This is a genomic window from Methanobacterium lacus, from assembly GCF_000191585.1.
Lineage (GTDB): Archaea > Methanobacteriota > Methanobacteria > Methanobacteriales > Methanobacteriaceae > Methanobacterium_B > Methanobacterium_B lacus.
In genome coordinates this window covers 230,124-287,488 of record NC_015216.1, presented here as the reverse complement: position 1 = coordinate 287,488, position 57,365 = coordinate 230,124, and the positions used below count along the sequence as shown (strand labels likewise).

66 protein-coding genes and 2 tRNA genes (2 of these 68 cut by a window edge) are annotated in these 57,365 nt (G+C 36.3%); 19 read left to right on the top strand and 49 right to left on the bottom strand.

All coding sequences use genetic code 11. The features are described 5' to 3' along the window. The 10 genes from METBO_RS01515 to METBO_RS01470 all read right to left on the bottom strand — a co-directional run. A protein-coding gene (locus METBO_RS01515; protein WP_013643902.1) for an RNA ligase crosses the window boundary here: on the bottom strand, positions 1–363 show its start. The gene continues 852 nt to the left of window position 1, outside the view; the window shows 363 of its 1,215 coding nt (coding positions 1–363); the start codon lies at positions 361–363; its stop codon lies off the left edge, out of view. 39 nt (positions 364–402) lie between these two features. Then, a complete protein-coding gene (locus METBO_RS01510; RefSeq protein ID WP_013643901.1) occupies positions 403–1,224 on the bottom strand; it encodes a CBS domain-containing protein in 822 nt (273 codons plus the stop codon). 24 nt (positions 1,225–1,248) lie between these two features. Then, positions 1,249–2,094, bottom strand: coding sequence for a CBS domain-containing protein (locus METBO_RS01505; RefSeq protein WP_227717232.1), 846 nt, complete (start codon positions 2,092–2,094; stop codon positions 1,249–1,251). A gap of 39 nt (positions 2,095–2,133) precedes the next feature. After that, entirely contained in the window at positions 2,134–3,084 is a 951-nt protein-coding gene (locus METBO_RS01500) for a CBS domain-containing protein (RefSeq protein WP_013643899.1), read from the bottom strand. Between the two features lie 219 nt (positions 3,085–3,303). Continuing rightward, entirely contained in the window at positions 3,304–4,110 is an 807-nt protein-coding gene (locus METBO_RS01495) for a CBS domain-containing protein (protein WP_227717231.1), read from the bottom strand. 4 nt (positions 4,111–4,114) lie between these two features. Further along, the gene (locus METBO_RS01490; RefSeq protein WP_013643897.1) at positions 4,115–4,675 is read right to left on the bottom strand and encodes a CBS domain-containing protein; all 561 of its coding nucleotides are present in this window, start codon (positions 4,673–4,675) and stop codon (positions 4,115–4,117) included. Positions 4,676–4,685: 10 nt separating this feature from the next. Beyond that, positions 4,686–5,375, bottom strand: a complete 690-nt coding sequence (locus METBO_RS01485) for a 7-carboxy-7-deazaguanine synthase QueE (RefSeq protein WP_227717253.1) — start codon at positions 5,373–5,375, stop codon at positions 4,686–4,688. 33 nt (positions 5,376–5,408) lie between these two features. After that, positions 5,409–5,891: a 6-carboxytetrahydropterin synthase QueD gene (locus METBO_RS01480; protein ID WP_013643895.1), complete on the bottom strand. Its 483-nt coding sequence runs from the start codon at positions 5,889–5,891 to the stop codon at positions 5,409–5,411. Between the two features lie 28 nt (positions 5,892–5,919). Next, complete coding sequence (locus METBO_RS01475; protein ID WP_013643894.1) at positions 5,920–6,504, bottom strand: DUF366 family protein; 585 nt, start codon at positions 6,502–6,504, stop codon at positions 5,920–5,922. A gap of 96 nt (positions 6,505–6,600) precedes the next feature. After that, the gene (locus METBO_RS01470) at positions 6,601–6,975 is read right to left on the bottom strand and encodes a PPC domain-containing DNA-binding protein (RefSeq protein ID WP_013643893.1); all 375 of its coding nucleotides are present in this window, start codon (positions 6,973–6,975) and stop codon (positions 6,601–6,603) included. Between the two features lie 33 nt (positions 6,976–7,008). Here METBO_RS01470 and METBO_RS01465 point away from each other — a divergent pair, with 33 nt between their 5' ends. From METBO_RS01465 to METBO_RS01455, 3 genes are all read left to right on the top strand, one after another. Next, the gene (locus METBO_RS01465) at positions 7,009–8,031 is read left to right on the top strand and encodes a DNA polymerase subunit beta (RefSeq protein WP_013643892.1); all 1,023 of its coding nucleotides are present in this window, start codon (positions 7,009–7,011) and stop codon (positions 8,029–8,031) included. An 80-nt stretch (positions 8,032–8,111) separates the two neighbouring features. Then, entirely contained in the window at positions 8,112–9,392 is a 1,281-nt protein-coding gene (locus tag METBO_RS01460; RefSeq protein WP_013643891.1) for a homoserine dehydrogenase, read from the top strand. Between the two features lie 125 nt (positions 9,393–9,517). Continuing rightward, positions 9,518–10,324 (top strand): CRISPR-associated protein Cas4, encoded by an 807-nt coding sequence (locus METBO_RS01455; RefSeq protein WP_013643890.1) that lies wholly within the window; start codon positions 9,518–9,520, stop codon positions 10,322–10,324. A gap of 166 nt (positions 10,325–10,490) precedes the next feature. Here the strand turns inward: METBO_RS01455 and METBO_RS01450 are convergent, their stop codons facing one another. The 3 genes from METBO_RS01450 to METBO_RS01440 form a co-directional block, all read right to left on the bottom strand. Continuing rightward, positions 10,491–11,096 carry a TMEM175 family protein gene (locus METBO_RS01450; RefSeq protein WP_013643889.1) on the bottom strand — a complete coding sequence of 202 codons (606 nt, stop codon included), beginning with the start codon at positions 11,094–11,096 and terminating at the stop codon, positions 10,491–10,493. 318 nt (positions 11,097–11,414) lie between these two features. Further along, complete coding sequence (locus tag METBO_RS01445) at positions 11,415–11,741, bottom strand: cupin domain-containing protein (RefSeq protein ID WP_013643888.1); 327 nt, start codon at positions 11,739–11,741, stop codon at positions 11,415–11,417. A 46-nt stretch (positions 11,742–11,787) separates the two neighbouring features. Further along, entirely contained in the window at positions 11,788–12,291 is a 504-nt protein-coding gene (locus METBO_RS01440) for a DUF6448 family protein (protein ID WP_013643887.1), read from the bottom strand. A 240-nt stretch (positions 12,292–12,531) separates the two neighbouring features. Here METBO_RS01440 and METBO_RS01435 point away from each other — a divergent pair, with 240 nt between their 5' ends. Together METBO_RS01435 and METBO_RS01430 are read left to right on the top strand one after the other, a co-directional pair. After that, positions 12,532–12,813, top strand: a complete 282-nt coding sequence (locus METBO_RS01435) for a hypothetical protein (protein WP_048186307.1) — start codon at positions 12,532–12,534, stop codon at positions 12,811–12,813. A 140-nt stretch (positions 12,814–12,953) separates the two neighbouring features. Next, entirely contained in the window at positions 12,954–13,241 is a 288-nt protein-coding gene (locus METBO_RS01430; RefSeq protein WP_013643885.1) for a hypothetical protein, read from the top strand. Between the two features lie 5 nt (positions 13,242–13,246). Here the strand turns inward: METBO_RS01430 and METBO_RS01425 are convergent, their stop codons facing one another. After that, positions 13,247–13,903, bottom strand: coding sequence for a DUF5612 domain-containing protein (locus METBO_RS01425; RefSeq protein WP_013643884.1), 657 nt, complete (start codon positions 13,901–13,903; stop codon positions 13,247–13,249). Between the two features lie 310 nt (positions 13,904–14,213). Here METBO_RS01425 and METBO_RS01420 point away from each other — a divergent pair, with 310 nt between their 5' ends. The 5 genes from METBO_RS01420 to METBO_RS01400 are packed head-to-tail and all read left to right on the top strand — an operon-like array spanning position 14,214 to position 20,896. Continuing rightward, positions 14,214–14,882, top strand: coding sequence for a TetR/AcrR family transcriptional regulator (locus METBO_RS01420; protein WP_013643883.1), 669 nt, complete (start codon positions 14,214–14,216; stop codon positions 14,880–14,882). A gap of 45 nt (positions 14,883–14,927) precedes the next feature. Then, positions 14,928–16,226, top strand: coding sequence for a polysaccharide pyruvyl transferase family protein (locus METBO_RS01415; RefSeq protein WP_013643882.1), 1,299 nt, complete (start codon positions 14,928–14,930; stop codon positions 16,224–16,226). Then, positions 16,223–19,030, top strand: coding sequence for an AMP-binding protein (locus tag METBO_RS01410; protein WP_013643881.1), 2,808 nt, complete (start codon positions 16,223–16,225; stop codon positions 19,028–19,030). Before METBO_RS01415 ends, METBO_RS01410 begins: the two co-directional genes overlap by 4 nt. Then, positions 19,020–19,613, top strand: a complete 594-nt coding sequence (locus tag METBO_RS01405; protein WP_013643880.1) for a hypothetical protein — start codon at positions 19,020–19,022, stop codon at positions 19,611–19,613. The genes METBO_RS01410 and METBO_RS01405 overlap by 11 nt, the downstream gene beginning before the upstream one ends. Next, on the top strand, positions 19,613–20,896 hold the full coding sequence (locus METBO_RS01400) for a GMC family oxidoreductase N-terminal domain-containing protein (RefSeq protein ID WP_013643879.1): 1,284 nt from the start codon (positions 19,613–19,615) through the stop codon (positions 20,894–20,896). Before METBO_RS01405 ends, METBO_RS01400 begins: the two co-directional genes overlap by 1 nt. A 72-nt stretch (positions 20,897–20,968) precedes the next feature. On the opposite strand, the gene METBO_RS01395 is transcribed toward METBO_RS01400, so the two are convergent. From METBO_RS01395 to METBO_RS01310, 18 genes are all read right to left on the bottom strand, one after another. After that, positions 20,969–21,238, bottom strand: a complete 270-nt coding sequence (locus tag METBO_RS01395) for an energy-converting hydrogenase B subunit P (RefSeq protein WP_013643878.1) — start codon at positions 21,236–21,238, stop codon at positions 20,969–20,971. Between the two features lie 52 nt (positions 21,239–21,290). Beyond that, entirely contained in the window at positions 21,291–22,280 is a 990-nt protein-coding gene (locus tag METBO_RS01390; protein WP_013643877.1) for a respiratory chain complex I subunit 1 family protein, read from the bottom strand. Positions 22,281–22,292: 12 nt separating this feature from the next. Beyond that, positions 22,293–23,426 (bottom strand): hydrogenase large subunit, encoded by a 1,134-nt coding sequence (locus METBO_RS01385; protein WP_013643876.1) that lies wholly within the window; start codon positions 23,424–23,426, stop codon positions 22,293–22,295. Between the two features lie 41 nt (positions 23,427–23,467). Continuing rightward, a complete protein-coding gene (locus METBO_RS01380; RefSeq protein ID WP_013643875.1) occupies positions 23,468–23,914 on the bottom strand; it encodes an NADH-quinone oxidoreductase subunit B family protein in 447 nt (148 codons plus the stop codon). A 57-nt stretch (positions 23,915–23,971) separates the two neighbouring features. Next, positions 23,972–24,460, bottom strand: coding sequence for a 4Fe-4S binding protein (locus tag METBO_RS01375; RefSeq protein ID WP_013643874.1), 489 nt, complete (start codon positions 24,458–24,460; stop codon positions 23,972–23,974). Beyond that, complete coding sequence (locus METBO_RS01370; protein ID WP_013643873.1) at positions 24,457–25,818, bottom strand: 4Fe-4S binding protein; 1,362 nt, start codon at positions 25,816–25,818, stop codon at positions 24,457–24,459. Before METBO_RS01370 ends, METBO_RS01375 begins: the two co-directional genes overlap by 4 nt. Before the next feature lie 49 nt (positions 25,819–25,867). Beyond that, positions 25,868–26,116 (bottom strand): hypothetical protein, encoded by a 249-nt coding sequence (locus METBO_RS01365; RefSeq protein ID WP_013643872.1) that lies wholly within the window; start codon positions 26,114–26,116, stop codon positions 25,868–25,870. Further along, positions 26,117–26,590 (bottom strand): MnhB domain-containing protein, encoded by a 474-nt coding sequence (locus tag METBO_RS01360; protein ID WP_013643871.1) that lies wholly within the window; start codon positions 26,588–26,590, stop codon positions 26,117–26,119. It abuts the gene before it with no gap. Then, positions 26,587–26,871, bottom strand: coding sequence for an energy-converting hydrogenase B subunit H (locus METBO_RS01355; RefSeq protein WP_013643870.1), 285 nt, complete (start codon positions 26,869–26,871; stop codon positions 26,587–26,589). Before METBO_RS01355 ends, METBO_RS01360 begins: the two co-directional genes overlap by 4 nt. Continuing rightward, positions 26,864–27,202, bottom strand: a complete 339-nt coding sequence (locus METBO_RS01350) for a hypothetical protein (protein ID WP_013643869.1) — start codon at positions 27,200–27,202, stop codon at positions 26,864–26,866. The genes METBO_RS01355 and METBO_RS01350 overlap by 8 nt, the downstream gene beginning before the upstream one ends. 15 nt (positions 27,203–27,217) lie before the next feature. Beyond that, positions 27,218–28,720, bottom strand: coding sequence for an energy conserving hydrogenase EhbF (gene ehbF / locus METBO_RS01345; protein ID WP_013643868.1), 1,503 nt, complete (start codon positions 28,718–28,720; stop codon positions 27,218–27,220). Between the two features lie 108 nt (positions 28,721–28,828). Next, positions 28,829–29,194 (bottom strand): cation:proton antiporter subunit C, encoded by a 366-nt coding sequence (locus tag METBO_RS01340; RefSeq protein ID WP_013643866.1) that lies wholly within the window; start codon positions 29,192–29,194, stop codon positions 28,829–28,831. Position 29,195: 1 nt separating this feature from the next. Then, a complete protein-coding gene (locus METBO_RS01335; protein WP_013643865.1) occupies positions 29,196–29,429 on the bottom strand; it encodes a DUF4040 domain-containing protein in 234 nt (77 codons plus the stop codon). Next, positions 29,426–29,698 carry a cation:proton antiporter gene (locus METBO_RS01330; protein WP_013643864.1) on the bottom strand — a complete coding sequence of 91 codons (273 nt, stop codon included), beginning with the start codon at positions 29,696–29,698 and terminating at the stop codon, positions 29,426–29,428. The genes METBO_RS01335 and METBO_RS01330 overlap by 4 nt, the downstream gene beginning before the upstream one ends. 4 nt (positions 29,699–29,702) lie before the next feature. Further along, the gene (locus METBO_RS01325) at positions 29,703–29,960 is read right to left on the bottom strand and encodes a monovalent cation/H+ antiporter complex subunit F (protein WP_013643863.1); all 258 of its coding nucleotides are present in this window, start codon (positions 29,958–29,960) and stop codon (positions 29,703–29,705) included. Next, on the bottom strand, positions 29,957–30,268 hold the full coding sequence (locus tag METBO_RS01320; RefSeq protein WP_013643862.1) for a monovalent cation/H+ antiporter subunit E: 312 nt from the start codon (positions 30,266–30,268) through the stop codon (positions 29,957–29,959). Before METBO_RS01320 ends, METBO_RS01325 begins: the two co-directional genes overlap by 4 nt. 229 nt (positions 30,269–30,497) lie before the next feature. After that, positions 30,498–31,184 carry a metal-dependent hydrolase gene (locus METBO_RS01315; protein ID WP_013643861.1) on the bottom strand — a complete coding sequence of 229 codons (687 nt, stop codon included), beginning with the start codon at positions 31,182–31,184 and terminating at the stop codon, positions 30,498–30,500. 55 nt (positions 31,185–31,239) lie between these two features. Next, positions 31,240–31,959: a succinylglutamate desuccinylase/aspartoacylase family protein gene (locus METBO_RS01310; RefSeq protein ID WP_013643860.1), complete on the bottom strand. Its 720-nt coding sequence runs from the start codon at positions 31,957–31,959 to the stop codon at positions 31,240–31,242. A 100-nt stretch (positions 31,960–32,059) separates the two neighbouring features. Between METBO_RS01310 and METBO_RS01305 the strand changes: the two genes are divergently transcribed. Both METBO_RS01305 and METBO_RS01300 read left to right on the top strand, forming a co-directional pair. Next, positions 32,060–33,241 (top strand): argininosuccinate synthase, encoded by a 1,182-nt coding sequence (locus METBO_RS01305; protein ID WP_013643859.1) that lies wholly within the window; start codon positions 32,060–32,062, stop codon positions 33,239–33,241. 48 nt (positions 33,242–33,289) lie between these two features. After that, positions 33,290–33,547, top strand: a complete 258-nt coding sequence (locus tag METBO_RS01300; RefSeq protein WP_013643858.1) for a pro-sigmaK processing inhibitor BofA family protein — start codon at positions 33,290–33,292, stop codon at positions 33,545–33,547. Here the strand turns inward: METBO_RS01300 and METBO_RS01295 are convergent, their stop codons facing one another. Further along, the gene (locus METBO_RS01295; protein WP_048186306.1) at positions 33,548–35,026 is read right to left on the bottom strand and encodes a bifunctional ADP-dependent NAD(P)H-hydrate dehydratase/NAD(P)H-hydrate epimerase; all 1,479 of its coding nucleotides are present in this window, start codon (positions 35,024–35,026) and stop codon (positions 33,548–33,550) included. Positions 35,027–35,249: 223 nt separating this feature from the next. On the opposite strand from METBO_RS01295, the gene METBO_RS01290 reads away from it, so the two are divergent. Next, positions 35,250–37,190: a 3H domain-containing protein gene (locus METBO_RS01290; RefSeq protein WP_013643856.1), complete on the top strand. Its 1,941-nt coding sequence runs from the start codon at positions 35,250–35,252 to the stop codon at positions 37,188–37,190. A gap of 53 nt (positions 37,191–37,243) precedes the next feature. On the opposite strand, the gene fhcD is transcribed toward METBO_RS01290, so the two are convergent. From fhcD to METBO_RS01255, 7 genes are all read right to left on the bottom strand, one after another. Beyond that, complete coding sequence (gene fhcD, locus METBO_RS01285) at positions 37,244–38,137, bottom strand: formylmethanofuran--tetrahydromethanopterin N-formyltransferase (protein WP_013643855.1); 894 nt, start codon at positions 38,135–38,137, stop codon at positions 37,244–37,246. A gap of 110 nt (positions 38,138–38,247) precedes the next feature. After that, entirely contained in the window at positions 38,248–39,264 is a 1,017-nt protein-coding gene (locus METBO_RS01280; RefSeq protein WP_013643854.1) for a UPF0104 family protein, read from the bottom strand. A 111-nt stretch (positions 39,265–39,375) separates the two neighbouring features. Then, positions 39,376–39,858 (bottom strand): metallophosphoesterase, encoded by a 483-nt coding sequence (locus tag METBO_RS01275; protein WP_013643853.1) that lies wholly within the window; start codon positions 39,856–39,858, stop codon positions 39,376–39,378. Positions 39,859–39,934: 76 nt separating this feature from the next. Next, a complete protein-coding gene (locus tag METBO_RS01270) occupies positions 39,935–41,698 on the bottom strand; it encodes an MJ1255/VC2487 family glycosyltransferase (protein WP_013643852.1) in 1,764 nt (587 codons plus the stop codon). A 72-nt stretch (positions 41,699–41,770) separates the two neighbouring features. Beyond that, positions 41,771–42,775 carry a hypothetical protein gene (locus tag METBO_RS01265; RefSeq protein ID WP_013643851.1) on the bottom strand — a complete coding sequence of 335 codons (1,005 nt, stop codon included), beginning with the start codon at positions 42,773–42,775 and terminating at the stop codon, positions 41,771–41,773. Positions 42,776–43,098: 323 nt separating this feature from the next. Continuing rightward, positions 43,099–43,422 (bottom strand): YbjQ family protein, encoded by a 324-nt coding sequence (locus METBO_RS01260; RefSeq protein WP_013643850.1) that lies wholly within the window; start codon positions 43,420–43,422, stop codon positions 43,099–43,101. Between the two features lie 190 nt (positions 43,423–43,612). Beyond that, positions 43,613–44,467: a C39 family peptidase gene (locus METBO_RS01255; RefSeq protein ID WP_013643849.1), complete on the bottom strand. Its 855-nt coding sequence runs from the start codon at positions 44,465–44,467 to the stop codon at positions 43,613–43,615. Between the two features lie 771 nt (positions 44,468–45,238). Between METBO_RS01255 and METBO_RS01250 the strand changes: the two genes are divergently transcribed. The 3 genes from METBO_RS01250 to METBO_RS01240 all read left to right on the top strand — a co-directional run bounded on the left by METBO_RS01250 (position 45,239) and on the right by METBO_RS01240 (position 48,346). Beyond that, positions 45,239–46,021 (top strand): slipin family protein, encoded by a 783-nt coding sequence (locus METBO_RS01250; protein WP_013643848.1) that lies wholly within the window; start codon positions 45,239–45,241, stop codon positions 46,019–46,021. 129 nt (positions 46,022–46,150) lie between these two features. Continuing rightward, positions 46,151–47,590: a TrkH family potassium uptake protein gene (locus METBO_RS01245; protein ID WP_013643847.1), complete on the top strand. Its 1,440-nt coding sequence runs from the start codon at positions 46,151–46,153 to the stop codon at positions 47,588–47,590. Positions 47,591–47,695: 105 nt separating this feature from the next. Continuing rightward, positions 47,696–48,346 carry a potassium channel family protein gene (locus METBO_RS01240; protein WP_013643846.1) on the top strand — a complete coding sequence of 217 codons (651 nt, stop codon included), beginning with the start codon at positions 47,696–47,698 and terminating at the stop codon, positions 48,344–48,346. Between the two features lie 118 nt (positions 48,347–48,464). On the opposite strand, the gene METBO_RS01235 is transcribed toward METBO_RS01240, so the two are convergent. The 8 genes from METBO_RS01235 to METBO_RS01205 all read right to left on the bottom strand — a co-directional run bounded on the left by METBO_RS01235 (position 48,465) and on the right by METBO_RS01205 (position 53,427). Next, a complete protein-coding gene (locus METBO_RS01235) occupies positions 48,465–49,079 on the bottom strand; it encodes an MBL fold metallo-hydrolase (protein ID WP_013643845.1) in 615 nt (204 codons plus the stop codon). Positions 49,080–49,181: 102 nt separating this feature from the next. After that, a tRNA-Trp gene (locus METBO_RS13545) sits at positions 49,182–49,324 on the bottom strand. A gap of 48 nt (positions 49,325–49,372) precedes the next feature. Then, positions 49,373–49,444: transfer RNA gene (locus METBO_RS01230), tRNA-Cys, on the bottom strand. A 145-nt stretch (positions 49,445–49,589) separates the two neighbouring features. Further along, positions 49,590–49,964 (bottom strand): DUF3221 domain-containing protein, encoded by a 375-nt coding sequence (locus METBO_RS01225; RefSeq protein ID WP_013643844.1) that lies wholly within the window; start codon positions 49,962–49,964, stop codon positions 49,590–49,592. Between the two features lie 211 nt (positions 49,965–50,175). Then, complete coding sequence (locus METBO_RS01220) at positions 50,176–50,994, bottom strand: pyrroline-5-carboxylate reductase dimerization domain-containing protein (protein ID WP_013643843.1); 819 nt, start codon at positions 50,992–50,994, stop codon at positions 50,176–50,178. A 183-nt stretch (positions 50,995–51,177) separates the two neighbouring features. Then, a complete protein-coding gene (locus tag METBO_RS01215; RefSeq protein WP_013643842.1) occupies positions 51,178–51,804 on the bottom strand; it encodes a dihydrofolate reductase family protein in 627 nt (208 codons plus the stop codon). Positions 51,805–51,970: 166 nt separating this feature from the next. Beyond that, entirely contained in the window at positions 51,971–52,750 is a 780-nt protein-coding gene (locus tag METBO_RS01210; RefSeq protein WP_013643841.1) for an alpha/beta fold hydrolase, read from the bottom strand. 59 nt (positions 52,751–52,809) lie between these two features. Continuing rightward, positions 52,810–53,427 (bottom strand): GNAT family N-acetyltransferase, encoded by a 618-nt coding sequence (locus METBO_RS01205; RefSeq protein WP_013643840.1) that lies wholly within the window; start codon positions 53,425–53,427, stop codon positions 52,810–52,812. A gap of 122 nt (positions 53,428–53,549) precedes the next feature. On the opposite strand from METBO_RS01205, the gene METBO_RS01200 reads away from it, so the two are divergent. Next, complete coding sequence (locus METBO_RS01200; protein WP_013643839.1) at positions 53,550–55,346, top strand: DNA-directed DNA polymerase; 1,797 nt, start codon at positions 53,550–53,552, stop codon at positions 55,344–55,346. A gap of 47 nt (positions 55,347–55,393) precedes the next feature. Beyond that, entirely contained in the window at positions 55,394–55,843 is a 450-nt protein-coding gene (locus tag METBO_RS01195; protein ID WP_013643838.1) for a GNAT family N-acetyltransferase, read from the top strand. A 60-nt stretch (positions 55,844–55,903) separates the two neighbouring features. Here the strand turns inward: METBO_RS01195 and METBO_RS01190 are convergent, their stop codons facing one another. Then, positions 55,904–56,530, bottom strand: coding sequence for a type 1 glutamine amidotransferase family protein (locus tag METBO_RS01190; protein WP_013643837.1), 627 nt, complete (start codon positions 56,528–56,530; stop codon positions 55,904–55,906). 199 nt (positions 56,531–56,729) lie between these two features. On the opposite strand from METBO_RS01190, the gene METBO_RS01185 reads away from it, so the two are divergent. After that, on the top strand, positions 56,730–57,365 hold the 5' portion of the coding sequence (locus tag METBO_RS01185; protein WP_013643836.1) for a 4Fe-4S double cluster binding domain-containing protein. Its footprint extends 60 nt past the window's final position; 636 of the gene's 696 nt are visible here — the first part of the coding sequence; it begins with the start codon at positions 56,730–56,732; its stop codon lies off the right edge, out of view.

Below are 57,365 nucleotides of genomic sequence, written 5' to 3'. Positions count from 1 at the left end.
CTTCTCTTCCACTGCAACTTCGGTTTTGAAGTGATTCACCAGCGATGGATTTAAAAGAAGAGTCCTTCTTATCTTGGGAAATCCCCGGACTATCTCAATTTTATTTCCAAAACAGATCATGGTGCCAGATTCGATGTGTCCAACATCCTTTCTGAACTGAAGCCCCTCTACTCCCTGGCCACTGTAGAACTTGATGTTCCCATTTTTAAAGGATCTTTCAAGATTTTCAGATTTTAGATCCAACATTTTGGGAAGTATTCCAATTATGAATTCTGGCATTGATACTTCAATTTCTTGGCCACATTCATCACAGCTTAAAAAAAAAATTTTGTGAGATTTTGATTTTCCCACTTTAACACTCATATCATGGCCACATCTAGAACATTGGATGGTGGAATGAATTCAACCAACCTCCTCAAGTTCTGCAATGTATTTTATAAGATCGGTCTTGGTGATTATTCCTACCAGTGACCCTTCGTCCTCCACAGGAATACCACTGTATCTGTTTTCAAGCATCATGGTTGAGACTTGTTCCAATGTAGACTCTGGATCAATGGTTCTAACGTTTTGTGTCATGACATCTTCCACCAGTAGGTTTCTTATCCTGGAATTTTTGTATTTGTCAGGCACGATTTTCCTGAAGGATATCATTGCATTTGCAACATCTTTAGCAGTTAAAATACCAACAAGAACATCATCTTCCACAACAGGTAGCCTTCCCACTCCGTTGTCTATTAAACATCTCCTTGCATGTACCAACCTATCTGTTGGACTTACAGTGATAATTTCATCTTGCATTCTGTCGGAAATTTTGGTGACGTTGTATGGTTTTCCCTTGCAGATTTCTAGGAAGCTAGTTTTTGTAAGAACCCCTATGACTTCATCTTTGCTTACAACAGGCATTCCATCGAGTTTTTCTTGGATCATTATCTGGGCAACTGTACCAAGGCTTTGATCTGCTTCTACAACCAGAGGATCTTGTTCCATTACAGTTGAAACATGGAAGTGTGATGGCGGTAGTTTTCCATATTTGGAAGATCCCAGTCTCATGGCTATATCCTTCTCTGTAACCATTCCAACAAGTTCTCGTACATGATCAGAATTGGTGTTGACAACTGGCAGTCTGGATATCTTGTGTTTTTTCATTAGTTTTAGGGCGTCTGGGATGTTCTGATCTTTATCCACCAGTACAATTTCTTCCTTCATTATGTCTTTTACGTGCATTTTATTCCCCCTAAACTTGTTTCATTATTGAATACCTTTTATAAGGTCAGTTTTGGTAATAACACCCACTAAAACATCACCATTTACCACAGCCAATCCATTTATATCATTTTCAATCATCATGTCTGCCGCAGTTGCTGCATCTTCATCTAAAGAAATTTTTATCATGTGGTTTTGCATGATGTCTCCAGCAGTCATCATTGAAACCACTCTGAAATTCTTCTTACTCTGACCATCTTCAGAGTTTCTGATGAAGTAGATCTTTTCAACATTCACCCCGGTCTCAGGATCTTCTATGTAGGCGAAGGATATGTGTTCATGAGTTATGATACCCACAGGCTCATTATCACGAATAACAATCATTTTGCCTATCCTATTATCTTCCATTAAACTTATAACATGGGCTATACTGTGATTTTCATTTACAGTAATTACATCCCCAGTCATAAGGTCTGAAACTTTCCATTTACCCCTTAACTTGTCGGTGTAAATTTTCATTAGGTCGGTTTTCGTGATTATCCCTGCTAGACCATCTTCATCTACTATAGGTACAGATCCAATGTGATTTTTTATTAAGAGCTCAATAACCTTCTGCACATTATCATCAGGGCTTGCTGTAATGGGATTTGAGCTCATAACCCTCTTTATTGATATTTTGTCCAGGGGTCTTGTTTTCCATCGTGGGCCTTTTCCTTTGAGTTTTTTGGTAAGATCCTTCTCTGTTACCATTCCAACCGGTGCCCCATTTCCATCAACCACAACCACCCTACTGATTCCATGGGAAATCATCAGGTTTCTTGCTTGACTCACATGCTGGTTCTCCTGAATCACGAATACTTCAGGATTCATTAATTCACTAATCTCCATCATTCAACCACCTCACAATGGTTTTGATATTTGAACCGAGTATCAGGGTTTTAATTTACTTACAGCCTTTAATATATCCCTTTCAGTGATTATGCCCTCCAATTCCCCGTTGTATACTACTGGTAATCCTCCAATGTTTTCATGTTCCATTGATGTGCAAAGATCTCCGAGTCTGGTATTTGCTGTGGTTGCAACTACATTCTTCTCCATTATTTCAGTTATGGTGGTGTTCAACACATCTTCGGCATCGTTGGAAATCATCCTTTCAAATGCACTGTTTTTTCCTAGGAATTCCAGTATATCTGTTGCAGTGACAATTCCCATTATTTTGTCCTTTTCTGGATGAGAAGTTTTACGTTCTTCCCCAACTACAGGAATTCTCCGTAATTTATTTCGAACCATTATTTTTGAGGCCCCTTCAATTCTAGTTCCCGGTGTTGTTGCAATGACATTCTTTGTCATGTAATCCTCCACAACTTCATCTGTAAGAACACCAGATAACAGAATTACAAAATCCCTTTCAGAAACTATTCCCACCATTTTATGATCTGCATCAACCACTGGAAGAGCTCCAATTTCCTTTTTTCTCATGATATCAATGGCATGATCAATGGAATCCTTATGGGTTATCACCTCAACATCTCTAGTCATAATCTCCTTAACTGATTCATTTATTGCACCAAGGAAATTTCCAGGATATTTTTCCTCCAGAATTTTGTACTTGTTTCCTCCTCCAAGAAAGTCAAGTATGTCCATGGATGTTACTATTCCAAGGATTTGACCAGTTCCAGGGTTGGTTATTGGAAGTCTGCGAAACTTGTTTTTTACCATTGTTTCTGCAGCTTCTTTTATTGTGGTTGTTTGAGGGGCTGTTACCACAGTTTTTTTTGCGATTGACATCACATCGCCTTCGTGTTCAGAGGCATGGGATTCAAATTCTAATGGGCCTCTATCTCTAGATTTTACTAAATTTATGGTTTCTTTTCTTCTCATCAATACACCTCTCGTGAAAGATGAATTAACACCTATTTTTTGTATTATTTTCTGGATTAAATTTGCAATAGAATGCAAGGATTAAAAATGAAGATTTAAATCCTTTTATTCCAGTAAATAAACGGTAATCTAATGTTATATACGATGAACTACCAATATGTAATCTACAAAACCTAAAAATAAGATTAAATTTAGAAGCCAAAGAGTTAATATTATAGATCAACTTAGATACGTTCCTAAAATATCTTCTCTAGCTATTATTCCAATAATATTGGATTCTTTTGCTCTTTGGGGTTCCTTTTTTATGTATACTGGATTTTCTACAACAGGCAAACGTCCAATATCATTATTTAACATGAGTTCAGCAGCCTGTTTGACAGAACTTTCATTAGTCACAACAATAGGCGGAGTAACCATCACCTTTTCTACCTTTATTGATTTATCAACGTTGTCCAAACCTTTTATAGCGTGGCCAGATTTAATAATGTCTTTACGAGTAATTATTCCTATTAATTTGTCTTTTTTGACAACAGGCAATCCGGAAAATCCTGATTCATCCATTAAAGCCCATACTTTAGACAAATGATCATCGTAGTTGGCCTTAACAACTTTTTTTGTAACTATTTCAGTTATGGTTGAATCATCTGTTGAAGATTCAGATCCAATCAACTCCTTAAGTATGTCTCCCATACTGAGGATACCAACCACCCTCATGTTCTCGGTTGACTCGACAACAGCAGCTTGAACTGAATCTGATTTAATCAAATTCTTAGCTACATCTCTGATATCCATTTCTGGTGTTGCCAGCAGTTTAGGACGTTTCATAATGACCCTTGCTTCGATATTGGATTTTGTCGAAGAGAGATACATGATGTCCCCCCTGCTGATTATACCTTCAAGACGATTTTTCGATAAAACTGGGATAGAACGGAACCATCCCTCCCTAAAAATTGATCTAACCTTTGTTGCTTGGGTGTCAACATTTACTGTAACAGGGTCAGAACTCATTATTTCTCCCACAGTCATCAAGTTAATCACCATCCAGATCTTCTTTACACTCCTCACAAACAAATTTACCATCAAACACATCTAAATAATCCACATAATTTCCACATACCTCACATGTGCCTGGCACCGAACTGTCAGAATCTGTGAATTCTTTCTGATTTTCCATCCTGGCATTTTCAACCAAGAGTTCTGTAAGTTCAGGCGAAACCATGAGAACATCTGTAGAAGTTAAGATCCCGACTAAAATTCCGTTATCTATAACTGGAAGTCTTCTAATACTATTTTTTGCCATTATTCTGGCAGCTTGATTGAGTTCACTTCCGGGATCAATAAAAATAAGATCTTTCGTCATGATCTGGCCAATGTTAATTTCATTAGCCGTCAAATTTTTAGCAACAACCTTTGCAATGATGTCGCTTTCAGTAATTATCCCAAGAGGTCCTGTTTCACCTTTAATAACTAGACTTCCTATTTTAAACCTTGACATCAATACAGCAGCATCTACAACAGTCGTTTTAGGATCTGCTGTGATCACACTAGGTGTCATGGCGTCGTGCACTGTCACTTTAGTATCCATCTCCATAAAAAACCTCCTATTTTACATTTAGAAGCTTATGAACTTGTGGTATGGTTAATACATCGATATATTTCCCTGCTACTTCTGACAATTCAAACAACTTTTGGGTACCGTCTGCCCAAACTGTAATAGGACTCACCGGTTGAAGTACCATGACCAATTCTGAGGTCTTTTCTACTTCATCTGCAATCCTAGAAGCTATAGAACTTATCAGTTCTACTTCAGTTTGAGGCATCACAACTACTTTGATGTATGTATTTATCTCTTCATCTCTTAATAGTTTTATGGATTTAAGTTCCAAATCCAAGATATCAGCGTAATTATTGGAAGCCCCATGTTCTGGTAATTTAATATCTAACGAGACATAATCAAGCAAATGAGCTATTTTATTCAGTTCAGCTGGTAAAGTTCCATTCGTTTCAAGCATGGATTTGAATTCATATTCTTCAAGAAATTTTTTAATGAAATTAGAATGTAATAATGGTTCTCCTCCAGTGAATGAAATCGAATGAAAATCTGGTGTTATAATAGAGTTAACTTTTGAATACAGTTCATCGGTTGATATTAATTCCCCATATTGAGGATTTCGACTTTCTGGAGTGTCACAGTAACTGCAATCTAGGTTACAACCTGAAAACCTCACGAAGATTTGCCTTCGCCCGATTAAAGTTCCCTCTCCTTGAAAACTTGAAAAAACTTCGTTAATATTAGTTTTTATTTTAAACTCCCCCAGAAATCTTTATTTGGAATTTTTAGTGAAGTAAGCGCCCTGTCCAATACCTTCATTTACACAAATTTGAACGCTTGAAATTCCAGGGTTTATTTTTATTAAACTGCCGTACAGTTCTGTGGCGAAGTACTCGGAAAGTTCTTCTGCGGATGTTGATTTAAGATCCAGAAGCATACAATCTTCATTTGGGAGCATGTAATTTTTATCCCCTATTGAAAATTCAATTGGCCCCTCAATATTCGTGAAGTTAATTTTAGGATTTTTGAGTGGAATTAAAACTCTATGATCCATTTTTTTACACAGATCTCTGACTATTTTCTTGACCTCTTTAAAATCAACCACAAATCCAAACTCACCAGATCTATCCCCTTCAACCACCACATCTACGATGTAAGAATGGCCATGTATGACTCCACATGACTCGTGTTCAGGAATCATGTGGGCCGCGGAAAATCTCAGGTTTGCATGTATCCCATTTATTACAATTTTCATTTTAAACTCCTATTGTATATTATAATGATTAAAACACCTTTGTTTTTGTTATATCAGATTTTATGTCTGAAATTTCCTGGATGTATTTATCACAAGCAATTTCTGCTATTTCTTCAACATGGCTAGCCTCTATACTTAGACCTGCCTCCAATAAAGCTGCAGTTTCAACGTCTGCGGGAGTTCCATTTTCAGTCAAGTTCAATGCAAAGTGGATCTTCATGCTGCTTACAGAACATGTGGCTATTGAGACCGATAGTTTGCCCTTTATATTACCCTTATCAAAGAATAAATCATCTCCTTCCCTTGATGTAACCATTCCCCAATCATTTAGCAAATCTTTAACAATTAGCACAAAAATGCGCTGCCTATGGTAGCATAAGTTTAGATCTGCAGGTTGTGAATCGAAGTGTTCAATTATGAAATGGAGCATATTGTCTCCTTTGATCTCGATTCCAATATCTTCAAAATCAATTAAGTTGTTTGGATGAATTTCCATAGGTCCGGTCCAACTTACAATGCTTGAATCCTTTATACCAAATGTTTTAAATGCCCAATAAGGTTCTATTTGGCTGCCATCATAGCAAGTTTCATTTTCGAGTTTCAAGTGTTTCATATATTTCAAATCCTAATGATTATATTCCATTCAAGATTAGTTTAGTGAATGTTTCTATTTACTAATTTGTATACACTGTATTTTATAGATATTTCATCACGGCTGAAGCTCCCTATAGCCAGTATTTTGGTCAAATACCCTTTTGAATTCTTTTTCAGCTTCAATTATACACACTTCTGCTGTTGTATGAATAATACATCCTTCTAACAAGTGTCCACCAAAGACTGATCCATCTTCAGCAGCTACCGCCATATGAATGTGCACACCATCTGCTGAAATTGTGCCCTCAACAGAAACGATCTCAAAAAAGCCTTCAAACAATTTTTTAGTCCCGTTCGACATTCTTAAATGGGTTCTAGTTAAACTTCCAACCACCGACACTATCACTCCAGAATTAAATTCAATGCTGTCACTAATATTTTCCAAACTAGTTTTTAAATCATCTCCAGGTAGCAGTCTTGAAACTATCATATTTAATAATGGAGTAAACTGTTAAATTAATCCATGAGAGCCAGACCACGAGATTTCATATACACCACCGATGATCTGTTCTTCGCTACAACAACTTATCTGCATCCCCATGACAGAATATTATCATTTTTAAGGTATATTCCTGATCTAAATGGTGACAGGTCATTAAACAGCAAGAAGTATATCAAGGTGGACTCTAAAAAAGCCTACGATTTTTTAGGAACAAATTATCCTGACTACCTATTCGACTGTGACATCACAGGTGTTCAGATGATGGGAGTTCCAAATGAGAAGATCGAAAATGTACTGCAACCCACAGAACGCCTCAACGAGATCATGGATGGTGAAGAAAGGAATCCCCTTCTTGAAAAGGTTGTTAAACTCGCAGATACCTTTCATGACCACACAGGATTATCCTACAACAAGATGGGCGTTTCAGGATCTATTTTACCGGGCCTTTACATAGAAAATGCTTCAGACATAGATTTTGTAATTTACGGCCTAAAAAACCATAGAATGATCATGAAATCTTTTGCAGAAATTAAAGAAGCTAACGGTGTATTGAAAGCTGTGGGGGAAGATTACTGGCAAAAACTCTACAAAAAAAGGATTGTTGATTCCTCATTGTCCTACGATGAATTCCGATGGTATGAATCTCGTAAACATAACCGGGGATTAATAGATGGAACTCTCTTTGACATTCTTCAGACCAGAGATTGGGATGAAATTTCAGGCACATTTGGAAAGACCAGATACAGCCCAATGGGTACGATAGAAATAGAATGTACAGTTTCAGATGCTATTGCAGCCTACGATAATCCTGCAGTGTACAAGGTTGAAGATGTTACCGTTTTAAATGGCCTTGAAGTCCCTATTAGTGAAGTTGCTTCCTACACACATACCTACTCTGGACAGGCGGTGGAGGGAGAACGTGTTGTAGCAAGGGGTAAGCTTGAGAAGGTGATGAACGAAACAACTTCGTACAGGTTGATAGTTGGAACCACACGTGAATCTGTTGGGGAATACATCAAACTTAAGAATCTAAGAATAACTTAATAACTTGATTATCCTAATTAACATGTGTTATATTTTAGTACACTTATTAGTATAAACTCGATCCAACTGGGGGAAATTTGATGAAAGATACAGTTAACATAGGACTTATAGGTTTTGGAACCATTGGAAGTGGTGTTGTCGAAACCCTGAATAAAAATATTGATCTGGTAGAGAACAAAGTAGGAAAAAAGGTTAAATTAAAAAAAGTTGTGGATCTGGACATAACCACCGATAGAGGGGTAGAAATATCTTCAGATGTTCTTTCCACAGATATTAATGATATTCTTGATGATCCAGATATAGAAATTGTTATCGAACTAATGGGAGGTTATCAGCCCGCACTTAAATTCATTACAAAAGCCATGGAAAATGGCAAACATGTTGTAACTGCTAACAAAGCTCTTTTAGCTAAACATTGGGATGAAATCATTTCAACAGCCCAAAAAAATGATGTCAGAATTTGCTTTGAGGCAAGTGTAGGTGGAGGAATACCGTTATTACAACCCCTAAATGAGGGACTTTCAGCCAACAATATTCAATCAATTTATGGTATCATCAACGGAACTGCTAATTACATCCTTACAAAAATGACTGATGAAGGACTGGAATTTGAGGATGTGCTCAAAGAGGCACAAAAAAAGGGTTATGCTGAAGCTGATCCAAGTTTTGATATTGAAGGAGACGATACTGCACAAAAATTGATTATACTTACCATACTAAGCTTTGGAAAGTACATTAAACAGGACAACTTCCATGTTGAAGGCATAACCTGCATCACACCTGAAGATATCAGTTTTGCAAAGGAAGAACTCAACTCATGCATCAAGCTTTTAGCAATTGCCAAACTAGTTGATGGAAAACTGGAAGTTCGGGTCCATCCTACAATTGTACCACTTGACCACCTACTATCCTCTGTAAATGGTGTTTTCAATGGTGTTTATTTGGTTGGAGATGTGGTTGGTCCGGTTATGATGTACGGTCCTGGTGCAGGTATGATGCCTACAGCCAGTGCAGTTGTGGGAGACTGTATTGACATAATAGAAAATATGGAAAAACCAGTTTTATACGGCCCTAAAAGTTGTACTGTAGAAAAAATTAAGGATATTTCAGATCTAGAATCCAAATATTACCTTCGATTGATCACCAAGGACGAACCCGGAGTACTCCATAAAATATCTGGAATTCTAAGTAAATACAACATTAGCATAGGTTCAATGACACAAAAACAGCATGATAAACCAGGAATACCCATCTTCATGGTTACTCATTCAGCCCTTGAAAGAGATATGAGATCTGCTGTTGAAGAAATAGATCAACTGAAATGTGTCAACGACAAAACCGTGTTTATCAGGGTTCTTTAACCCTAAACCATGGTTCTACTTTTTTTGAAATTCTTAAGTCTTTTTTTGAGTGATTTATGATCCTTCATTAATTTTAAATATTTAGTAATACAAATATTAGTAATACATATTACAATAAGAAAACGATGATAACTGTTACAAACATTAAAGAGTATTTGTACTGCCCAGAAAAACTAAATTTAAGGCTTGAAAATTTAGACATTACAACAGAAGAACAAATTTCTGGAAAAATATCCAAAGAAGCCTTTAAAGGTTTTGATAGCATAGTACAACGAAATTTATGGGTTTTGAATGGGAAGATGAACATCAGAGACATTTTAAATGAACTCTTCAAAGATATGCCCTCATTCCTTGATACGATTTACAGACGATATCAAGAGGAAGGAATCGAAGATCCATCCCCAATATTTGAAAGTCTGAAGGAGGATATGAGGTTCAACTCATGGTTGATAGCAATAAAAACTCAGAAATTATTGAATGACGGCATCAACGGATCTGAAGCAGTTAAGATTCTTTATCCTCCCTCTTTTATTGAATTTAAAATTGAAAATCCCGAAGTGGGTCTCGTTGGTATGATCGATAAAATTGAGATCATCGACGGAACTTATTATCCAATTGCAATTAAAACCAATTTACCACCTTTAAACGGAGTTTGGGAATCTGATGCCATTCAATCTTCGGCTTATTCATTTTTGATGGAAGAAGAATTTAATAAGGACGTTGCAGTGGGATTTATTAACTACACTAAGATTGGATCAAAACAACCTGTGGTAAACAGCCCCCTTCTAACCAACAAGTTCATAGAAATTTTCGAAAAACTTTGTGATATGATCTACGAAGGAAAAAAGCCTGAAATCCATATAAATATCAACAAATGTCGTTTATGTGAATACTCTACCATGTGTAGCTACTGTAACCAACATTTACTATGAAAAATTTAAGCAAATCCACTAAAAGATTGCAGAAAGAAATTAAAGATGTTAATTTGTAGATATAATTCCCATAATATCTTGGTAACTCAAACTACCAGATCCTTGTGTCTCTTAAAAAATTGATCCACACCAAAAAAAAATGTTAAGAAAATATTAACTAAGATATTCATGACAGCTTTCTCACAATATTTTCAACAACAAATGTCAACAAGTAAATTATCGATGCGTAATCAGGTATAACAAACGATAACAGTATTGCACCAATAACTATCAATACAAATGCTACGTTAACTCTCCAAGTAATTTTAATTTCCTTTTGATCAACATTTTCGTTGATGAAGTTATGACTTGAAGCATAGTGCCAGTTCAGGAAGAGTAACAGTGCAATACCCATCATGTTCAGGTTGAACACAAAATGGGCCGTCATTGTCCCTCCATAATCCCCTGTTAAAGTTTCTGAAAATGGTACCAAAACTATGAATAAAAGCCAGATCACGTTGATCCAAAGTAATGTTCCGTTAATATATTCTATCTGTTTAAAAAATTTGTGATGTATCTTCCAAAAAATTGATAACAACAGGAAACTAACAACCATCGAAATTAAGTTGGGGATCAAACCCACCAATGCCGCTCTTAGTGCTGAATCCGTAACTGGTGGAGTAAGTTGAGGTACAGCTAAACTCAAAACCAATAGAGTCATTGCAATTGCAAATATCCCATCGACCAATGTTTCAAGTCGTTTTGTGTCCATTAATTGATTATCACTATTCATAATTAAATTCCCCCTAAAAAAATTAATACTACAATCTGGAGATTTATGTTTCGAGTTTAAATATTATTAAATAAAAGTTTTTTTGTTTTATTCTCCCAAATAATCCACAGTTTAAAAAATTGATCCCCCTATCCAAGGAAAACCATTGAATAAATCTGCAAACGATTGTTGAAAGAAAATTAAAAATAATGTTCCCACAAATCTTAGTTTAACAGAAAATTCAATATCTTAAAAACTCAACAAAAAAATTAGAAATAAGTACGGCTTAACAAACTAGATAAACCGTTAAATTATTTGAATAACCCCATTAAATGGTATTTAGTTGGATCTGATCATGGTTAATACCATTTTGTACCTTTCAATGGCATTCAGTGCATGAGGTTCATTTGCAGGCATTATAATGAGTTCTCCCTTGTTTACTATGTTCTTTTCACCAGAAATTATTATTTCTGCAGTACCATCAACAACTTGAACCATTGCATCAAATGGTGCCGTGTGTTCGCTCAATCCTTCTCCCTTATCAAAAGCGAAAATAGTTACTGTTCCTGTTTCTTTCCTTATTATTTCACGGCTCACAACAGCATTTTCTTGGTAGTCAATGAGATCTTCTACTTTTAGTGGTTTTGATTTCAGTTCTTCGGACATTCTTTTTATCTCCTTAAAAATTCATTTTAATCAATGAAACGGAATACTATTTGGATTTAATTAGTTCTAAGAGTTCATTGCAAAATTCAACAAAATCCCTCTCAAAATTCATGTATTCCCTTGCTGCATCAATATCATTAACATCGTAATCCTTTTTTGAAATCGTGACTTCAAATCTTGTTTCAATGGCCTCCCTCAAAGAATCCGACAAAAGAGTTTCAAGTGCAGTTTTGTCCTGATTTTCTATAGCTGAATACGCTTTTAGAATGATGTGTTCTCTGTTAAGACCAGAGTGTTTTATTCCTGTGTATGGCTTTCCAACACCAACCATATGAAGGCGGACAGCAGTTTCAAAAAACCATTGATCAGCAACTTCAGCTGCTTCCCCACTTAACTCCCTAACAATTACTGCATTATCAAAGGCTTCTTTAAGCTCAGTTTCAAATTCTTTTTTAACAAAAGGCAGAACATAGTTGACATTTTCCATTTCTAATGCAAGCTCAGCAGCTGTAACTATTGGTCCATCCATTGTATCGTAATATATCGTCATATATCCACATACCAAGATTGTTACTGGAACAATTTTACTTATTTCATACTGTGATTAATTATTATATTTTTTAAAGAATATAGAATTGTTGATCTAAATTAAATTAATTGTTTTCATAACCCGTTAAAAGGACTATGTAGCTTTAAAATTGTATCTGAGTGCCAGGGAAGATTATTTGGAGTAGTTTTGTCAAAACAAAAATATAAATCTACATAGGTATATAGTATAAATGGTGATTTTATGGATAAACAGGCTGAGGAATTAATGAAAAAATGTGAAAGTATGGATGATACATCAGTGATGGGTTCTTGCGAAGTTTTACTTAACATGATGAAGGACAAAAATGTGACCCTAGATGAAGACCCAAATCAAACCTACCTTGGAATGGCTGAAAATTTAACTCCAAAGGATGTTTCAAAAGTACTACAGTTAGCATTAAAAGTTAGAGAAAGTGGAGACATAACTGATACTGAACTCAAAAATGCTGCTAGCAGATTAATCAGAGCAATTGAAATGAGTTAATCCATAATTAACTTTTTTTTCTTCATTTCTTTCAAATATTCCAGTTTATAATTGAATTAAATACAGCGTTATAAAACTCTTTTTTTAATTTCGGCATTTATAAGTTCTTGTAAGTCCATAAGTTATTATCAGGTGTTACCATGGACGATAAAAAAACCAATGAACTTATGGCTAAATGTGAAAATAACAAGGACGATCCCGCCTTGATGAAAGAATGTAAACAAATGTTAAACACAATGGCAGAAAATAATGTCGAAATGGAAGATATGCCCAATCAGAGCTATACCAACATGGCAGAAAATATTTCCGCAGAGGATGTTCCAAAGGTACTGGCAATGGCACTTAAAATTGCAAAAAGTGGCGACATCCAAGACACTGAATTGAAAATTGCCGCAGAAAGATTAATTAGGACGTTAGAACCATTATAATGGTTCTAAAACTTCCTCTTTCCAATTTTTTTTATATCAAATAATGCAGTATCAGCAATAGCCATAACAGCCATTACCCCTGCCTGTACAGGATCTGTTACTACAAGATCCGCCTTTTCAGTCACACTTCCAGGCATGTTGAGGCTTATCACTATAACGTCATGCTCCTCTTTAATATCTTCAATGGCATCTGAAATTTTACCACCCATGAGTGAACCTGCAAGCACAAGGGCACCAATTCTAGGAAGTCTTGCAACTGCAGATACTGCTTCTGCAAGTTCTTGTTCTCCAACCAAGGGTATGGTATCAACACTGATTCTTTCACCCCTAATATTGTGGCGATCCGCCTCTGTAATTGCTCCTTGTGCAACCATCGCAACTTGCGCACCTCCCCCAATGATGATTATTCTTTTTCCGTATATTTCTCCCAATGATCTGTGTGTTATTACATCGTCAACATTTCCATGGGTAAGAATATTGTGTGCAAGGGTTTCAATATCCTTAACATCTTCCAGTTCCATATAAACTGAAGCAGATTCATCCTTTTCTACAAATAGATGTGTGTATGATATGTTTATCCCACATTTAGCCATCATTTCTGTTATATCCCTGAGTACACCAGGTTTGTTATGGGCTTTTATTGTAATGGCAAATTCTTTCATGTTATCTCCTTTAATTAATTAGAATTATTATGGAAATTCTTACTAAATAAATTATCTTGATTTAGTTTATTTGAGTGCATCATTTCCTTACTAACGTTCGTTCGTTAACTTTATGTAGTAGTTCAAGGATAACAAAATGCAACCCATAAGATGTATTCATTAAACATAATTTGAATTTATTATGGTTTTTAGAATTATATGAACAAAAAATAGAGTAATAAAGTTAGCTTTAGGATGAAAACAACTTTAAGTTTAATTAATATTCGTTAGTTCGGTTTATTGACGAATTGATGATGGAGCATAGTAATTTATGAAAAAAGAAAACAGTCCCCAAGAGACATTAACCACCAAAGAACGTATTTTCGAAGCATCTGTCAATCTTTTCTCTCAAAAGGGTTTTGATGCTGTTTCTATGAGGGAAATAGGTAGAGAAGTTGGGATTAGAGAAAGTTCAATTTACAACCACTACAAAAATAAGGACGCAATATTAGAAAACATAATCAACCATTTAATAGATGAATTGGGAGCTATAAGTTTTACAGATGAAGAAATGGACGCATTAATTTCTGAAAGTCCTGAATTATTCTTTGAAACAGGTTCAAGGGAATTTTTTAATGGAATGTCCAATCCCAAAACAGAAAAAATTTGGAGGATCTTGTCAATTGAAGTATTTCACAACGAAAAGATCAAAACTTTTTTTGTCAACGAGCTCCTTGAGAGCCCCATAAATGAGTGGGAGAAAATATTCACTAAAATGATGAAAAAAGGCATTATTAAAGAGTACGATCCGAGAGTTCTTGCCAGGGAATATTTTTCATTCGCACTGTATCTATTCTTTGAGTACTTCATACTGAAATATGATACAAAATACTCCTCTTTTACGGATATGGCCTATAATAAAATGATAGATCATACAAATTTTATATTAAAAACTGTAAAAATTGAAAGCAATGACAATTCAAATCATAAGAAGAGTTAATACTACAAGTAAGTATTTAAAACCAAATTTTCATGGTACAAAAAAATGGAAACTGAAAAAAACAAATTAAAGGACAATACTAACTCTAAAAAATTTAAAAAAGTCCTTTTAATGGGTTACAACGGAGCAAACAACACAGGTTCAGAAACCAGGTTAATTTCCATCATTGAAGATATTAGAACTGTTCTTGGAAAAGATGTTAAGCTTACAATTCCCACCCTCAATGAAAAAAATCTCAGACGGTACATAGAAGAAGATGAGCATTTAAAAATTGTTCCCATACCCTCCATATACTTCTTTGCCCTGAAAGAAATTGTTAAAAAACAGGATCTGGTTTTACTTGTGGAGGGAAGTTGTTACATGGATACCTGGACTTCAGCTCTTTTGTGGGCGTTTTTATGGACTACAAGGTGTGCATATAATCAGGGCATTCCATGTATTGCATATGCTGTGGACTCAGGAGAACTTTCCAGGTTCAACAAATTTTTAGTGAAAAAAGAAGCAAACAAAACAGACCTCATAATAACAAGAACCACATATGCAAGGGAGCGTTTAATTGATATAGGTGTCAAGGCCCCAATAGTAAGCACAGCAGACTGTGCATTCACATTTGAAACAAAATTAGAAGCTAAAAACAGTCTTAAAAAAATTTGGAACTCGGAAAACCCCGCCTCAACTGAAGGATTTGTTGGAATGGCTGTGGTGGACTTTCATCTTTGGCCAGTTGTAATAAGACCCTGGGGAAGAAAGGTAAACCTATACAAATGGCCTTATTACTTCTCAAGATCCAGATCCAGGGTTTTAAGAAGTGAGAACTTGAGTAGGAACTGGGCCCGTGAAGCAGACAGGATCGTTGAGCTGCACAGTAAGAACATAATCATAATCTGCATGGAAGAGTTGGATGAACCACTTGCAATTGAAATTAAAAATAGAATGAAACACTCTGAAAAGGCTCAGATCGTTTCCGCAGGGACTTACAACGCATCCCAGATTACAGAAGTCCTAAGAAGTCTTGAGCTACTAATAACATCTAGGTACCATGCAGGAGTGTTATCCATGAAGGCATCAGTACCTCAAATAGGCATTGGGCATGATCAACGGCTTAAAGGATTGTATAAAGACATTAAGATTGAAAAAGAATTATTTATAGACTATCCTGAGGATAACTCCAAGGTGGAGGTCATATGGAAAAGCCTTTCAAAAAAGGTGGATCAGCTTATTGAAAATCCCAAACACACGAAGGAATTAATTAGAAAATGTTATCAAAAACAGGTTGAACTGTCACTAAATAACAAAAAATACCTTAAAAACTTTTTATTTGAACACGAGGATGTGATGGTTTGAAAGACAGAATTTTCATAACTGGAGCAACCGGATTTTTGGGCACCCATATCGCTGAAAGAATGATAAAAAAACCTAATACATCATTAATACTTCTTGTAAGGGGTAATAATTATGATGAAGCTGTTAAACATCTTTCAAGAAGTTGGTGGGAATCTAAAACCCTTATGAATGAATTGAAGGAGATTAATACTCCCAATTCCAAGATCATGATCCTGCAGGGTGATGTAACCCAGGATTTACTGGGACTCACCCCGGAAAATTTCAGATATCTAGTTGAAAATGTAACTCATGTGGTACATGCCGCTGCCGATCTAAGATTGAACAGTTCCATTGAAGATTTGAGAAGAATTAATCTTCAGGGAACTCAAAATATGATTAGAATGGCTTTAAAAGCCAAAAATTATCTGTTAAAAAAGTTTTCCCACATTTCTACAGCCTACGTTGCTGGTAAAAGGAAGGGTTTAATTGAAGAAGATTCTTTAAGTGGTAAATCTGGATTTAAATCCAACTACGAACAAAGCAAATTCGAAGCAGAAGAAGTTGTTCGAAAAGCAGACTTGCCCTTTGTAATATTAAGGCCTGGAATGATAGTGGGAGATTCTACTACCGGCTACATCAAAACTTTCAACACCATATACTCACTAATACGTCTTTATATGAATGGATTACGATTTTTTCCAGTTTCTAAAAATTTGAAGATCAACATGGTACCGGTAGATTACGTTGCAGATGCCGTTTGCATCATTACCTTAAATGAAGATTCAAACACTAAAACATTCCATTTAACTGGTCCATATAAAAACAGCCCCACTGTTGAGGAGCTGGTCAGTTTAGTCAAAACATGGGCTTCTGAAAATTTAGATTTAAAGCTTCCCAAACCCCTGTACATTCCATTATCCCCAATGTTACACCTTGCAGAAAGATTTCTAAATACTGATCATGGCATGGGTAAGGTTCTTCATGAACTCGAACCTTACATGAAGGAAGACAGAATTTTCGACTCCAAAAACACTGAACTTATCATGGGAGAATACCCCCTTAATTGGGTCGATTATCTGCCTAAATTATTGGAATTCGCCTCATATTACGGATTTTTTCACCGTTCAACGCGAACAGTACATGAACAAATAATTTACAGATTAAACAGGAGTTTACAAGTAGATTATTATGATATTGTGGAGGGTGACTACCTAAAATTAACTGCACCGAACTTTAAAGATCAAGTTTCAAAGGTCTTAAACGGGCTCTTGGCCATGGGCATCAAGAAAGGTGACCGTGTAGCAATTGCAGGATTTAACAGTAGCCGCTATCTGTCGCTTGATGTGGCAATTGGACTATTGGGAGCAGTTAATGTTCCTATCTATTACACCAGCCCAGTGAATGAAATAAATGAGATATTACAAGATTGTGATGCATCCATAATATTTTTAGGCACCCCTGAATTGCTGAACAGTTCAAATAAAATTAACATTCCAGTGGTATCGTTCTACAGAGATCATGACAGCCACTCAAAAATAGTTTCATGGAGTGAATTTTTAAATCCTGAAACTGATGTGTTGATCGAAGATCTTGCTGAAATTATTACACCCGTAGATTTTAACGATACTGCAACCATACGCTACACATCAGGTACAACTGGGAAACCAGCAGGAGTTCGTTTCAGCCATGGAAATTTAAGGTGGATGGCAGAATTTATTGCATCGATACCCCCGTGGTCAGATCGAACATCCAATATCAAATATTTATCGTTTTTACCCATGAACCATGTTGTTGAAGGAATTTTAGGAACATATTCTCCATATTACGCTCCTGCCTCCCTTGAACTTTACTTTCTTGAGAACTTCCACGAACTGGAAGGAGCCCTCCCCAAGGTTAGGCCAACCATTTTTTTCTCGGTTCCAAGGTTCTATGAAAAAATTTGGTCCAAACTTCATAGGAAATGGTTGGGAGATATGTACCTAAACACAACAAGAAGAGGATTGAAACATGTCTATGGAAAAATATTGAAAAGAGTCCTTCTTAAAATGGCAGGTTTGGATGAATGTGCACAGTTAATAGTGGGTTCTGCACCGATAAGTGAAGATCTTCTCAGAGCATTTCATGAACTGGGGATCGAAATACATAATGCATACGGACTGACAGAAGCACCACTACTGACCATAAACAGATTGGGATCAAATGTCATTGGAACTGTTGGAACTCCCCTTCCAAAAACCCATATCTCCACAACTGAAGATGGGGAAATAATTGTTAAAGGTCCCCAGTTAACATCAGGCTACTACAACAACAACCAAAAAAATAAACACCACTTCAATGAAGGATGGTTTAAAACAGGGGATTACGGTCATTTGACCAAGAACGGAAATTTAGTGATCACTGGAAGAAAAAAAGAGATGATAGTGAACTCCTATGGCAAAAGTATTCGACCACTTAAGGTGGAAGGTAAACTCAAATTAATTGAAGGTGTATCAGAAGTCATGCTTGTGGGAGATCAAAAACCCTACTCCATAGCAATGATCTGGATGACCGAAACCTTCGACCCCGCACAATTCAAAATCGATCTTAAAAAAATCAACCAAAACCTTTCAAATCCTGAAAAAATCAGAAAATGGATGGTTATGAAAGATGAACTTTCCATTGAACATGGAGATATCACAGCAAATCTCAAATTAAAACGTCAAAACATTCTAAAGAAATATGAAACATCTGTAAACATGATCTACCATAAATCTTGGAATGAACTGCTCAAACAAAACCCTGAGATAGTTTTCTATGGCGATGATGGTGAAGATCATGGGCATTAAACTTAGAATCTTAACTGTTTGGATCCCAAAATTCCTAATTAAAAGGGAATTGAATGGAACAAACAACATAACCAACAATTATCTAGACCAGCTCATTGTTGAACAAGGTGGAGCACCACCAAAACAGGAAGTTTTAAAGGGAAATCTTGCTGACAGAAGAAAAATGATGGCAATGGGCCATAACAAACGTGTGAAACTGTTGATGGATCTTTTGGGTGAAACCACAGCCATGGAAGAGGGGAGTAAAAGGATGTTTGAAGCCGGGTTAATACTCGGTCAAAATGCTCGAAAGGGTCTTGGAGTTGGAAACGGTGTGGAAGACACCATTAAAGCTGCTAAAATACTCTACAAAATCTTGGGAATTGAATTTTCTACCGAAAATACAGATGGTAACATCATCCTATGGGTTAGTTCGTGTGCCCTTTCCAAATATTACACTCCCCAAACCTGTAGTATCCTAAGTTATGCAGATAAAGGTGTTTTGAAAGGTTTGAATAAAAATATGGACTTAAAATTTGTAGAAAAGATCACATTGGGTTCAAAAAGATGTAAGGCTTGTATAAATATGGAAGGGGGAATTTGATGAAAGTAGTAGTTGTTGGATCTGGAGCTGGAGGAGCTTCAGCTGCAATGGAACTGTCCAAAAATGGCCATAAAGTCACTATTCTAGAATCTGGAAAACCATTCAAACCATTCACAAGATTAATGACCTTAACAGAACCTCTGAAAAAGTTGGGTTTGCTTGGGAACGAAAGCAACATAATGAGAATTTTTCCACCCATGAATGTTGCAAGATCAAGCCAAAAACTCGTGGTCGTAAGGGGAATTACTCAGGGCGGTTGTACGGCAATATCCTGTGGAAACATGGTGAGGGCTGAACATGGTTTGAAAGAGTTGGGATTGGATCTCACTCCAGAATTTGAAACCATCGAAAATCAAACTTCAATCAATTCAGTTCCAAAAAATAGATGGAGACCACTCACACAAAAAATGTTTGAAAGTGCTGAAGAATTAAATTTGAAACCCAGTCCAACACCGAAAGCTGTGGAATTTCATAAATGTACGTCATGTGGACTCTGTGAGATGGGCTGTCAAACAGGTGCTCGTTGGGATTCTGGTAAATTATTGGACATTGCCATTGAGAATGGGGCAATTCTACACACATCTTCAAAAGTTCAAGAGATTTTAACACGTAACAATCAAGTTTATGGAGTTTCAGTAGAAAGAGGAAAATCCAACCAAGTATATCCTGCAGATGCTGTTGTATTGGCAGCTGGAGGAGTTGGAACAGCACAAATTTTGAAGAAATCAGGAATTTACTGCGAAGACAAGTTGTGGGTTGACATTGTATTAACCCTAGGAGGAGTTGCAAAAAATTCAAAGCAGTTAAGAGAACCGCCAATGGCATGGTACAGTTCACAAAAAGATTACATACTCTCCCCCTACATCGACATACTTTCACATTACTTCCACAAACCTTGGCGTGATGTTTCTTTAAAGGACAGGGTGGGAATCATGGTGAAACTCGCAGATGTGGAAAATGGTGCTGTATTTGAAGATGGAACCATCGAAAAGGAAGTCACCAACACTGATGAAGCAAAGTTAGATAAAGCCATACTCAAAGCAAAAAATATCATGGAAAGTTCTGGAGTATCAGGCCCATTTGTTAAGGGAATGTACAATGGAGGCCATCTTGGAGGAACAGTTCCATTAAAAAAGAAAGATGTTTCTTCTATGCGTTCATCTGAATTGCCTGATGGGCTTTGGATTGCTGATCTGTCATTGGCTCCCCAATCACAAGGGCTTCCGACCATCATGTTAACCAGTGCTCTGGCAATGAGAGTCTCCAAAAAAATATGTGAATAATTATTCTAATGAAATTGCAGCAGTAAATAAAAGAATGGAACCTTCAATGGTTATAAAAGGAATTGGAGGAAATTATCCAGTTTCTTTTTCCTTTTTCAATTGGTCTAATTTGAGTTTGGCCCTTCTGAAATTACTTAAAAAACTGTCCTTTTCTGTTATTGGCGTAATTTCAAGTCCGAGTTGACGGTGTTCTTCGATCCATTCTTCGTTAAATACTGGGATCTCCATTTTTATTGGTTCTTCAGTTGGATTTACCACTATAAGGTTTCGGTAAGGAAACTGTGTTTCGACTATATATCCTCCAACACTCACGATATGCATTGGACTTACAACGAACTTCATTCAATCACCATTTTTAATTCTTCATTTTCTTTAGTCTTTAAAAATTTGAGTATCATAAGAATGATACTACTATGCCCAGTATTCCTATGATTGAAACTCCTGCAACTGCGGGGTAGAACTGTTTGTTGGTAAATATGGGTGAAAATGCACTCATAATTGCCATTAATATTGGGAATATTAATGCGACTGCAATTGTTATCAGAATATTCCAACTGAATAGGTTTGGCGGAATTCCCAAAAATAATGTTGTAAACAGGCTAGCCAACACAAACATGAGGAATCCTCGGGTAATGTAAACATAAGCCCTGTATTTAGCAGCGTATTCCATCAATGGACCTTCTATCACATCGGCCTTAGTTTTCAATATGACGAATGGGTACTCGTTTAGGAGTATCATGTATCCAATGAAGAATACTATTGCACCTAGTACACCGGCCATTGTGAAAAGAATTGGACCATGAATCTGCTGATAGTTCACAATTCCACTCAGGTAAATGGATTTTGAAAGTGCCACCGGTATAAATAGTGCTATGTAAAGTGGAAACGAACCAAATGCTATTAACCTAAATGCCCTCAGTGAACTGAGTTCTTCCATAAAAGTTCTGGTTGTGTTTGGATGTTTAGCTCCCTTTACTATGTCTGGAAATGGCATATTAAGTGACATTATTGATTTAGATAGGGAACCCATGAACATATAAATGACTTCTTCAATCTTCAACAATCCCACAATTGCTATTATACTTGTTAGTGCTGCTAATGCGTATAACTGTGGCATTAAGAACAATAATATGAATATTACTGATAAAAGACTTACTAATGGAAGCGCATTGTACAGTTTGGGCATTGGTGAATTTGGGTTTATTGTTTGTTTGAAGAAAAATTTAAGGGGCGCCATAATACCTGCACTGGATATTGGTGGACCTACCCTTTGTTGTATTCTTGCGTGAACAAACTTCCTCTCAATCCCTGGAAGCCATACACTGACTATTAATGCAACTAACAACGTTCCTATTACGGCTATTAGGGAATTTACTGCTGTCATCATGATCTCCTTTTATATTTTGATTATCTGAATTGCACGATCTGTGCATGTGAAACAGGGATCGCACTGTACAATCGCAAGCTGAGCATCAGTTATATGATGTCCCACCGCTGCGTACTGCATAGCACCTATGTTAGTAATGGATGGAGTTCTTACAATAGAATTTCTCACCCTTCCATCTTCCAAAGCATATGAATGATAGAGTTTTCCCCTTGGAACTTCGATATAACTCTTGGTTATTGGTGCATCCTGCATATCCCAACTTCTGTTGGTAATTTTTCCATCTGGAAGATGTTTTATGGCCTGTCTAATGATATTAATGGCCTCCGGAATTTCTAAAACCCTCATGAGAAGGTTAGATTTTACATCCCCATCATCCTGAGTAATCACATTGAAATCGAATGGTTCGTAGGCCTCCATCTCAGTTCGAACATCTGTTTCCACACCTGTAGATCTCAAAGTTGGACCCGAAGCTGCGAGTTCAATTGCTTGTTTTCTGGTTAAAACTCCAACTCCAGTTATACGTGACATGATCATGGGATCTGAAACAAATCTGTCTGCAAAATCCAAGATCTTCTCTTCGATGATGTCCATTCCTTCACTGATCTTTTGGATCCTCATGGCATCAAGTTCACATCTGGGCCTTACACCGCCGATGATGGAAGCTCCATACTGAACCCTGTTACCTCCAATCATTCTGAGAAGTTCCATCACTGTTTCCCTTATGTAGAATATCCTCATTGCAAATGTTTCGTGTCCCAAAACTTCGTTTCCATGTGCTAGATAAAGTAGGTGGCTGTGCAGCCTTTCAAGTTCTTCCATTATGACCCTTATGTACTGAGCACGTTCCGGAACATCTATTCCAATGGCTTTCTCTGCAACAAGGACAGAATTCCATATGTGGCTGTTGGAACATATTCCACATATCTTCTCTGTTAAACTATTTGCCTTCTCTACAGGAAGACCCTCCATAATCCTTTCAATACCCCTATGATTAACTCCCACTGTTATCTCAGCATCCTTAACCATTTCATCCTCTACAAATAATCTGACCCTGTAGGGTTCAATTGCAGCAGAGTGCACCGGGCCCATTGTAACTTCTGTTTCAATGACATTTTTTTCGGTTATCTTGTTATTTTCATTCATAAATCCACCTTCAAATGAGTTTTAAGATTTAATTTACCCAGTTATTTAGCATCCAAGAGCAAAGGTAATGCTGAAACCACACCTGAAAGTACATCTTCAGGCCTTACAGCACATCCTGGAACCTTTGCATCGACTGGTATGATATTATCTACAGGTCCCATAATTTCCTCTGAGGGGATATCACCATGTATGTTCTTGTATACTCCCCCCATGAGAGCACATGCTCCTGCAGCTATGACTGCCTTAGGTTCTGGTATCGCATCGTAAATTTCCCTGAGTGGTTTCTCGTTGTGTCTTGTTACAGGGCCTGTAACAACCAGTACATCTGCCTCTCTTGGATTCCAAGTTAGAAATACTTTGTACTGTTCAGCATCGTACTTTGGTGATAATACACAGTTAACAATTTCAATATCACAGCCATTACATCCGCCTGTATAAACAAGCATTACGTGAACAGCTCTTGCCCTTGAATATGATTTTAAGCTCATATTATTCCTCTTAAGGTCTAATTATTTTTATGATAATTTTTATTCAATGAAATTTTATTAGTTTTCTTTCCTCTTTTTTAGTATGGTGGAGTCTGCTAAGTATTGTGATATGAAGGCTACTTTATCATCTGATATTTTCACTGGTTTATCTAGAAGTTCTGAAATATCTGATTCTACAATCCCCACATCATTCGGATGGATTGTGCCTGCCTCTCCAAACAAAGCGTATAATGGGCAGAAATCATGGCAATAGTAACAGTTCACACATTTTAAACTATTAAGCACCGGTATTTTATCCTTAACTAGTCCTTCCATCAACTCCACTGGTTCTGGGAGGTCAACCATCTCTATTGCCTTGGTTGGACATGCATTGGAACATCCACCGCAACCTATGCATGATTGTTCTGCCACCTTTTCTGTTGGGACTACCCTTCCCTCGAGGATTTTGCTCCGGAGTTCCATGTCTGTAACCCTGTCGGATGCAAAGATAATTCTCTTAGTGTTGTTGATTATTCCATCCAGGAATATTCTAATTAAATTTTTCATTCTGATACCTCAAATTCTCTTTCAAGTATAATTGCCTTTGCTGGACATGCATTGGAACAAGCTCCACAGTATATGCATTTAGAATCATCCACGACGATATTTCCCTCAGAATTTTCATTGATGGCATCTTCCGGACATATTTTGGTGCAGAGTTTACATTTCATGCACATTTTATCCTGTACAAATGTGAAACCTTCCTTAATAGATTTTTTAAGGGTTGCGGTTCTTGGTATTGCGCTGACTGGACAATGAATGGCACATTTTTCACATAAAATGCATTTATCCATGTCCACATCTATAGAACCTCTTCTTAATGTTATAGCACCTTTTGGACATAATTCAGAGCATATACCGCAGGTTATGCAATCTTCAGATACTGTTCCATCCCATTTAATGTTCTTGAGTTTTCTTGCCTTGTTAACATCACAGACCTGTACACATTTACCACATGACACACAAAAGCCTTCAACTGCTCGATCAGGGTCTGCAGATTCCCTTATTGTACCAACTGGACATACTTCTAAACAATCCATTGTTGAGCATTCCTTGCAGAGTGTGGGGTCGTAACGGAGTTTTCCATCCACCACTTTCAGTGCGCCATGTGTGCATGCTTCGGCACATAGACCACAGTTTAAGCAGGAAACTATGGAACCTTCGATGGTTTCTCCTTCTTCAGGTTTTCTTATGTGTAGTTTGAAGTCCTCAGTGTACATGGCAGAGTTAGGACATTCAGAAACACATTTGAGACATAATGTACATTTGGTATCGTCAATAACTCCATCCTTTATTGCTCCAACTGGACAAACATCTTCACATATTCTGCATTCTGTGCACAGGCCTTCAGAGTCCACATCTACAATTATAGCGTTGGTTGGACAGTAATATTCACACCTTCCACAGAGTGTACAGTTTTCAGGATCTGTGCAGATATTAGTTCTGGTAGCGTATTCTTCCTCTTTTTTAACCCTTGAACCTGGTTGAATAGTGAGGTTGAGTGATTCTAAAAATTTAAGCTGTCTATCCTCTATAACATCTTGTGCATCTGCCCTTGCTTTAACTGGGCATGCATCAACACATATTCCACATCTTGCACAAATTCCCTTCACAACACCGTCCTCTATTTTGATGTTGTTAACTGGACATGTCATCTCACACACACCACAAGCATTACACTTGGCACGGTCGACAACGAATCCTCCAAATTTATTTTTAAATATTGCGCTGTTTGGACAGGCATCTTTACAGGCACCACATGTGATGCAACTGAATGCCTTTCCATCGATGATTCTGATGGCTTCAGTCGGGCATTCTTCAACACACTTTCCAATGCCTTCACATTTCTTTGTTGATAGGAACATGACATTTACCTTCTTATAATTTGATTAATTTTATTTGTTATTTTAACTGTTATCCTCTTCCGAATGTTAATTTACCCACAACTATACCTACAAATGCAGATATAAGTCCGTTAGCAAGTATTGAATCTGTGTAATATGGGAAAGGACCTAATTGGTATGCCATTACAATCACAACTATTGCCAGCAACACATAGACCGAAGCAGGGAAGTACATCTTGCTCTCGGGATTTGGTTTAATTCTTGTTCCGAGTATGAATCCAATTACGAATCCCAGAACAAGTGGGCCAATATAAACCATTTAGTTACTCTCCATTTTCTTTATAAGTTTATCACTCTCTAGGAAAGTTATCACAACTGCACTTAAACCAACCAGAACCTTTAACCCCACAACGAAATTGAGGTAAGGAATTATACCAGCATGTATTGGGTCAGGATAATCGAATATGTTGACTATGTACGGCGGAACTATATGGTACAAATCAACTCCCAAGTTGTAAAGGAAGAATCCTGTGGTGAATAAACCTGCAAGTCCCAGGAATATGTACCCTATAGCACCTATACTTTCTAAGGATGCCATGAAATTGTGACTAAGTTTTATAGGTGTTTTGTCAACTCCATACACCACTAAACAGAAAATTATTCCTGCTGCTATCATGGCACCGCCCTGAAATCCTCCTCCAGGTGTTATGTGTCCTCCGAGAATTGTGAGTGCACCGTAGCACATGAATACGACTGATGCAGGGAATGCAAATAGTTTTAAAATTGTACTCATTCTTCATCACCTCCAAGATCTACTTGGCCCCTTCCAAATATTAGAAGGGTAACTATAACTGCTGTTACAAGAATCAATGCTTCTCCAAGGGTATCGTATCCTCTCCAATCAAACACTACATTTGTAACCATGTTAGGAGCTATGTGAGGTCCTACCCAGTTATATATATAACTTATTCCTGGGTAGATCATTGTGGAAAAGTGGAATATTGACTGGAACAGTGTGGCTGCAAATACTAAGAGTGCGAGTCCTGCTATGATATTTCGAATTCCTTCAGACATTCAAATTCCCCCAGTAGAATAATGAAACTATTATCGCAAGTGCAACAATTACATAAAAACTCATGGTTGCCAGTGAATCATTTTGTTCTCTTTTCAACTTCGGCATGATTGGCATTGCCATGAATATTATCAGGAATACAATGACAACCAGGGCCATCATGAGTGCTCTGTTTAGTAATCTCAACATCACCACAGCTATTAAAAGGGAAGATATTATTGTGATCTCTGCAGTCAGCATTGAGGTGGCTGAAATATTTGTAACAGGACCATCATCTCCCGTTTCCATTTTAACGTCTTTTATCTTTTTCAGTATGAAATCATAGATGTTCATATAATCCCTCTTTCTTTATGCTATCCCCATAGCTAGCCCTTGTAAGTAATTGGTTGCAAGTTGTGGATACAATCCAAACACTAAACATATTATCAGTAAACAAACCATTGCCACGATTGTGACTTTAGGTATATTCTCGTTTTCTATAACGAGACCTGCTGGTTTTGGTCTCAAATATATGGTGTGGAAAGCCCTCATGAAAGTCATGAAAGTTACAATACTCAATAAAACCATTATTATGGCCACTTCAGGAAGTCCCGAGTTCAATGATGACTGGACAAGCATAAGTTTACTCTGGAATGCATTGAAAGGTGGAACTCCTGCCATTGCCAGTCCTGCTAAAAGCACCAAGAAAGCTGATTTTGGAGTTTCAACCAGCATCCCCCCAAGCTTTTTAAGTTCTGTTTCTTTGGTTTTGTACATTATGGTACCAAATCCTATGAAGAGTAAAGCTGTTATAACAGCTTCGTTAACTGCTTGGAAAAGTCCTGCTGTTATTCCAAATGCAGTTCCCAGACCAAATCCAACTCCTATGTAACCAAGTTCTCCAACTGCCAGAAATGCTATTAACCTCTTGAAATCTGTCTGGGTGATGGCCATGGTAATACCCAGCACCATTGCTATGAGCGAAATTCCAAGTATGAAAATTTCTGCAAAGTGGAGGTAGGAGAATATTCTAAGTATGATCACTCCAATAGCCACAAAGGTGAACACAGAGAATGCCTGTAAAACTGCTGCACCGGTTGGTAAAGCTTTACTGTACATCGCAGATTTTATAGTGTGGAAAGGTGGAAGACCTGCAGCATATAACCATCCGAAAATTATTAGACTGCCTGCCATGAGCAACACTGGACTGTGAGGATCCACCAGTCCTGTTCTTATGGAGTAAACAATATCAGTGATGTTCACGTTTCCTGTTACTCCCAACAGAAGTGCTATACCAAGAAGTAACATTGGTGAGGCTATGCTACCCAAAATAAGATATTTGAGTGCGGTTTCGTAGTTGTGATCAATTTTGGAAACAAGGACAATTCCCACCTGTGTCAGTGCAGCTATCTCAAAGAACACGTAAAGGTTGAATATATCATCTGAGAGTAACATTGCCATTACAGATGCAACTCCCATTAAAATGAGATATATATAAACTCCTGAAGGTTTTTTGACCTCATAAATGGAAATGAATATTGCAAAGAGTGCAACAAAACCCAAAATTGTAATCATTAATTTTTGGGCACTTCCAAATACGTAGGTAATTGCAGGGTGGAAAATATTAAGTGCAGAGCCTGTGATGAAACTTGGAAGTCCTGTTGCAATAGTAGGATTCTGTGCAAGGGGTGCATAACCACCGAAGTACTGTATTCCATAGCTTGCAAGCAGAGGTATTGTTGGAAGAAGTAAAGCAACAATTACAGATATTATTTTAACTACTCTACTCTTCTCGTGGAGGAGGTTTAAAAATAAAGCACATGTAATTGGTATTATTATCATCAACGGGATTAAAAGATTTTCTGTACTCATTTAACACCCTCCTCTAATCGAGGATTAACCCTGTAAACACCGAACTGGCTTGGAATTTTCAGTTGGGTGTTGACTTTTATACTATCTAATGAGAATTCTGAAAGCATTTCAATTATCTCCAAGAATCTTTGATGCACTTAAGGATCCGTACCTTTTATTAAGTACTATAATTAAGCCAAGCATGACTGCCATTGTACTGGCCCCTATAACAATACTGGTCAAAACCAGTGCAAATGGGAGGGGATATGCAGCATTCTGAGAAAATTCTGACATTGACATGCCTGGTAAAAATATGTATACAATTCCGCCTGCTTTGTAACCCATTGCAATTAGGAACAGGTTAGCACCATCACCAATGAATGCAAGGGATATAACCTTTTTTATTAGATTATCCAGGAATAATGCACCAAATATTCCTATAACTATCAGGGCGCCAGCAGTTAAAAGTGATGCTAATTGTGTATCCATTATCATGTTATTCCTCCACCCTGCGCGTTCTGTAAACTGCCAGAGCAAAAAATACCGGCACTATAGCTGATCCAACTATGGCCTGTGTCAATGCTACGTCGGGAGCTTGAAGATACTGGTAAAGCAAAGCTAGAGAAGCCCCGGGAATTCCAGTTAATATGGCTGCTTTTAGGAGATCTCGTTGTAATAACGTTATAATTGCTCCTAAAATTGTTGTAATCATAAAAACATATTCTATCATTGTTCTTCCTCCCCATAGAAGTAACCGTTGGCAACAGCGTGGGCTGCGAATGGTACCAGTATGAAGTAAGCCACTGCTAAGAGTGGTTCGTTGATAGCTAAAAGTGCAAGGATAAGAGCAGTGTCAGCAACCCCTAAAATATGAATACGCGCGTAAATTATGTTTTCAATATCATCCTTATACTTTAAGATCCCATATGCTGCTAAAAGCACCAGGAAAGCAGCAATGATGAGTATTGCCGATTGTATCAAAGTTATTATGTCTGTCACATGATCATCCTCTTAAAACTCTTGCAAATGCTATGGTACCCACAGGTCCCAGGAATACCAGTGCAGTTGCTATATCCCTACAAAAGGCTAAATTATAGATGTGTTGGATTAAAATTAGCATGACTGCTATTGAAATACTTAAACCTGACAAACCCACCAGTGCCATCGCTATTTTTTTTCTTGTTGTGATCCTTATTGTGGCCAATGCAAATATTGCAAGAGCCCCCATGAGAATGTATTCTGATATAAGCAGTATGTTCATTCTAACATCCCTTTTATATATGATTCAAATGGAATTACTTCCTCCACAGGCCGTGGGGATATGGTTGCAACCTTTAAAATACAGTTTTCAGAATCAAGATCGATTGAAAGAGTACCAGGTGTTAATGTAATGCTGTTCGCAAGTATGGCTTGGGAAACAGGTCTTTTAAGTACGGTCTTGATCTCAACCACCACAGGTTCTATATCTCCATTGATTATTCTTTTAATAACATCAATTTCAGCTTTGAGTATTTCAAAGAGAAGAACGATGAAATAAGCTATTCCATAGTAAATTCTGGTTATAAACATTGCGATTTACCCCATTTTCATACTAGCATAAACATTTAAATAAATTAACATGGTCGTAGGAAAGACAAAAACTGTACATTAATATCAGTTCAAACATGAATCATTTGAAAACCATGATAATTAATTCATCATTATAAAACATGATATATAAATAATTAACTAAATTATAATTTTTTTTTATAATTACGTTTACTCAAATACTAAAAATTAATTAAATTATATTAATTAATTAAAACCACATGAAATGGTTCCCGTACATCACAACCGATACCATTACGGCACCCAAATATAATCCTAGTAAAGTAAATCCTGCCAATTTATGAAATTTCTGAGAAGTTATGGGGCTCAAAAGCTCTACCCCTGCCTTTGTGAAAAGATCGAGTATTAAATGACTTATAGCCCCTATTAGTAGGGCTATGAAAACGTAATACGTATTGAATACCTGATTAGATGTGAATAACAGTGCCAGTATGATTATGAATGCATATATTGGGACTAGTTTCTTGTTTAAAATCACAATTCCCAGTATGAGAGAAATAACAATTAGAGTGATCTTGAGACTGATGCCATAATCAGTCATAAGGGTGTAAGCACCGAGAACAAAAAATCCCACACATGCACTTATAAATATTATTCCTAACAATGAATGCATGAACCCCCTATGTTCGGATAAATAGAATAGAAGAGCCATAACAGCTATTAAAATTCCAACTAGATATGGAAGATGTAGAATATATAGAATCAAAGCCAGAATAATTCCTAACAAACCTACTATGGTGATGTTCTTCTGATTGACCTGATGATCCATATCTATCATTGAAGCCCCAATGACAGCTAGAGCTATGTAAAAAACATCTTGAAAGAATGGGAAAACCATTATAATAGCTGCAAGGACATGTTCTTTATAAGACGGCATTTTAATCGATTTAAGTTTGTATTAACATTTATAATAATTTACCTATTCTCAACCATCACACCACATCGAAGTACTCCAGGTAAGATATCATCTGTCTGAGGGATGCTTCAACACTGCCTGCCCTAACCAGATTGTTTTCAGATAAAACCTCACAGGTTACTGCTGCAATATATTTAAGGTTGCATTCATCTTCTAATGCACCACCATACAATGCACCTGCCACCTTGTGACATATGACCTTCGATGAAGTGGCATTAGTTATATGTTTAGCAATCTTCACGCTTTCAGAGCAGGGTTTTTTTGAACAGAAGACACTCTCAATACCAGGATTGCTTCCAGGTTTGGTTGAGTGAAAATCAGCCAAAGATAACACTCCCAATGTATCTGTAGCCATTAAAATCTTGTTTGTAGCTGAACCGCTCTTCTTCGCAGATCTGTTCATATCAAAACCTTTGAACCTTCTTGAATTATTTTTGGTTGCGTTTGGAACTGCAAATGGAACAACGTATACTGTGCCATTTAAATTTTCAGCATCCAAATACTCTAAAAGTTCAAGTGCCGCAATTTGTGGAGGTAGTTCATTCCCATGCACTCCAGCAGTGATCATGACCTTGGGAGAACCATTACCCATCTTCATCATTGGAGTCCCATACCTAGCTGCTTTGATCAATTTGTAGGAAATATCTCCATCTGGAACATGATCCATGAGCACACTGTTTTGATCAATTGCTCCCCCTGTTTTATGAGTTACTATTGTTAGGTGTTTACTGGCCATAACTCCACCAAGTTTAAATTATAATGTTGTGAAATAGTTACTATGTATTTTAAACTGACAAATATAAATTGTTTACAAATTAATTTCAAGGTGATTTAATATGGAAAAAGTGGTTCTTGCATTCAGCGGTGGATTGGACACTTCGGTATGTGTCAAGTTACTACAAGAAAAATACAACATGGAAGTAGTAACAGCATGTGTCGATGTAGGACAACCCGAAGATGAAATAGAAAGACCAGCACAAGTTGCAAATAATATAGGGGTAAAAAAACACTACACCATCGATGCTAAACACGAATTTGCAGAAGAATTTATTTTCAGAGCGATTAAAGCCAATGCTATGTACGAGGGCTATCCATTGAGCACTTCCCTTGCAAGGCCACTCATTGCAATGAAAATTGTGGAACTGGCCAAGAAAGAACAAGCAGACGCTATAGCCCATGGTTGTACAGGAAAGGGAAATGATCAATTCAGGTTTGAAACAACCATAAGATCAAGTTCAGTGTGTGACATCATAGCCCCTGTAAGAGATTTGAATTTAACAAGAACTGAAGAGATGGATTACGCTGTTAAAAATGACATCCCAGTTCCTTCGGACAAACTATACAGCATAGACGAGAATCTCTGGGGAAGATCCATAGAAGGAGATATCCTGGAGGATCCAATGGTAGAAACTCCAGAAGAAGCATTTGAATGGACTCAATCAACAGAAAATGCTCCTGATGAACCTCAAAAACTTACAGTAACATTTGAAGAAGGTGTGCCTGTAGCAATTGATGGCGAAATGATGAATGCTCTAGAAATCATCCAGGAAGCTAATAGGATAGCAGGTTTACATGGCATTGGAAGGGTAGATATCATTGAAGACCGTATCATTGGCTTAAAATCCAGAGAAAACTACGAAACACCCGGTGCAGAACTACTCATAACAGCCCATAAAGCTCTTGAACAGTTAACACTAACCAGAGAAGAACTTAAATTCGGCGAAACCGTAACACAAGCATATTCGGAATTAGTTTACAACGGACTCTGGCACGAACCCCTGAGAGAGGATTTGGACTGCATCATAGATAACATGCAGCTAAGAGTTTCAGGAGATGTGATTCTGAAACTGCACAAGGGCAGTATAAGAATTTTAGCACGGGAATCCCCTTACAGTCTTTACAGTGAAGAGGCAGTTTCATTTGAAGACAAAGAGATGGATCAACGTGAAATAGCAGGAATGGTTAAGAATTACGGATTGCAAGCAGCCTGCTATCAAAAAGTTTGTAAAAACGAGTAAGTGATCTCATCTAATCACTATTTTTTTTAAGAATCAGGAAGCGAATCAATGGTACTTGAGACTGTATTGTTTGGAATTTTTATAGCAGTTTTATTAGCCATAGGACTGGTTATTCTTTTTAAAGCCGCAGGAATCATAATCAAAATCTTGCTCCACATGATCTTCGGAGTTGTAATGCTATTTATAGTGAACTTACTCCCTTTCATTGACATTCCATTGAACATACTGACTGTGCTTGTTGCAGGATTTGGAGGATTTATCGGAGTTATTTTGCTGGTTATTCTTAATTTAATCGGATTTATCTAACTATTTTTCTTTGAATACCTTTGGTATTTCATTTATAACATCCGTAGCCAAAAAATTGTAACCATATGATTTCTCTGCAATATCCCCCGCAGTACCATTGATGTAAGAACCTAAAAATGCAGCTTCAAAAACATCATGGCCCTTTGAAATCAGCCCTGCAACTAATCCTGCTAAAACATCCCCTGTACCTCCAACAGACATACCAGGATTTCCAGAGGAATTAAGTTTAGTTCTGTTTCCATCTGAAATAATATCAACAGCCCCTTTAAGCAGGATTGTGCATCCCAACTCAGCTGCAGTACCTTCCACTGTTTTAATTTTATCATCCAGATCTTCAGGAAGATCAACCTGGAAAAATGCCCTAAACTCCGCTTTATGTGGCGTCAATACAATTTTTTTATCAGAATCCTTTACAACATTCCTATCCACAATTTTTAATGCATCTGCATCTAAAACAATGGGTTTCTGAATTTTTTCAACCATTTCATTTAAAACTAGACCAGTTTCATCCTTTATTCCAATTCCACACCCTATCACAACTGAATCTGCACTGTCCGACAGTTCAAGTATGTCAGAAGAATCTTCGAAACGTACATAATCCTCTGAAAGATCTCTAACAATTAAATTTGGAGAATATGATCGTATGGAACTTGATACTGATTTTGGGCAGGCCACCATTGCAATATCCACTCCTGATCTTAGAGCTGCCAGTGCTGCAAGGGCGGGTGCTCCCGAATAATTACCATTACCTCCCAAAACCAATACTCGGCCGTTTTGACCTTTATGAGAGTTCATTTCCCTCCTGTTTAGTCTGAGAATATCTCCAGGTCCTGTGAATAGTTCAGCTTCCATTGGGATGCCTATATCACAAACAGTTAAGTTGCCAACATATTTTGTATCTGCATTTAACAGTCCTGTTTTTGGTTTGTGAAATGTTACAGTATGGTTTGCCATTACAGCCCTATCTGTAACAGATCCTGTCAGAGGATCCATTCCTGTGGGGATATCAACAGCCACAACCACAGCATCTGAATCATTTATAACTTCAACTGCAGTTGAAATGGGTTCTCTTAGTTTTCCTTTTACTCCAGTACCCATCATTGCATCGATAATAATATCTGCATTGGTTGGTTCAACTTGGGAAGAATCATGTATTTTAAATATGTTCAAAGAGGAGTTGTAAATTCCTAAATTCTGAATAATTTTCCAGTTCATCCTTGTTTCACTGGATTTGATCCCTGATTCTGTTCCTATAAAATAAAGTTCAACATTGTACCCTTTCTGAATCAGGTGCCTGGCAGCAACAAAGCCATCTCCCCCATTACCTCCTTTGGCTGCGTAGATTGCAACTTTGCACTTCTTTGATATTGTAAATATTTGTTCTGCAACACATTTTCCTGCATTTTCCATCAGTACAATTCTAGGAATCCCAAGAGCTTCAGAATTTACATCAGCAACCATAATATCCATTGGATCCATTTTTATCACCATAAACCAGATTCTTTTAAATCTTATTATACTATATTATTAATAACGAGAAAATTAATGATTTCGTATTTTTTTATCAAACATTACTACAAATATAAAGCCCTTATATTACAATAATTAACTGTAAATCATAAAACATTGAATTATTGAAAAATTGATTAGATAGTAAAAGGAATTCTAGTCTGGACATATAATTATTGATTCGGTGATTATCTTGCGCCCACCATACCTACCAATACTACCCTTGAGCAAAGATGCAGCAGATGAACCTTATATTCTTGCATTTTATGCAATTATAGGAGTACTGGTGCTTATTCTCTATGGTATTGTTGGTTCTATCTACATAATGAAGCTAGATCCTTTAAATTCTTTATATTTTACTGTGCAAACAATTGCTACAGTGGGTTTTGGTGACATTCAGCCTATAACTCCTCTGCAAAAAATTTTCACCATAACCCTTGTTATGGGCGGTGTTGCATTGCTTGCCTACGCATTTACACTTACAATTACGGTGGTAACTATGACTGTGGAAGAAATTGCATCAGGTGCCAAACAAAGAAAGATGATAGCTGCATATAACGACCATTTTGTTCTGTGTGGCTACGGAAGAGTTGGTAGTGCTGTGCATAAAGAATTGCAGAAAAGAAATATCCAAGTGGTAATTATTGAGAAAAATAAAGATGTTGTAGAGAAAGAACTCTGGCAGGACCCCCATGTTTTAGCAATCCCTGGAGATGCAACAGATGAAAACATTATGATTGATGCAGGGATAAAGAGGGCTAGGGGAGTTATAATCACCACTGGTGAAGATGTGGACAACCTTTTTATCACCCTTACAGCCAGGGAAATAAGTCCAAAAATATGGATAGTTACCAGGGCAAGTAAGGCAGAAAATGTTCGCAGACTCTACCGATCCGGTGCTGATAAGGTTATATCCCCTGAAACCAGTGGTGCAGAAGATATTTATTTCGCATCAATGGAACCCACCATCATGAAGATCACTGTAAAGCACAGTGTTGAGGATATTAGAAAGGAATCTGAGATCATACTGAAGTACGGTTGTACATTGGAAAATATAGAGTACCATCTTCCAGAATTTACTGAACCACTGGCAAGAAAGGTGGGTGTTTCAGACATCAGCCAGCTGAACAGATTTTTAACCAGCCTGGAAAATGAACAATCTAGAAAAAAATCTTTGGAAAATATTTACGAGTCAGTGAGTGGAATCCATTCACACTGGATATCTGGACCTAACAAAGAAAGTCTTGATAAAGTCACATCCCAACTGAAGAAAGAGGGAATTCTTCTAGGAATAAACTTAAACGAAGACGAAATTATGGAAGTGACCAAGAAAAACGGCAGAATGGTTGAAGTTGTTTTAAAACCCGAAATCAAAATTACAGAATCACACGGTGTCCGAGATATTAAAGAAGAATCTCAGATCATACTCAAACATGGCTGCACCATCGAAGATATTGAGTATTACCTACCGGGATTTCATGAACCACTCAAGAGGAAGATTGGACTTTCAAATAATGAAGAGATGGATCGTTTTTTAACCAAATTAAACCAGGATCCTGAAAGGATGGAGTCATTAGAAAGATTATATACTATTTCTGGAGGCGGAATTCATTCCCACATAATATCTGGTCCCGATACTGAAAGTTTGAGAAAAGTTGAAACTGAACTAAAGACCAAAGGATTTCTTTTGGGAGTGAATTTAACACCAGCAGAGATTAAACAAAAAATCACAGAATTTGGTAGGGTTTCAGAGTTACTTGTCAGACACAGGCCAAGTGAACTAGATGATAAACGGATCATAATCGAAAATGGCGGCAGAATATTGGATTCCAAACATTATTTACCAGGATTACGTCAGGTTGTAACTCGAAATCTATATTTGAAGGATGAAACGGACTTAGTAAAATGTGAAGAAGAGTATAAAAAACCCGATGCAAGAAGGTCCCTTGAAACTCTTTCGCAGATCTCTAGACAAGTGCATTCACACACTGTTTCTGCACGGGATGCTAAAACAATAATGAAAATTGTTCAAGAACTAACCAAGGCAGGAATTCTACTTGGAGTGGATCTTCCACTAGATGAAATCTGGACAATTGTTGAAAGCGAGAAAATCGAAGAGTTCTGTATACAATAAAGAAATCAATACATTTTATACCAGTTATTAAAAAAAAATAATGATTGATGTTTTTAACAAACATCATGTAGTTGTAACTGGTATTTACCTAGATTTCCGCCGAAGTTTCCTGCACTGATCTGAATAATGCCTGAAACTTTAACAGCTGCTTCTATACCTGCTTTCATTGCTGCTTTTACAGCATCTTCATCTACACCATCAATAACAATTTCGTAGACACCGTTTACATCTTCTGGTATTTGGCATCCCTCAACTTCGTCTTTTAATGTGACGCACATTTTTTCATTGGTTGATGCTCCCAAGAATTTGTACTTGTTGGAACCTACTTTTGAACCTGATGCCACGATTCCTCCAGGGAACGGAGTAATTGCTCCAGGTACTGCTTCAATTGCATCTACTGCTGCATCAGCAGCTAGTAATCCTGCAGGCTGGTTTTCAGCTAGGATAAAGAAATTTCCTCCTGCTACTCCTGCTTTTATACCTAATTCTGCTTCTACACAGAAATCTCCTGACATGAGTGGTATTGAATGAACCTTTCTTCCTTCAACATCAATGGTCTGTTCGTATCCATCTCCAAAGAACTTGAGTTTTTGGCCAGTTTTGAGTTTTTCATCTGGCTCATCTAACCAATCAAATACAGCTGTTGTAGCTGCGGTTAAAATACACATTCCCACACGTTCTAATAATTCATGATCGAGTTTGTCTTTGTTCATGTTACAGATCATTATGACGTATCCAGGCCTTCCATCAGGTGTTTCCTGAGGCGGTACGTAGCAGTCTATTCCTGCTTCTGCTGGGCATCCAATGACCGATGTTCCGTAACCTGTAGCTTCAGTAGCTGCCACCAGAGCCAATTTTTTTGTTGCTGCAGTAATAAGAATTCGGGATACTTTTATATCGAATGCTTCTGCAAAGTTATCTTCTATTTCCACTCCGTTTATATCCATGATTATCACCGACTGATCGTAGTTGAGAAATAGTTATAAATTTTTCCATTTAACTTTGGAAGCTGATATTAATGATTTAAAAAAAATTATGTATAAAAAGGGGTTGTTCACTAAAATTTGTCTGAAAATTCCTCCATCACACCAGAACCAACGTATGGAAGCATTCCCATGCCTATGAAAGATGTCATCCAGAATGATATTAACCTTTCAACTATGGTTGCAGCAGCACTGATTGATGGTGGAACTCCTGCTGCAGAGTACAATATTATCATTATGCCATCAACTGCACCCACTCCCCCTGGAAGTAAAGGAATCATTCCTATTAGAGTTGCAATAACAAAGACAGCTGCAATGATACCCAAAGGTACTGGAGTTCCAAATGATGAGAAAACTATGTAAACACGAATTATCTCCATGAACCATATCACAAAGGACAGTGGCAGACCATACATCAGAACCCTTCTGTCCCTTATCATAATATTCATACTGCTTTGGAAACCTTTCACTGCGTTAATGGCTTTATCTTCTATATCATAGTGCTTTTTCTTTGAAAATCTCTTGAAAACTCCAACAAACCACAGTGTGATCCTTTGACCCACTGATTCGTTTATACACATAAACAGAATTATGAAGAAGACTATGACTAGAACTATGAGTGAAATTATCAATGCTATGACAATCCATTCAGGTAGTTTTAAAGATAGAACTGAGTACAGTATGGTGATAATCGCCAGTAAAACAAATGGAAATGTGTCTAGACCTCTGTCAGCAATAACAGTGGCGAACGCATTTTCCATTGGAGACTTAGTGTATTTACCCAACATATAAGCCCTAACTGGTTCGCCGCCACCCCTACCACTTGGGGTTATGTTGTTGATTGCCAGTCCAACCATGAGCATTGGAAATATGTGCTTCTTTCTAATGGATATTCCTAGGGATCTGATAGTTATGGACCATCGTTGGGTCCACATTCCATATATTATAAATTGAACAGCCACTGCAAGTAACAAATACCATGGATTGGCTAATTTTAGGGCTTCTTCAATTTTTCCAGGTCCGATGAATATTATCATCACTGCTAAAATAGCAATTCCAACAATCAGTAGTCCAATGGTTTTACGATTCATAATAATAACCCAAATAATAATACAGTTTGTCGCCTGAATTTTTTTTAATTATTTTATATCGGTGATGAATTTTCTGGTTTATATAAATTTTCCATAACCAACCAGAATGTGTTACAAGTTAATTACTTCACAATTCAGATCATCGGGATCAACTAACACAACTGTCTGCTTTCCTGAAACATAACCACACACCTCGCCAGGATTTATAATTAATGTTTCACTCCCTTTTATTTCAAGTTCATGAGTGTGGCCTCTGATCAATACATCATATTTGCCACATTTTGCCAAGGCATCAACTATTTGGGGGTTTGTACCGTGGATTATGGAGAATTTCCAACCCTCGACAGAAATTTCTTTGAAATCTTCAATGAGACAAATCTCAGAATAGGCTTTTTTAAGACCTTCCCTTTCTCCATCATTGTTCCCAAAAACAGCCACCATTTCCGGCTCTAAATTTTTAAATTCGTTGGCAGTGAATGGAGATATGAGGTCTCCTGCATGTATAACAAGATCTACATCCATGGAATTGAAGGTTTCAACTGCCTTTCTAATTGCAGGAATATTATCATGACTGTCAGACATTATACCAATCATTTTATTAACTATTGTTTTTTAGTTTAATAATCTTTTGTGAAGCTAAACAAAACCTGTTTTGAACTCGTGTCAAAGTTTAGCCGGAATAAATTTCGATCTGACGATCAATTTCCCCTAAAATGGATTTGTTTCCATTTTGAGTATATGTTTTGAGTGCCTCATCATATTCTTCAAGATTCTTTAGAAAATTTTCTAAAACCTCGACACTGAGTTGTTCATGAAACTCACCGTAGCCCAGTTTTTCGAGGTAGATGGCATTTAGTATCTGTTCAAACTGTCCCTTAACAGGAACGCTTAGAACTGGTTTTTTTAGGTATATGGCTTCACTGAGTAGTGTGAATCCTCCATTAGCAATTACTGCTTTACAAGAACCTAAATCTTCGAAAAATTGGTCTTCATTAAATTTTCTGTATGTTAAATTATCTTCAACAGCATCTTTATCAAAACCATAAATAATGAAATTTTCTTCAAATTTCTTCAATAAATCTATCAGTTCCAGATTTGAAGAACTAGTCTGGTATACTAGGACATTATCTCCTTTAACTGGTTTTAATTCTAATATTTCTTTCCTTAAAATTGGTGGAAATATGGATACCTTTTCTGTGTTCTTTACTTCAGGATAGAAATAGGATGTGATTATGTACTTCTGTGGCCGTTGGATAAACGATCTGACAACTCCTTCAGCTTTGAGTTTATCTCTCGAGAACTTTTTGGGCACATCAATTTTACATTGGGTTATAACATGCATGTTGTCTATGCTTATCATTGGAACCCTTATGATCTTGCTTAGGATGTTAGAGTAAAATTCAAAGTCCGATATTATAAGATCTGGTTTAAATTTGTTTGCTATTCCATACAACAAACGGATATTGTCCTTAACATCCCTTGGAAGATATTTCATTGCGTTGATAAATGTTTTTTTATCGTTCACAGCATTATTTTCGTAGACAGTATTGAAACCATATATCCTGTAGACATCATCGAATTTTTGGGATAAAAAATCATAGGCCCGTTCACTTGCAAAAACCATCACTTCATTATCATCTTTAAGATGATCCAAAATCACTGAAGTCCGGATTGCATGACCCATACCCTCGCCACAAGCAGCATATATTATTCTTGGTTTGTACTTTTCATCGCTGCTGTGTCCAAAGTTGTAGTCGAGTTCATCTGCACTGATCTTCTTTCCCCTGAAATCATATATCGTGCTTTTGGTATACTTGAATGCCAAATCCTTTATTCCTTCTTCCTCAAGCCTTCTTGTAGAAACCAGGAGTCTTGGATTTCTTAAAACTTTGAATGTACTTATTTTTCCCATTCTTTCGATATAATCACTGTCTTCACCAAAATCTAGATCTTCATCAAACCCATTGATCTCGTTATGAAGCTTTTTGGTGGTTAAAATTCCGTAACATCCTGCGCCATGAGGTTTTATAGACTCAACACGTTTCATGAAAAAATTAGCAAATTTATGGAGGGCTTTGTCCACATTTTTATCGCTTAATGGTAGTATCTGAGTAATTGCTATTCCAAGATCCTTTTCTTCAAATTCTTCCATTGCAGATGCCAGATAGCCTGAACTCAGTACAACATCTGAATCTAAAAATAACAGGTAATCCCCTTCAGCAGATTCAGCCCCATTATTTCGCCCTATGGCAGGTAAACCTCCACTAATAACTTTACAACCAGTAGAAGCAGCAATATCTCGTGTGGAGTCTTTTGATCCTGCATCCGCCACTATGATCTCGTAATCTTTAAAATCTTGCTCCTTTATGCTGTAAAGAAGTTTGGGAAGATATTTCTCTTCATTGTACGTTGGAATAATGATACTTAACTTCACACTAATAAATTACACCCTCTGTATTGTAATATGTTTATATTTATCTTAAAAAATTATATCAATTTTTCGATTTCAGCCCCTGAAAAAAGAATAGCTATCCCATGAAACAAAAAACAAATGATATTTATCCTTTAATACATCAAATGAAGTGTTTAAAACTGTAAATTCGTTCATGTTAGCCGGCACTGTTATCACTGTGTTGTTACCCACTGCCATTTCATTTATAACGTTAAATCCCTTCACGGTCACATTCTCATGTTCATCTAAAATTGTTATCTCATACACATCGGGACTGCTTCCCATGAAGCTGATTATTATTCGTAAAATCAAAAGTAGAACTATGATCATTGAGGGTTTGACGAGATCTCTGGGGGAAAATGGTTTTTTTATGGAGTAAATCCCGAGTAAACCAGCCAACCCAACCATTGCAGGTGCGGAGAAGAGTCCTCCGTCCAACATACCAATCAGAGTTGTTGTAATTGCAAATATCAAGATAATATTTTGTATATCTGGACGTTTTTCAGTCGATAACACACCTAATATGTAAACAACTGGGAAAACAACGAAAATAACTGCTGCAAACCTCGGAATATAGGCTGCAATTGAAATAGCAGTATGTATATTTGATGGTAAATTTAGCCCTATGTCGGATATTAAAATGCCAAGCATTGATTTGTATACATGACTGTGTATTATACTACTGGTTCCAATTTGAGGACTCGTAGAAACAAAGGTTGTGAATATTGATACTCCAAATTTAAGCCGGATCCATATTTCTATCAAAAGTCCCACTACATAAGTAATTGATATTATAATAATCAAGAGTTTAAGATAGTAATTTCCAGGTTTATTGAATATATTTAATTTTTTTGGGAATTTAGAACTTTGAATTAACTGTGACAATATTAACAGGCTTCCCATTAACATGAAAAATATTATGGATTTTCCCTTGGAAGATCCCATGAGAAAAGGATAAGTTAATTCCAGAATTAGCTTATCAAAAGTGTTCACAGCGATCAAAACCAAACTAAAAACAATCATGATCAGCCCAATAATACTCAAACGATTAATATGCAATGGATCACCCTTTAAAAAAACAAATAGATTACAATAAACTTTTTTTTATCAACTTAAAATTGGAATGTTTTGTTTTCAATAGTTCAATTTCCTTCTAAACGTTATTGGATTTAACATTAATAGTTTACTAATTCTAAAAAAACGAGCCTCATTAAAATCTACAGGAGGTTTGTTTAATCGAATTGAGCTTTGAGAAATGGAAAATTAACTGAAAAATAGTTACCCAATAAAAAAAAAGTTGTTAACAATTTTTGTTAGTTTTTAATAATATCGAGAATGAATTGTTATTTCTGTTGAGAGCGGAATCGGGTCCCTTAAAAATATTATTCATATTTAACTGCAGTTCCGGTTACAGTCACCATTATGGTGTTTCCCATTGTTCCACCAAGGTTGTTGTATTTAATACGAATTCCTATAATGGCATTTCCACCTTTTTTACTTGTTTTTTCTTCCATGCTACCAATTGCAAGGTCACGGGCCTTTTTAAGTTCTTCTTCATATGCAGAGGTTCTACCTCCAACTACATCCCTAACTCCTGAAAAAAGATCTTTGTAAACGTTGGCACCCAGCAATGATTCCCCAGTTACTAATCCATAGTATTCAACGATTTTATGCCCCTCAATATTTGGTGTGGTTAATATCAGCATTCTAAACTTACTCCTCAAATTTTAAATGAAAATCATCCCACTATAATGTTATATCTTAATTTTATTTGTTGAATAATCATATTAATATTTTCTATAAAATCAACATGCAGTAGAACTAGTCAGATCAAAATAAAAAAAATAAGAAGTGTTTCAACTTCTTAACCTTTGTTTAAAGTTAAAAACTAAATTTTTACTTTACAAATATCACAGGTTTCGTTGTTCTTCCAGTAGAGACCACCCAATTCATTCTTGTGAGTAATGCATTGAAAGAAAGGGTCCTGTAACCATATGATGGATCAGCTATCTTTGCAAGTCCAGAATTCATATTCAATCCCATGAGTACAACGTAGTGTCCAGATGTATTTGGGTTTAAAAAAGACCTAATATGAAGTATAACTGGATGATTGGTTGATATGTACTTGTAAAGACCTGCCCAACCTACTGAAGAGAATTTTGAATCCCATGCACTAAGTTTGGTGCCGTAGATAGAATTTACTTTTTTCACAGCATTTATCAATCCAGAGTGTGTGGTACCCACATTTGAATTTGAACTGGAATAGGATGCAAGGGTCATTTCATTCAGTGATAAACCATAATCAGACAGCTCCATTTTAAGTGAAGACGGTCCACATGTGTAAGAAGTATCCTGATGATCATAAACCAGATTTTTAACTGTTACCCATCCGTTTGCGTAGGTTTTTACTACGATCTTAAGACCATATGCCGTTAAAATTTTTTGGAAACTTGCAATTGGAATTTTAGTAGTTCCATAACTCACGTAGTTTGGTAACCTGTTATTTTTGTTGTAGAAAGTTTGTGCTCGGTTCAATCCATCCTTTATTTGTGCCGTTGTTAGGCCGTAGGAATTGGTTGCAACCTTTTTAGTTGTAGTTTTTTTTACAGTAGTCGTTACATTTTTACTCGTTGTAACCGTTGACTGAACAGTAGTGTGAGACTGAACAGTGGTATTGGTTGTATTGGCAGCAGAAACACTACCCACATTCATGACAAGTGCTAATCCAAATATCATTAACACAGCCAACATTAATTCTCGCTTTATAATAACCCCTCCGCGCCGGAAATATCAATCAAGGAATTTTCCAGACTAATAAATAGTTAACAGAACAAAACATTTAAAAGCTTCGGTGGTAAAAATGAAATTAAACTGATTATAAAGCTTTTATTACCCAAAATACACCTTATAATCCGTTTGAAATACTCCTAAATTAATAACTTCTATGAATCCTTATATACGATAAATCAGCCCATATCAAACCATTCATTAAAAATAGAACCTGATTTAAACGTTTATTAATTGGCCATATCCCTCCGAATGTGGAACATCCATTAAAAAACGGGAACATTAGTGTGCCAAGCTTAATTTGTGCGATTTTAATTCAATTAAAGCTTATATATAGCTTAAAATTAATTTAAAACTGCATATAGGGTTTTATATGACTCTTCAGCGAATTAATTCTTGAAAATCCATTAAAACTATTTAAATCAATTTTTAACTGCAAACTAAATTTTGATCATTAAATAAACCAGTTTAAGAAATTTAAACTAAGTTTTAGGTTTAAATACCAATAAAATATCTGTATTAACTCCTATTTGCCTAATTGATGCCTTCTTAATTATTATATCTTTGATTTTAACATATATTTGCATACTAAGCAATGTATGAGCCAAAATATATTGAATTATGCGTTTAAATTTGATTTTAGTCGTTATCTGTAAAAATTTTCTTCAATAACAATTTATAATAGGATAAAAAACCAATAAAATATTAATGAAAATATGTTAAGGAGGTATTTGAATGGATTTATTCACCTTGATAATAATTGGAATAATTATTCTGATTATTTTAGGATTGTCAATACGAGTTGTTAATCAGTACGAAAGAGGCGTGGTTTTTCGTGTAGGAAAGGTCATTGGAGTGAAAGAGCCAGGTTTAAGGCTCATAATTCCAGTTGTGGACAGAATGGTTAAGGCATCGCTGCAGATCGTTACAATGCCCATACCTTCCCAGAAAATTATAACCGAAGACAACGTGTCCATTGATGTGGCAGCTGTTGCTTACTTCAAAATAATGGACCCTTACAAAGCAGTTGTGGAAGTTGAAAATTACAACAGAGCAGTTAACCAGATATCTCAAACTACTGTGAGGAGTGTTGTGGGTCAGTTTAATCTCGATGAAATACTTTCGGAAACACCCAAGATAAACACCAAAATAAAGGAAATTATCGACAAACACAGCGAACCATGGGGGATAAATGTAACCACAGTTGAAATTAAAGATATTAAACTTCCGGATACCATGAAGCGGGTTATTGCCATGCAAGCTGAAGCAGAAAGGGAAAAAAGAGCCAAGATTATTGCTGCAGAAGGAGAGTACTTATCTGCAGCCAAACTTGGAGATGCTGCAGACATCATTTCTGAACATCCAATTGCTCTTCAGCTTAGAATTATGCAGGTACTAAACCAGATAGCTGTTGAGAAAAATTCAACAATAATATTCCCAGCTCCTCTGATGAACAGTATTACGGATATTTCCAACTTCCTAAAAACTGAAAATATGGGTGCCGAAGAGAAAAAATAGTTTGATATTTAGCGTGAACCAAAAATTAAGTCGAAGAAGTTAGATTTAACAGATAATTGTTAATCTAACTTTCCAAATTTTCTTATTTTTTCTAAATATTTATATCTGATCAATTAACATGATAGTTTGATGATTGCTTATCTTAGAAGAAAAGATTTTTATCTGATTTTTAAAAATCTTGGAACTGTAATGGAAGGAATTGGTATAGTAATGCTAATCCCCTTAATCGTTGCCTTAATTTATGGTGAAAATGATTTTGCAGGATTTCTGGTGGCAGGTATTCTTTCCATGTCCATAGGTTACGTTCTTAAGATAAAATTTTCAGACAGTATCAATTTAAAACTCAAACATGGAATGATTATAGCAGCCCTTGCTTGGCTTTGGGCAGCTTTAATGGGAAGCATATGTTTAATGTATGCCACCGATATCAGTTTCTTAAATGCATACTTCGAAAGCATGTCTGCTTGGACTGGAAGCGGTTTAACAATGTACACCAATGTACAAATACTTCCACAGTCGGTTCTGTTCTTAAGAAGCCTTGAACAATGGGTGGGCGGACTGGGAGTTGTTATTGTAGTTATTGGGATATTAATTCGTCCAGGAACAGCTGCCTCGAGACTTTATAAAGCTGAAGCCCGGGAAGAAAAGATCAAACCAAGCATAGCAAATACAGTCCGGACAATATGGTGGATTTATCTTTTTTATACTATTCTTGGAATTGTTCTCTACATACTCGCAGGAATGTCTCTTTTTGATGCTATTAACAACTGTTTCACCAACTTGTCAACCGGTGGAATGTCCATAAAAAATGATAACATAGGATTTTACAACAGCGTTCCAATTACAATTGTAACCATACTGCTCATGATACTTGGAGGAACCAGTTTCTTGGTTCATTACAAGGCTCTTAAAGGAAGGATTTGGGATGTATTTCGAGATATACAATTTCAGGCCATGGTAATTATTGTTGCTGTTTTTTCTATTATGCTGTTTACTGTTTCACATTTCACATCTCTTAATTCCATATTTTACATTGTTTCAGCTTTGAGTTGTACAGGATCTAACACAGTAACTGCGGGTACAATGTTTGGATGGACAGATTACACCAAGGTCATATTGATAGTTTGTATGATAATTGGTATGGCTGCAGGTTCCACCACAGGTGCTCTTAAACTCATTAGGGTAGTTACGTTAATTAAGGGAATTTATTGGGAAGTTGTGAAGGTTTTATCACCAGAAGGATCTGTTTTCCCAAGAAAAATAAGTGGAAAAACTGTTAAAGATGCAGAAATTAAAGAAGCAGGAAGTTACACCTTTTTATATCTGTTCTTCATATTGATTACCTGGTTTATTTTCTTGTCATACGGCTATGGAGGAATCGATTCTTTATTTGAAATTGCATCTGCACAGGGTAACGTAGGGCTTTCTGTGGGAATAACTGGGCCAACAATGCCTAAATTACCTGAGATACTACTTATAATAGGAATGTGGATCGGTAGGATCGAGATCATTCCGGCATTAGTCCTTCTCAAGGGAAGTTTTGATTTATTCAAAAGGTTTAATAGATAAAAGATATAATGGGATAAATTACTTGTTGGTATAATTAATATTAAACCTTCAAAAAAAATTTTAAGAGGATTTATTTATGGTTATCAATTTAATTGGGGTTTATCTATGTATGTAGTTATAATGGGGGGCGGAAGAGTCGGACTTAACCTTGCTGCATCTCTTGTAGCAAGTGGTCATGATGTTACCCTCATAGAGAATGATTCAAATTTATGCAACAATGCAGCCGGTGAATTGGATGCTTTGATAATTTGTGGTAATGGTACAGATATCAAAACTCTAGAAGAAGCTAATATATCTGATGCTGATGTTTTTGTTGCTGCAACAGGACATGATGAAGCTAATTTGTTATCAAGTATTTTAGTTAAAGAGTACAATCCAAAAAAGATTATCGCAAGGGTCAGCAACCCAGATCATGAAGATGCGTTTAAAAAGGTTGGAATTGACGATGTCATAAGCCCGGAACTCACGGCAGCAAGTTACCTTGAAAAATTAATTATACGACCAAAAATTGCAGATCTGATTATTATTGGTCAAGGCAATGCTGAACTTCTTGAGATTCAAGTGGAAAATAAGAATGTTATAGGCAAAAAAGTAGTAGACCTGAGTCCAACAGACGATTATATAATTGCAGCCCTCTACAAAAATGGTGAAATCAACATTCCAAAAAAGGATGATATTCTAAATAGAGGCAACAGAATTTCAGTACTTGTTAAGAGCAATGCAGTCAAAAAAACCACCAAGTTATTCACTGCTTAAAATTGTTTAATTTAAATTAATTTATTTTTTTTAAAAGAATTTTTTTAAAGGAAAATTTGGATAAATAATATGTATTTAACCAAATTTTTACAGCGTATAAAGCATAATGAAATCTAAATTAACCCACTAACATTCGGTACGATAGTCTAATATGTTCTGAACCATTCTCAGTCCATGGCCCATGGCCTGGCAGTAAATTTTGCACTTCAAGCTGGCTGAGCCTTTTTAATGAATTTTTCATCTCTTCAACGCTTCCACCAAGGTCTGTTCTACCAAAACCACCGCCAGCAAAAACAGTGTCTCCAGATATTAAAGTTTTACCATCATAAAGACATATGCCTCCTTTAGTATGGCCAGGAGTGTGGAGAATTTCGAAATTATGTATTTTATCGCCTTCTTTAAGTTTGCGAGTGACTTTAAATCCTTCCATTGATCTTCCAAACATGTTTGCCACAGTTGCATTACTGTCCTGATTTTCAACTGCTAAAGCATCCTCAATATGCATTGCAACATCTAAATCAAAACAGTTGTTACCCCCCATGTGATCGTAGTGGTTGTGGGTATTCACGATTAGGCTGAGATCATCCAATGATAGACCAGCTTTAGATATGGATTCAATGATGTATTTACAGTTATTTCCAGTTCCAGTGTCAACTATAATATCATCAAAGATATAAACATTAGAATCGTTTCCTATTCCTTCAATCATTACAATATCGTCTATAATTTCCAACTTATCACCTACCCAGTAATTTAATATGAAAATTTTAATATCCAACTATAGATCGTATGGATTTGGATTGAATAAGTAGTTATAGAATATAAAAATAGTTAATGGGGTCACCGGGATTTGAACCCAGATCCTAGGATTTCTCTTGCCTCAGTACTCCAATTGGTCATCATACTTTCCTTCAGAGTGCGCACTTTCTTCAAAGACAACTGGAGTCCCAGATGATAGCCAGATTACACTATGACCCCAATGATAATATTTGGAGAACCCCAAATAATCATTGATTTAATTTTCCAAGCCAAGGGAGAGATTTGAACTCCCGTGTAATGGATCTGCAGTCCACCGCTTCGCCGCTAAGCTACCTTGGCATAGTAGATATACTTAAGTGCATTTTATATTTAAACCTTGCGGAGAAAATTGCATAAAAAATTATTATTTAGGTGCAAAATATTGATTCTCAAATTTGCAAATACTCGTAGTAATTGGTCATGTTTCCCTTTAAACATTATAGTGTTATCCGGTAACCAATACTAGACTTCCTGATGCTTGTGGGGGATATGATTGTAATATTGGGCCTTTAAACTGAATACTAACGCTCTGCCCGGATTTAAGATCTGAGAAGTTTATTTGGTTTCGTTGATTGCCGTTTTTGGAGAATAACTGAGTATCATTTGTGATTCTCACAGTTACATTGGCTTGTTGATTTCCAGATATGACTGTTCCCTGTACAAGTATGGAATTGGCATCAGTAGAGTTATTGTCAGCTGTGCACACTCCAACAATTTTACCGGTCATGTCCCAGTTTTCGCCTCCTGTTGCAACCATAGCCCCATAAACTACGCCCATAAACATCACAAATAACAATACAATAAGTATGAGATTTTTCATTTTATAACCAACTTAAGTTTAAATATCTGACCTTTATTATATGTCTAGATTTGAATCTGACATAGCAACAATTAATAGGGTTTAACAGAAGTAACCTTGATAATTGTACACATTCATAGTATATTTTGCTAACCCATTTATAAATTCATTGGTCAAACATCAGATTCTTTTGAATTCCGAGTTAAAAATAAACTCCAATAGTGTTATTGAATCAATACTGTTCTTCGAGTTCCCTTCGAATAATTTGATGTTTTTTAATGGTGGTTTTAAACAGCTCACTGAACAGTTCTGGAAGTTCGCTATCTAATATTTTAACACCCTCCTCTGTTATGCCGCCCTTTGTTGCAACTGCAGATATTAAATCATCAACACCGTAGCCTTTCTCATAGAGGAGCTTGGATGTTCCGTACAAAGTACTGATAATCATTTTCTCTGCTTCCTCCTTCGAAAAGTTGCTGTTATTTGATGCTTGAACAGAAAATTCTTGGAATATCTTTGCAATGAATGCAGGAGAACAGCTGGTTATATCTGCCCCCACATCAAGATCTACTTCATCAACTAATTTAACCTCCCCAACTGTTCTGAAAAGGTTGTCAACAAAATCAGCCTCTTCAGTTGTCACAGATTCCTGATGACAAATTAACGAAACTCCTTCATGTACTTCCGATGTGATTGAAGGTATCACCTTGGTAATTTTACCATCAAAAATCGTGCCTACCAAGTCCATTCCAAGGGCTGCTGAAATGTATATTAGGTGGGTTTTTTCAGATAAAGAGGTTTTAATTTCTTCAATAACATATTTCACATCAGATGTGCCTGTGAAAAGAAATATAATATCGGAATTTTGAGCTGTTTGAATGTTGTCGTTTGCTATTTCAACTTCGGGATGATTTTTCTCCAATTCAGATAGTTTAGATGGTGTTCTGGTTGAAACAGTTACATTGAATGGTTTCAGCATTCCAGAATTCAAAAATCCATTTAATATTACGTGGCCCATACTTCCATAACCTATAAATCCAATTTTTTTCATGTTCATTCTCCTGAGTAGTTAGTGTAAGTAAAAGTGTAGTTTAAGCAGTTGTATATATAAATTTCAAAGTTAAACTAATTATAACTGAGTGGATTGACACCAGATAGCTGCTTTAAAAAGTACATATACATGGATTGTTCATATTTTGAAAAAGAATTGATTTCATTCAATATTTATTTAAAATTAAAATTTGTACTTCATAATTCTGTACTTCAGATAGACGATCTCATCTTCAACTACCTTGGTCTCCAGCAGCCTGAGATCAAGTTTCTGGTTTTCAGGATTATTCTGGAGGAACATATCATCGTTGTTTGCACCGGCCAATGTGGGATGCATGAAAATTGATATCTCTTCCACAAGATCTTCGATCATTAGATTAGAATTTAAAACTCCATCAGCATGGACAGCTATGGTTTTAACACCAAACTGAATGTTAAGCTCTTCAAATGCTGTTGCCATGTTCACTTCATCGTAACCAACGATCATGTGGTTGATGTAGTTTTCTTCTAGAAAGTTGAGATAATCTTGTGGGGTTGATCTAGAGCAGAGTACCAGAACATTCATTTTGCTGGTTCTTTCAAGTAACATACTCCTAGGAATTTTACCCATGTTGTCTGGTAGCACCAGAAGCTGTTTAGAACTACTGTCAATAATACTAGTATAACTGGTTTTAAAGGCTTCAACATCCATAAAAACCGCATCAGAATTTATGTCAGATTTAATTTCTTTGTAAACATTCATATTTATCTCAAAACCGCTTGTTTTTCCATCTAAGCTCATTGGAATGTAAAGTATAACCTTTGGTTGCATTTTTGAAAACTCCAGAATTATATATTATAAAAAAACCCTAATTAGATTTTAAAATTAGATCTGTTTTTACGATCATAAATTTTTGATCATGACCCAGAATAGTACGCTATTTTTGTTTCGTTAAAGAAACTCCAGAATTAAATTAGTGTTACATAAAATTTGGATATTAAAGTGGAGAGATTAGGGCTTTAGGTAATGGTTGGTTTTGGAGCCATGCATCTAAAACTTCGTTAAAGTTATCAGGAGTTTCCATGTTCCAAAGATGTCCCCCTCCCAATGCCAGAGCCCCTCTAGCATGATAGTTGTTCATAATTTTCTTTGAAGAATCTTTGATTATGTTGTAATCCTTCTCACCAGCCATAACTAAAAGCTTCCTTTCATCTGTTTCCAAGATCGGAGGTAGTTTGAAGGTATGATTTTCTAATAGAATCCTTTCTATAGAACTGGTTCCAATTTGATGGGTGGAGATTTTGAACTTTTCAAAAAAGACTTTGGGCATATTATAAGTTCTCATATACGCTTTAATATAAAATTCATTGTTTTTTAGTGATTTATAAATCATTAAAAGCTCATTTAAACGTGCAATTAATGATTTGTATTGATGGTTTCTGACTAAAGTCCCACTTACCATGGCACGATCTACTATTTCCGGATATTTGCTCATGGTTTGGAGAATTATTTGCCCTCCCAAACCAATTCCAACCATATTTACCCGTTCATTTGGACAATCTTCAACTAATTTAGCTACTATTTCAGATGTTCTCGTTATTGTGAAGGGTTTTACACTTGCACTTCTGCCATGTTCAGGTAGATCAGGAATTATGCAATGATAATTTTTGAAATGTTTTATCTGCTGCTCCCACATCCAGCCAGACATTCCTCCAGGATGTAGGAACACTATGGATTCCTTGTTTTCATTTCCAGTTTCATCAAAAACTAGTTTCATGATTATTTTTTCCTGTGTTGTTTATTTCAACTGTATTTCATTTGTCGGTGCCCATAATTTTATTCGTTTTTAAGAGGATATTCCATCCCATACGTTCCATCTGATTTACTTGACCACCATAAATTCTTTTCACAGCATTTTTTAAATCCTATTCTCTCATAAAGTTTTTTTGCACCGGTATTTTCAAATATTACATCGAGCAAAACTCGTTTACATTTTTTATCCCTTGCAAGTTGGAATGATTGTTCAATTATCTTTGAACCAATGCCCTTTCCCCTCAAATTTGCAGATACAACCAGATTTCCTATATAAAAGTCGTCCCCTTGGATTGAAGAAGCTGTTATACTATCATATATTGGTTTTATGAAGGTTAATTTAAAGAAATCCTTGAAATTCATGGTTGCCTTGAAAATTTTAGCTTCTTGAACAAAAGCTATTTCATCCCCTCTGAATGCAACTAATACTCCTTGAATAGTGCCATCCTCATCCTCTGCAATATAGATGTGCTCGTGCCCATAGCAATTTTTTCCCGCCTCTATGAGTTTTTTGAGTTTTGAAACAGCTTGAATAGGGTTTTTATCAAGGAAAATCCCGAAAAGATTTTGATCAGTCTCATAAATCATTTCTGAAATTTGATTGATGTCATATTTAGTTAGATCTAATTCCTTAAGTTTCATGGAAATTTTAACTCCTATTTTTTTACCTAAAAATTCGTTTAACTCTTTTTTGAGTTTATCGTGACCTCAGTCAAACCAATATTTAACAACTTATATAACATTCACAGCATAAATAAAAGTTCATGGAAAGTAGAAAATTCGTGCTTCTAGACATAGATTACATTACAGAAGGGGATAAAGCTGTTATCAGAATGTTTGGAAGACTCGAAGGAGATGAAGAAGGTCAATCCATAATTGTCCTTGATAAAAACTTCAAACCTTACATATACGTTCTTCCATTGGATCCAGAACAGTGCATGGCAGATTTAAACGAATTTGATATTGAAATGGTAGGATGGGTCAGAATCAATTATCTAGGTGAAATGAAAGACTTTTTAAAGGTTACTCTTCATCATCCCCAGGACGTGCCTAAATTAAGGGACAAAATTAGAAATTTAGGTTCTGTCAAGGATATTTTAGAGCATGATATTCCCTTCTACCGGCGTTACTTGATAGACAAGAACATTTTTCCAATGGGCCAAGTTTTAGTTAATGGAAAGTGCGTGGATTCAGCCTCCATCAGCTTTAGTTGTGATACAGATGTATGTATTTTTGAGTTGGAAGGAAAACCTAAACAAGTTGAATCAGGATTTCCAGATCTTAAAACCCTAAGTTTTGATATAGAAGTTCGAAATCCCAAGGGAATGCCTCAAGCGGAAGAAGATCCCATTATCATGATGAGTCTTTCCAGTAATCAAGGTCTGAAAAAGGTTTTATCAACCAAAAGTTCAGATCTTGAATTTGTTGAAACACTCAAAACCGAGGCCCATATTATTCAAAGATTTTTCGAAATAGTGAGATCCGAGAATCCTGATATCTTATTGGGTTACAATTCTGATAATTTTGATATGCCCTATATCAGGGACAGAGCCGCAAAATTGAATGTGAAACCAAACCTCGGAGTTGATGGTTCGGGTATAAAATTTATGAGAAGAGGTTATGCAAATTCCGCACTGGTCAAAGGAAGAATTCATGTTGATCTTTACCTGTTAATGCGAAGATATTTGCAGCTGGATAGGTACACCCTTGAACGTGTTTATAAGGAGCTCTTTGACGAGGCAAAAGAAGACGTGCCTGGAGATGAGATCTACCAGTACTGGGATGAAGGTGGTGAAAAATTAAAGAAACTCTTCGAGTACTCACTGGACGATGCAGTCGCTGTCACCAAAATAGCTGAGAAAATGTTGCCACTGAGTATGGAACTCACACGAATAGTTGGTCAACCCTTTTTTGACATTGCTAGGATGGCAACAGGACAAATGGTTGAATGGTACCTTATTCGTAAGGCCCATGAAATTGGGGATATGGTGCCCAACAAACCTTCTTCTTCACAGTATTCAGAGAGACGAGGCAAAAAGGCAGCAGGAGGATATGTGAAGGATCCTGTTAAGGGATTGCATGAAAACATAGTTTCATTCGATTTCAGGAGTCTTTACCCGAGTATTATTATTTCTAAAAATGTTTCGCCAGACACTCTGGTGTTGGAGTGTGACGATGATGACTGTTACACTGCCCCTGAAGTGGGCCATAAATTTTTAAAAAAACCTATAGGATTTGTCCCATCCATCATCGGTAATATTTTAGAGGAAAGGGTTAGACTTAAAACAGCCATGAAAATGGCGGAAAATCCTCGAGAAAAGCAGGTACTTGATGTTCAGCAGCAAGCCCTTAAAAGACTTGCAAATTCTATGTACGGAGTTTATGGTTACTCAAGATTCAGATGGTACAGGATCGAATGTGCTGAGGCTGTTACAGCATGGGGAAGAGATTTTATTAAGAAAACCATGGAAAAAGCAGAAAACTTTGGTTTTAAAGCAATATATGCAGATACTGATGGTTTTTATGCTACTTTTGTTGATCAAGAAACTGAATCTGAATAGACAAGAAATTTTGTTTCTAAATTTGCAGATTTAACACGAGTAAAATCATGATAACCTACGACGAAACTGATGAAAAGGATCTTGAACTCATTTCTGACATGTGGAAAAAATTAATTCACCACTTACAATCACAATCCACATATTTTCCAATGGATTATCAATGTCTATTCTTTGAAAAAAGAAAAGAACAATTTGAAAATATTGCTGAATCTGGAAATTTAAGGTTGGACATTGTTAAGGATGGTGAGAACTATTTGGGATACAGTGTTAGCTCAATAGTCGGTGAAAAGGGTTCTGTTGAGTCATTGTATGTGGATAAACGCTGCAGAAAGGAAGGTATTGGCAATAAGCTCATGGAACGCGCTTTAGACTGGATGAAACTTAATGAAGTTTCAGATTTGGAAATCCTTGTCAGTTATGGTAACGAAGATGCGCTTAAATTCTATGAAAAATATGAATTCTATCCCAAACACTTGATTCTCAAGAAAAAACATTAAAAAAGAGTTATATTCAGAATACTATGGGTAAAAAATTTCAATCTATTTAAAAAAAATCATCTATGCTTCTTTAATGGATTCCATAAGTGCATAGAAATACTTTGATTCATTAGTTTTATATAATTGATACCAAGCTTCTAGTGTTTCAGCTTTCATTACATTAATTCTTTTTAATATTTCATATGAAAATTCTAGGGGAGTAATGCCACTAGCAGTGATTAAATTGTCGTCAGTAACTGCGGGTTGATTTTTATAAAAATTCTCTCCAGAGTATTCTGGACAAAACATTTTTAAAACTTCTATGTCATTACTGGTATGATTTCTATCGTTTAATATTCCTTTATTTGCCAGAGCGATCGTGGCTCCACAAATTGCTGCAATAATTACTTTTTTATCTATAATATCAGAAACAATGTCCATTATTTTTTTGTTTTCCTCTTCCATCCATGTATCTGCTCCAGGTAAAATTAGTAAATCATCTTCTTTAAACCCGATATTATCAATACTCTCATCTGGAACAATTGTAATACCCCCCATTGTTTTTATAGGTTCGGTTGTATTTCCAATTTTTATAAGTTCAACTGAAGGTCTTGTTTTATCTAAATATCTGCCACTATTTAGTTCAGCAGTTAAATAACCGATTTCCCAATCCGCTAAGGTATTTAATACATATAAATATGCTTTCATAATATCTCCTTTAACATGTAATAGCTCTTATAATTTTATATTTTTTAATAAGTTCATAAAAACTAATAATTAAATTCATTATTAATACGACATTTGAATCCTAAAAAACTAATACTGTCGTGAAAAACATTGAAGTATAATCAGTATATATACAAGTTTTTGGTTATAATGGTAAAACAAGGAATAGGGCGTGTAAATTTTGTTGGATGAATGGTTAGATGAATTTTCTAGAAATTTAGGGGCAGATTACTATGGTGTTGCAGATATCACCAATGCAGGAGATTTCATATTCCAACAGGGCAAGATAAATGTTGAGCAATACCCTCGAGCCATTTCAATAGGCATACTGCTTTTAAATACCATTGTAGATGATCTTCCAAGGAGATCTGAGCATTCTGTTGCCGTCAACTACCACCATACCTATAACATTGTAAATCTTCAACTTGATTTGATTGCATCTAGACTGGCTAGATCAATTCAAAAACAGGGTTATACAGCTTTGCCAGTACCTGCTTCAGAAAGGTATGATGATGAAATGATTTGTGCAGTCTTTTCACATAAATTAGCGGCCAATTTAGCTGGTTTAGGTTGGATAGGAAAAAGTTGCCTTTTAATAACTCCTGAAAACGGGCCAAGAGTGAGATGGACCACCATTCTTACCAATGTCCCCCTAACTCCCACTGGTAAACCCATGAAAAATCTGTGCGGAGATTGCAGAAAATGTGTAGATATCTGTCCTGTCAAAGCATTTACTGGATCGAATTTTAAAGAGGACGAAGATCGTGATGTAAGGTACGATGCAAGGAAATGTGAATTGTACTTGGAAAATCTTGAA

Excerpts from the sequence above, each read along its gene's own strand:
- METBO_RS01455 (WP_013643890.1), top strand. The coding sequence starts at position 9,518 with ATGATAACTGTTACAAACATTAAAGAGTATTTGTACTGCCCAGAAAAA.
- METBO_RS01500 (WP_013643899.1), bottom strand. The coding sequence starts at position 3,084 with ATGAGAAGAAAAGAAACCATAAATTTAGTAAAATCTAGAGATAGAGGC.
- METBO_RS01365 (WP_013643872.1), bottom strand. The coding sequence starts at position 26,116 with ATGGTTTATATTGGCCCACTTGTTCTGGGATTCGTAATTGGATTCATA.
- ehbF (WP_013643868.1), bottom strand. The coding sequence starts at position 28,720 with ATGAGTACAGAAAATCTTTTAATCCCGTTGATGATAATAATACCAATT.
- METBO_RS01245 (WP_013643847.1), top strand. The coding sequence starts at position 46,151 with ATGATTGCTTATCTTAGAAGAAAAGATTTTTATCTGATTTTTAAAAAT.
- METBO_RS01335 (WP_013643865.1), bottom strand. The coding sequence starts at position 29,429 with ATGATAGAATATGTTTTTATGATTACAACAATTTTAGGAGCAATTATA.
- METBO_RS01460 (WP_013643891.1), top strand. The coding sequence starts at position 8,112 with ATGAAAGATACAGTTAACATAGGACTTATAGGTTTTGGAACCATTGGA.
- METBO_RS01370 (WP_013643873.1), bottom strand. The coding sequence starts at position 25,818 with ATGTTCCTATCAACAAAGAAATGTGAAGGCATTGGAAAGTGTGTTGAA.
- METBO_RS01305 (WP_013643859.1), top strand. The coding sequence starts at position 32,060 with ATGGAAAAAGTGGTTCTTGCATTCAGCGGTGGATTGGACACTTCGGTA.
- METBO_RS01415 (WP_013643882.1), top strand. The coding sequence starts at position 14,928 with ATGGAAACTGAAAAAAACAAATTAAAGGACAATACTAACTCTAAAAAA.
- METBO_RS01375 (WP_013643874.1), bottom strand. The coding sequence starts at position 24,460 with ATGAAAAATTTAATTAGAATATTCCTGGATGGAATAATCAACAACACT.
- METBO_RS01470 (WP_013643893.1), bottom strand. The coding sequence starts at position 6,975 with ATGATAGTTTCAAGACTGCTACCTGGAGATGATTTAAAAACTAGTTTG.
- METBO_RS01200 (WP_013643839.1), top strand. The coding sequence starts at position 53,550 with ATGGAAAGTAGAAAATTCGTGCTTCTAGACATAGATTACATTACAGAA.
- METBO_RS01475 (WP_013643894.1), bottom strand. The coding sequence starts at position 6,504 with ATGAAACACTTGAAACTCGAAAATGAAACTTGCTATGATGGCAGCCAA.
- METBO_RS01320 (WP_013643862.1), bottom strand. The coding sequence starts at position 30,268 with ATGTTTATAACCAGAATTTACTATGGAATAGCTTATTTCATCGTTCTT.
- METBO_RS01210 (WP_013643841.1), bottom strand. The coding sequence starts at position 52,750 with ATGAAACTAGTTTTTGATGAAACTGGAAATGAAAACAAGGAATCCATA.
- METBO_RS01390 (WP_013643877.1), bottom strand. The coding sequence starts at position 22,280 with ATGACAGCAGTAAATTCCCTAATAGCCGTAATAGGAACGTTGTTAGTT.
- METBO_RS01190 (WP_013643837.1), bottom strand. The coding sequence starts at position 56,530 with ATGAAAGCATATTTATATGTATTAAATACCTTAGCGGATTGGGAAATC.
- METBO_RS01280 (WP_013643854.1), bottom strand. The coding sequence starts at position 39,264 with ATGAATCGTAAAACCATTGGACTACTGATTGTTGGAATTGCTATTTTA.
- METBO_RS01445 (WP_013643888.1), bottom strand. The coding sequence starts at position 11,741 with ATGTCCGAAGAACTGAAATCAAAACCACTAAAAGTAGAAGATCTCATT.
- METBO_RS01450 (WP_013643889.1), bottom strand. The coding sequence starts at position 11,096 with ATGAATAGTGATAATCAATTAATGGACACAAAACGACTTGAAACATTG.
- METBO_RS01215 (WP_013643842.1), bottom strand. The coding sequence starts at position 51,804 with ATGCAACCAAAGGTTATACTTTACATTCCAATGAGCTTAGATGGAAAA.
- METBO_RS01465 (WP_013643892.1), top strand. The coding sequence starts at position 7,009 with ATGAGAGCCAGACCACGAGATTTCATATACACCACCGATGATCTGTTC.
- METBO_RS01495 (WP_227717231.1), bottom strand. The coding sequence starts at position 4,110 with ATGACTGTGGGAGAAATAATGAGTTCTGACCCTGTTACAGTAAATGTT.
- METBO_RS01325 (WP_013643863.1), bottom strand. The coding sequence starts at position 29,960 with ATGAACATACTGCTTATATCAGAATACATTCTCATGGGGGCTCTTGCA.
- METBO_RS01405 (WP_013643880.1), top strand. The coding sequence starts at position 19,020 with ATGGGCATTAAACTTAGAATCTTAACTGTTTGGATCCCAAAATTCCTA.
- METBO_RS01350 (WP_013643869.1), bottom strand. The coding sequence starts at position 27,202 with ATGAACATCTATGATTTCATACTGAAAAAGATAAAAGACGTTAAAATG.
- METBO_RS01400 (WP_013643879.1), top strand. The coding sequence starts at position 19,613 with ATGAAAGTAGTAGTTGTTGGATCTGGAGCTGGAGGAGCTTCAGCTGCA.
- METBO_RS01295 (WP_048186306.1), bottom strand. The coding sequence starts at position 35,026 with ATGGATCCAATGGATATTATGGTTGCTGATGTAAATTCTGAAGCTCTT.
- METBO_RS01490 (WP_013643897.1), bottom strand. The coding sequence starts at position 4,675 with ATGGAGATGGATACTAAAGTGACAGTGCACGACGCCATGACACCTAGT.
- METBO_RS01435 (WP_048186307.1), top strand. The coding sequence starts at position 12,532 with ATGGATAAACAGGCTGAGGAATTAATGAAAAAATGTGAAAGTATGGAT.
- METBO_RS01205 (WP_013643840.1), bottom strand. The coding sequence starts at position 53,427 with ATGAAACTTAAGGAATTAGATCTAACTAAATATGACATCAATCAAATT.
- METBO_RS01220 (WP_013643843.1), bottom strand. The coding sequence starts at position 50,994 with ATGAAAAAAATTGGATTTATAGGTTATGGAAGTATGGGCCACGTAATA.
- METBO_RS01225 (WP_013643844.1), bottom strand. The coding sequence starts at position 49,964 with ATGAAAAATCTCATACTTATTGTATTGTTATTTGTGATGTTTATGGGC.
- METBO_RS01260 (WP_013643850.1), bottom strand. The coding sequence starts at position 43,422 with ATGCTGATATTAACCACACCAAATATTGAGGGGCATAAAATCGTTGAA.
- METBO_RS01420 (WP_013643883.1), top strand. The coding sequence starts at position 14,214 with ATGAAAAAAGAAAACAGTCCCCAAGAGACATTAACCACCAAAGAACGT.
- fhcD (WP_013643855.1), bottom strand. The coding sequence starts at position 38,137 with ATGGATATAAACGGAGTGGAAATAGAAGATAACTTTGCAGAAGCATTC.
- METBO_RS01385 (WP_013643876.1), bottom strand. The coding sequence starts at position 23,426 with ATGAATGAAAATAACAAGATAACCGAAAAAAATGTCATTGAAACAGAA.
- METBO_RS01380 (WP_013643875.1), bottom strand. The coding sequence starts at position 23,914 with ATGAGCTTAAAATCATATTCAAGGGCAAGAGCTGTTCACGTAATGCTT.
- METBO_RS01240 (WP_013643846.1), top strand. The coding sequence starts at position 47,696 with ATGTATGTAGTTATAATGGGGGGCGGAAGAGTCGGACTTAACCTTGCT.
- METBO_RS01360 (WP_013643871.1), bottom strand. The coding sequence starts at position 26,590 with ATGAGTACAATTTTAAAACTATTTGCATTCCCTGCATCAGTCGTATTC.
- METBO_RS01505 (WP_227717232.1), bottom strand. The coding sequence starts at position 2,094 with ATGATGGAGATTAGTGAATTAATGAATCCTGAAGTATTCGTGATTCAG.
- METBO_RS01430 (WP_013643885.1), top strand. The coding sequence starts at position 12,954 with ATGGACGATAAAAAAACCAATGAACTTATGGCTAAATGTGAAAATAAC.
- METBO_RS01480 (WP_013643895.1), bottom strand. The coding sequence starts at position 5,891 with ATGAAAATTGTAATAAATGGGATACATGCAAACCTGAGATTTTCCGCG.
- METBO_RS01250 (WP_013643848.1), top strand. The coding sequence starts at position 45,239 with ATGGATTTATTCACCTTGATAATAATTGGAATAATTATTCTGATTATT.
- METBO_RS01275 (WP_013643853.1), bottom strand. The coding sequence starts at position 39,858 with ATGATTGGTATAATGTCTGACAGTCATGATAATATTCCTGCAATTAGA.
- METBO_RS01300 (WP_013643858.1), top strand. The coding sequence starts at position 33,290 with ATGGTACTTGAGACTGTATTGTTTGGAATTTTTATAGCAGTTTTATTA.
- METBO_RS01440 (WP_013643887.1), bottom strand. The coding sequence starts at position 12,291 with ATGACGATATATTACGATACAATGGATGGACCAATAGTTACAGCTGCT.
- METBO_RS01195 (WP_013643838.1), top strand. The coding sequence starts at position 55,394 with ATGATAACCTACGACGAAACTGATGAAAAGGATCTTGAACTCATTTCT.
- METBO_RS01310 (WP_013643860.1), bottom strand. The coding sequence starts at position 31,959 with ATGGCCAGTAAACACCTAACAATAGTAACTCATAAAACAGGGGGAGCA.
- METBO_RS01255 (WP_013643849.1), bottom strand. The coding sequence starts at position 44,467 with ATGTTGGCTGTGTTAATGATATTTGGATTAGCACTTGTCATGAATGTG.
- METBO_RS01315 (WP_013643861.1), bottom strand. The coding sequence starts at position 31,184 with ATGCCGTCTTATAAAGAACATGTCCTTGCAGCTATTATAATGGTTTTC.
- METBO_RS01355 (WP_013643870.1), bottom strand. The coding sequence starts at position 26,871 with ATGTCTGAAGGAATTCGAAATATCATAGCAGGACTCGCACTCTTAGTA.
- METBO_RS01425 (WP_013643884.1), bottom strand. The coding sequence starts at position 13,903 with ATGAAAGAATTTGCCATTACAATAAAAGCCCATAACAAACCTGGTGTA.
- METBO_RS01340 (WP_013643866.1), bottom strand. The coding sequence starts at position 29,194 with ATGATAATGGATACACAATTAGCATCACTTTTAACTGCTGGCGCCCTG.
- METBO_RS01510 (WP_013643901.1), bottom strand. The coding sequence starts at position 1,224 with ATGCACGTAAAAGACATAATGAAGGAAGAAATTGTACTGGTGGATAAA.
- METBO_RS01395 (WP_013643878.1), bottom strand. The coding sequence starts at position 21,238 with ATGAAGTTCGTTGTAAGTCCAATGCATATCGTGAGTGTTGGAGGATAT.